52 protein-coding genes and 1 pseudogene (1 of these 53 only partly in view) are annotated in these 56517 nt (G+C 63.5%); 26 read left to right on the top strand and 27 right to left on the bottom strand.

What is annotated here, in order from left to right:
* The 4 genes from hmgA to AC3WTE_RS10460 form a co-directional block, all read right to left on the bottom strand.
* Nucleotides 1-716: the 5' portion of a homogentisate 1,2-dioxygenase gene (hmgA, locus tag AC3WTE_RS10475; protein WP_492437410.1), read on the bottom strand. 598 nt of this gene lie to the left of the window's left edge; 716 of the gene's 1314 nt are visible here — the first part of the coding sequence; it begins with the start codon at nt 714-716; its stop codon lies beyond the left edge, outside the window.
* Entirely contained in the window at nt 716-1933 is a 1218-nt protein-coding gene (gene hppD / locus AC3WTE_RS10470) for a 4-hydroxyphenylpyruvate dioxygenase (protein ID WP_492437409.1), read from the bottom strand. Before hppD ends, hmgA begins: the two co-directional genes overlap by 1 nt.
* A gap of 121 nt (nt 1934-2054) precedes the next feature.
* On the bottom strand, nt 2055-2903 hold the full coding sequence (locus tag AC3WTE_RS10465; protein ID WP_492437408.1) for a metal-dependent hydrolase: 849 nt from the start codon (nt 2901-2903) through the stop codon (nt 2055-2057).
* Complete coding sequence (locus tag AC3WTE_RS10460) at nt 2896-3546, bottom strand: TetR/AcrR family transcriptional regulator (RefSeq protein WP_492437407.1); 651 nt, start codon at nt 3544-3546, stop codon at nt 2896-2898. Before AC3WTE_RS10460 ends, AC3WTE_RS10465 begins: the two co-directional genes overlap by 8 nt.
* Nucleotides 3547-3921: 375 nt before the next feature.
* Between AC3WTE_RS10460 and AC3WTE_RS10455 the strand changes: the two genes are divergently transcribed.
* From AC3WTE_RS10455 to AC3WTE_RS10435, 5 genes are read left to right on the top strand one after another with little or no spacing between them, the layout of a single operon-like run.
* Complete coding sequence (locus AC3WTE_RS10455) at nt 3922-5814, top strand: NAD(P)H-dependent oxidoreductase subunit E (protein ID WP_492437406.1); 1893 nt, start codon at nt 3922-3924, stop codon at nt 5812-5814.
* Complete coding sequence (locus AC3WTE_RS10450; protein WP_459365275.1) at nt 5811-6527, top strand: 2Fe-2S iron-sulfur cluster-binding protein; 717 nt, start codon at nt 5811-5813, stop codon at nt 6525-6527. Before AC3WTE_RS10455 ends, AC3WTE_RS10450 begins: the two co-directional genes overlap by 4 nt.
* Nucleotides 6524-7141 (top strand): NADH-quinone oxidoreductase subunit B family protein, encoded by a 618-nt coding sequence (locus AC3WTE_RS10445; RefSeq protein ID WP_492437405.1) that lies wholly within the window; start codon nt 6524-6526, stop codon nt 7139-7141. Before AC3WTE_RS10450 ends, AC3WTE_RS10445 begins: the two co-directional genes overlap by 4 nt.
* Nucleotides 7142-7156: 15 nt before the next feature.
* Nucleotides 7157-8626 carry a Ni/Fe hydrogenase subunit alpha gene (locus tag AC3WTE_RS10440; protein ID WP_492437404.1) on the top strand — a complete coding sequence of 490 codons (1470 nt, stop codon included), beginning with the start codon at nt 7157-7159 and terminating at the stop codon, nt 8624-8626.
* Nucleotides 8623-9084, top strand: coding sequence for a hydrogenase maturation protease (locus AC3WTE_RS10435; RefSeq protein ID WP_492437403.1), 462 nt, complete (start codon nt 8623-8625; stop codon nt 9082-9084). Before AC3WTE_RS10440 ends, AC3WTE_RS10435 begins: the two co-directional genes overlap by 4 nt.
* Here the strand turns inward: AC3WTE_RS10435 and AC3WTE_RS10430 are convergent.
* The 3 genes from AC3WTE_RS10430 to ppsA are packed head-to-tail and all read right to left on the bottom strand — an operon-like array spanning nt 9075 to nt 15316.
* Nucleotides 9075-9248 (bottom strand): hypothetical protein, encoded by a 174-nt coding sequence (locus AC3WTE_RS10430; protein ID WP_492437402.1) that lies wholly within the window; start codon nt 9246-9248, stop codon nt 9075-9077. The genes AC3WTE_RS10435 and AC3WTE_RS10430 overlap by 10 nt on opposite strands.
* A 15-nt stretch (nt 9249-9263) precedes the next feature.
* Complete coding sequence (otsB, locus tag AC3WTE_RS10425; RefSeq protein WP_492437401.1) at nt 9264-12923, bottom strand: trehalose-phosphatase; 3660 nt, start codon at nt 12921-12923, stop codon at nt 9264-9266.
* On the bottom strand, nt 12920-15316 hold the full coding sequence (gene ppsA, locus AC3WTE_RS10420; protein WP_459370200.1) for a phosphoenolpyruvate synthase: 2397 nt from the start codon (nt 15314-15316) through the stop codon (nt 12920-12922). The genes otsB and ppsA overlap by 4 nt, the downstream gene beginning before the upstream one ends.
* Before the next feature lie 444 nt (nt 15317-15760).
* Between ppsA and gap the strand changes: the two genes are divergently transcribed.
* On the top strand, nt 15761-16777 hold the full coding sequence (gene gap / locus AC3WTE_RS10415; protein ID WP_492437400.1) for a type I glyceraldehyde-3-phosphate dehydrogenase: 1017 nt from the start codon (nt 15761-15763) through the stop codon (nt 16775-16777).
* A 17-nt stretch (nt 16778-16794) separates the two neighbouring features.
* Here gap and AC3WTE_RS10410 read toward each other — a convergent pair whose 3' ends face one another.
* From AC3WTE_RS10410 to AC3WTE_RS10400, 3 genes are all read right to left on the bottom strand, one after another.
* A complete protein-coding gene (locus AC3WTE_RS10410; RefSeq protein ID WP_492437710.1) occupies nt 16795-17787 on the bottom strand; it encodes a 1-phosphofructokinase family hexose kinase in 993 nt (330 codons plus the stop codon).
* Between the two features lie 464 nt (nt 17788-18251).
* On the bottom strand, nt 18252-19532 hold the full coding sequence (locus AC3WTE_RS10405) for a cytochrome P450 (protein ID WP_492437709.1): 1281 nt from the start codon (nt 19530-19532) through the stop codon (nt 18252-18254).
* A gap of 108 nt (nt 19533-19640) precedes the next feature.
* The gene (locus AC3WTE_RS10400; protein ID WP_492437399.1) at nt 19641-20072 is read right to left on the bottom strand and encodes a nuclear transport factor 2 family protein; all 432 of its coding nucleotides are present in this window, start codon (nt 20070-20072) and stop codon (nt 19641-19643) included.
* A 65-nt stretch (nt 20073-20137) separates the two neighbouring features.
* Here AC3WTE_RS10400 and AC3WTE_RS10395 point away from each other — a divergent pair, with 65 nt between their 5' ends.
* The 3 genes from AC3WTE_RS10395 to AC3WTE_RS10385 all read left to right on the top strand — a co-directional run bounded on the left by AC3WTE_RS10395 (nt 20138) and on the right by AC3WTE_RS10385 (nt 22532).
* Complete coding sequence (locus tag AC3WTE_RS10395; RefSeq protein WP_492437398.1) at nt 20138-20890, top strand: ArsR/SmtB family transcription factor; 753 nt, start codon at nt 20138-20140, stop codon at nt 20888-20890.
* 217 nt (nt 20891-21107) lie between these two features.
* The gene (locus AC3WTE_RS10390; RefSeq protein WP_492437397.1) at nt 21108-21863 is read left to right on the top strand and encodes a dienelactone hydrolase family protein; all 756 of its coding nucleotides are present in this window, start codon (nt 21108-21110) and stop codon (nt 21861-21863) included.
* A 60-nt stretch (nt 21864-21923) separates the two neighbouring features.
* Nucleotides 21924-22532: an LGFP repeat-containing protein gene (locus AC3WTE_RS10385; protein WP_492437396.1), complete on the top strand. Its 609-nt coding sequence runs from the start codon at nt 21924-21926 to the stop codon at nt 22530-22532.
* On the opposite strand, the gene AC3WTE_RS10380 is transcribed toward AC3WTE_RS10385, so the two are convergent.
* The gene (locus AC3WTE_RS10380) at nt 22495-24021 is read right to left on the bottom strand and encodes an MFS transporter (protein WP_492437395.1); all 1527 of its coding nucleotides are present in this window, start codon (nt 24019-24021) and stop codon (nt 22495-22497) included. The two genes, AC3WTE_RS10385 and AC3WTE_RS10380, sit on opposite strands and share 38 nt — an antisense overlap.
* Before the next feature lie 70 nt (nt 24022-24091).
* Between AC3WTE_RS10380 and AC3WTE_RS10375 the strand changes: the two genes are divergently transcribed.
* The gene (locus tag AC3WTE_RS10375; protein WP_492437394.1) at nt 24092-24733 is read left to right on the top strand and encodes a winged helix-turn-helix transcriptional regulator; all 642 of its coding nucleotides are present in this window, start codon (nt 24092-24094) and stop codon (nt 24731-24733) included.
* Between the two features lie 16 nt (nt 24734-24749).
* Here the strand turns inward: AC3WTE_RS10375 and AC3WTE_RS10370 are convergent, their stop codons facing one another.
* The 4 genes from AC3WTE_RS10370 to AC3WTE_RS10355 all read right to left on the bottom strand — a co-directional run bounded on the left by AC3WTE_RS10370 (nt 24750) and on the right by AC3WTE_RS10355 (nt 29514).
* The gene (locus tag AC3WTE_RS10370) at nt 24750-26435 is read right to left on the bottom strand and encodes a GMC family oxidoreductase (protein ID WP_492437393.1); all 1686 of its coding nucleotides are present in this window, start codon (nt 26433-26435) and stop codon (nt 24750-24752) included.
* Between the two features lie 92 nt (nt 26436-26527).
* Nucleotides 26528-27592 (bottom strand): cupin domain-containing protein, encoded by a 1065-nt coding sequence (locus tag AC3WTE_RS10365; RefSeq protein ID WP_492437392.1) that lies wholly within the window; start codon nt 27590-27592, stop codon nt 26528-26530.
* 133 nt (nt 27593-27725) lie between these two features.
* Entirely contained in the window at nt 27726-28481 is a 756-nt protein-coding gene (locus AC3WTE_RS10360) for a hypothetical protein (protein WP_492437391.1), read from the bottom strand.
* Between the two features lie 223 nt (nt 28482-28704).
* The gene (locus tag AC3WTE_RS10355) at nt 28705-29514 is read right to left on the bottom strand and encodes an LLM class F420-dependent oxidoreductase (RefSeq protein ID WP_492437390.1); all 810 of its coding nucleotides are present in this window, start codon (nt 29512-29514) and stop codon (nt 28705-28707) included.
* A 215-nt stretch (nt 29515-29729) separates the two neighbouring features.
* Between AC3WTE_RS10355 and AC3WTE_RS10350 the strand changes: the two genes are divergently transcribed.
* The 3 genes from AC3WTE_RS10350 to AC3WTE_RS10340 all read left to right on the top strand — a co-directional run bounded on the left by AC3WTE_RS10350 (nt 29730) and on the right by AC3WTE_RS10340 (nt 31544).
* Complete coding sequence (locus AC3WTE_RS10350) at nt 29730-30356, top strand: type 1 glutamine amidotransferase domain-containing protein (protein WP_492437389.1); 627 nt, start codon at nt 29730-29732, stop codon at nt 30354-30356.
* A 163-nt stretch (nt 30357-30519) separates the two neighbouring features.
* The gene (locus AC3WTE_RS10345; RefSeq protein WP_492437388.1) at nt 30520-31005 is read left to right on the top strand and encodes a flavodoxin family protein; all 486 of its coding nucleotides are present in this window, start codon (nt 30520-30522) and stop codon (nt 31003-31005) included.
* 98 nt (nt 31006-31103) lie between these two features.
* A complete protein-coding gene (locus AC3WTE_RS10340; RefSeq protein WP_492437387.1) occupies nt 31104-31544 on the top strand; it encodes a pyridoxamine 5'-phosphate oxidase family protein in 441 nt (146 codons plus the stop codon).
* Here AC3WTE_RS10340 and AC3WTE_RS10335 read toward each other — a convergent pair.
* Nucleotides 31541-32338 carry a CPBP family intramembrane glutamic endopeptidase gene (locus tag AC3WTE_RS10335; protein ID WP_492437386.1) on the bottom strand — a complete coding sequence of 266 codons (798 nt, stop codon included), beginning with the start codon at nt 32336-32338 and terminating at the stop codon, nt 31541-31543. The genes AC3WTE_RS10340 and AC3WTE_RS10335 overlap by 4 nt on opposite strands.
* A 396-nt stretch (nt 32339-32734) precedes the next feature.
* Here AC3WTE_RS10335 and AC3WTE_RS10330 point away from each other — a divergent pair, with 396 nt between their 5' ends.
* From AC3WTE_RS10330 to AC3WTE_RS10320, 3 genes are all read left to right on the top strand, one after another.
* Complete coding sequence (locus AC3WTE_RS10330) at nt 32735-33229, top strand: FBP domain-containing protein (RefSeq protein ID WP_492437385.1); 495 nt, start codon at nt 32735-32737, stop codon at nt 33227-33229.
* Nucleotides 33230-33334: 105 nt separating this feature from the next.
* The gene (locus tag AC3WTE_RS10325) at nt 33335-33949 is read left to right on the top strand and encodes a dihydrofolate reductase family protein (protein ID WP_492437384.1); all 615 of its coding nucleotides are present in this window, start codon (nt 33335-33337) and stop codon (nt 33947-33949) included.
* Between the two features lie 15 nt (nt 33950-33964).
* Nucleotides 33965-34165: a DUF7489 domain-containing protein gene (locus AC3WTE_RS10320; protein ID WP_492437383.1), complete on the top strand. Its 201-nt coding sequence runs from the start codon at nt 33965-33967 to the stop codon at nt 34163-34165.
* 72 nt (nt 34166-34237) lie between these two features.
* Here the strand turns inward: AC3WTE_RS10320 and AC3WTE_RS10315 are convergent, their stop codons facing one another.
* Nucleotides 34238-34816, bottom strand: coding sequence for a TetR/AcrR family transcriptional regulator (locus AC3WTE_RS10315; protein ID WP_492437382.1), 579 nt, complete (start codon nt 34814-34816; stop codon nt 34238-34240).
* A gap of 139 nt (nt 34817-34955) precedes the next feature.
* Here AC3WTE_RS10315 and AC3WTE_RS10310 point away from each other — a divergent pair, with 139 nt between their 5' ends.
* The 3 genes from AC3WTE_RS10310 (at nt 34956) to AC3WTE_RS10300 (ending at nt 39009) form a co-directional block, all read left to right on the top strand.
* Nucleotides 34956-38135: an arabinosyltransferase domain-containing protein gene (locus tag AC3WTE_RS10310; protein ID WP_492437381.1), complete on the top strand. Its 3180-nt coding sequence runs from the start codon at nt 34956-34958 to the stop codon at nt 38133-38135.
* Nucleotides 38136-38241: 106 nt separating this feature from the next.
* On the top strand, nt 38242-38604 hold the full coding sequence (locus tag AC3WTE_RS10305; protein WP_492437380.1) for a nuclear transport factor 2 family protein: 363 nt from the start codon (nt 38242-38244) through the stop codon (nt 38602-38604).
* A 66-nt stretch (nt 38605-38670) separates the two neighbouring features.
* Entirely contained in the window at nt 38671-39009 is a 339-nt protein-coding gene (locus AC3WTE_RS10300; RefSeq protein ID WP_492437379.1) for a Rossmann-fold NAD(P)-binding domain-containing protein, read from the top strand.
* A gap of 25 nt (nt 39010-39034) precedes the next feature.
* On the opposite strand, the gene AC3WTE_RS10295 is transcribed toward AC3WTE_RS10300, so the two are convergent.
* Nucleotides 39035-39778, bottom strand: coding sequence for a MerR family transcriptional regulator (locus AC3WTE_RS10295; RefSeq protein ID WP_492437378.1), 744 nt, complete (start codon nt 39776-39778; stop codon nt 39035-39037).
* Nucleotides 39779-40069: 291 nt separating this feature from the next.
* On the opposite strand from AC3WTE_RS10295, the gene AC3WTE_RS10290 reads away from it, so the two are divergent.
* Nucleotides 40070-40648, top strand: coding sequence for a hypothetical protein (locus tag AC3WTE_RS10290; protein WP_492437377.1), 579 nt, complete (start codon nt 40070-40072; stop codon nt 40646-40648).
* Complete coding sequence (locus AC3WTE_RS10285; protein ID WP_492437376.1) at nt 40648-41166, top strand: flavodoxin domain-containing protein; 519 nt, start codon at nt 40648-40650, stop codon at nt 41164-41166. The genes AC3WTE_RS10290 and AC3WTE_RS10285 overlap by 1 nt, the downstream gene beginning before the upstream one ends.
* Nucleotides 41167-41293: 127 nt before the next feature.
* Here the strand turns inward: AC3WTE_RS10285 and AC3WTE_RS10280 are convergent, their stop codons facing one another.
* A complete protein-coding gene (locus tag AC3WTE_RS10280) occupies nt 41294-43108 on the bottom strand; it encodes a cellulase family glycosylhydrolase (RefSeq protein ID WP_492437375.1) in 1815 nt (604 codons plus the stop codon).
* Nucleotides 43109-43479: 371 nt separating this feature from the next.
* Here AC3WTE_RS10280 and AC3WTE_RS10275 point away from each other — a divergent pair, with 371 nt between their 5' ends.
* Both AC3WTE_RS10275 and AC3WTE_RS10270 read left to right on the top strand, forming a co-directional pair.
* Nucleotides 43480-44733 (top strand): IMP dehydrogenase, encoded by a 1254-nt coding sequence (locus tag AC3WTE_RS10275; protein ID WP_492437374.1) that lies wholly within the window; start codon nt 43480-43482, stop codon nt 44731-44733.
* 340 nt (nt 44734-45073) lie between these two features.
* Nucleotides 45074-45664 carry a class I SAM-dependent methyltransferase gene (locus AC3WTE_RS10270; RefSeq protein WP_492437373.1) on the top strand — a complete coding sequence of 197 codons (591 nt, stop codon included), beginning with the start codon at nt 45074-45076 and terminating at the stop codon, nt 45662-45664.
* Between the two features lie 66 nt (nt 45665-45730).
* On the opposite strand, the gene AC3WTE_RS10265 is transcribed toward AC3WTE_RS10270, so the two are convergent.
* Entirely contained in the window at nt 45731-46789 is a 1059-nt protein-coding gene (locus AC3WTE_RS10265; RefSeq protein WP_492437372.1) for a glucose 1-dehydrogenase, read from the bottom strand.
* 88 nt (nt 46790-46877) lie between these two features.
* Nucleotides 46878-47948, bottom strand: coding sequence for a sodium:calcium antiporter (locus AC3WTE_RS10260; protein WP_492437371.1), 1071 nt, complete (start codon nt 47946-47948; stop codon nt 46878-46880).
* 208 nt (nt 47949-48156) lie between these two features.
* Between AC3WTE_RS10260 and AC3WTE_RS10255 the strand changes: the two genes are divergently transcribed.
* A complete protein-coding gene (locus AC3WTE_RS10255) occupies nt 48157-48555 on the top strand; it encodes a hypothetical protein (protein ID WP_492437370.1) in 399 nt (132 codons plus the stop codon).
* A 161-nt stretch (nt 48556-48716) separates the two neighbouring features.
* Here AC3WTE_RS10255 and AC3WTE_RS10250 read toward each other — a convergent pair whose 3' ends face one another.
* Together AC3WTE_RS10250 and AC3WTE_RS10245 are read right to left on the bottom strand one after the other, a co-directional pair.
* Nucleotides 48717-49280 (bottom strand): DapH/DapD/GlmU-related protein, encoded by a 564-nt coding sequence (locus AC3WTE_RS10250; protein WP_492437369.1) that lies wholly within the window; start codon nt 49278-49280, stop codon nt 48717-48719.
* A 20-nt stretch (nt 49281-49300) separates the two neighbouring features.
* The gene (locus AC3WTE_RS10245) at nt 49301-49852 is read right to left on the bottom strand and encodes a YaeQ family protein (protein ID WP_492437368.1); all 552 of its coding nucleotides are present in this window, start codon (nt 49850-49852) and stop codon (nt 49301-49303) included.
* Between the two features lie 590 nt (nt 49853-50442).
* Between AC3WTE_RS10245 and AC3WTE_RS10240 the strand changes: the two genes are divergently transcribed.
* On the top strand, nt 50443-51261 hold the full coding sequence (locus AC3WTE_RS10240) for a caspase family protein (RefSeq protein ID WP_492437367.1): 819 nt from the start codon (nt 50443-50445) through the stop codon (nt 51259-51261).
* Between the two features lie 211 nt (nt 51262-51472).
* Here AC3WTE_RS10240 and AC3WTE_RS10235 read toward each other — a convergent pair.
* From AC3WTE_RS10235 to AC3WTE_RS10220, 4 genes and pseudogenes are all read right to left on the bottom strand, one after another.
* Nucleotides 51473-52623, bottom strand: a pseudogene (locus tag AC3WTE_RS10235) (IS3 family transposase); the annotation flags it as partial.
* 415 nt (nt 52624-53038) lie between these two features.
* The gene (locus tag AC3WTE_RS10230) at nt 53039-53242 is read right to left on the bottom strand and encodes a hypothetical protein (RefSeq protein ID WP_492437708.1); all 204 of its coding nucleotides are present in this window, start codon (nt 53240-53242) and stop codon (nt 53039-53041) included.
* 968 nt (nt 53243-54210) lie between these two features.
* Nucleotides 54211-54417, bottom strand: a complete 207-nt coding sequence (locus AC3WTE_RS10225) for a hypothetical protein (protein ID WP_492437366.1) — start codon at nt 54415-54417, stop codon at nt 54211-54213.
* 222 nt (nt 54418-54639) lie between these two features.
* Nucleotides 54640-55458: a DUF6065 family protein gene (locus AC3WTE_RS10220; RefSeq protein WP_492437365.1), complete on the bottom strand. Its 819-nt coding sequence runs from the start codon at nt 55456-55458 to the stop codon at nt 54640-54642.
* 245 nt (nt 55459-55703) lie between these two features.
* Between AC3WTE_RS10220 and AC3WTE_RS10215 the strand changes: the two genes are divergently transcribed.
* On the top strand, nt 55704-56315 hold the full coding sequence (locus AC3WTE_RS10215; RefSeq protein ID WP_492437364.1) for a 2OG-Fe(II) oxygenase: 612 nt from the start codon (nt 55704-55706) through the stop codon (nt 56313-56315).
* Nucleotides 56316-56517: the final 202 nt, after the last annotated feature.

The raw sequence follows: 56517 nt of genomic DNA, 5'->3' as shown, positions 1-56517 counted from the left end.
CGCTCCTCGTAGTTCGCGACGGGTGTGAGGAAGTCACGCGAATTGGCCAAACAGTTGGCGCCGATCGGGCCGCGCTCGGGCGGAGTGAAACTGCCGCCATAGTTTTCGCAGAAGTAACCTCGGGCCGGGCCATCGGGCACCTCGATGCGCAGTTTCACTCCGCGTGGGATGACGACGATTTCGCTCGGTTCGGCGTCGATGATCCCGAACTCGGTCCAGAACCGAACGTTCCCCCGCTCCAGGACGAACAGCATCTCGGCGTCGCCGTTGTAGAAGTAGGCGTCGACCATCGACGTCGTGATGGTGTAGATGCTGCAGGCGAATCCGGTGCGCGTGTTGACGTCCCCGCCGGTCGTGATGGTGCGCACGCCGGTGATGAACGTGGTGTCCTCGGACGCGGGATCGGGCATCGGCAGGGGATGCCAACGAATTTGGGCGATGGGTACCGGGTCGGCGTCGTCCGGAGCCGAGCGCCAATACGAAACTCCCTCGGCTGCAACGGGAGCGAAGCGGCCCCAATGAGCGACGCTCGGGCGGATCCGGTACAGCCAGGATCGCTTGTTGGCGGCCCGGGGCGCGGTGAACGGGGAACCGCTGAGCTGTTCGGCGTAGAGGCCGTAGGCGCACTGTTGGGGAGAGTTCCGGCCGACCGGCAACGCTCCGGGCAGTGCCTCACTTTCGAAGCTGTTGCCGAACCCGCTCTGGTAACCGGCCATCACAGATTCCCGCGCTTTTCCTGCTCACGCTCGATCGACTCGAACAGGGCCTTGAAATTCCCTTTACCGAAACCCAGTGAGCCGTGGCGTTCGATGAGCTCGAAGAAGACCGTCGGCCGATCTCCCAATGGTTTGGTGAAGATCTGGAGCAGGTAGCCGTCTTCATCGCGGTCGACGAGGATGCCGCGCCGCTGCAGGTCGGCAACGGGTACGCGCACCTCGCCGATCCGGGCACGCAGTTCGGGATCCTCGTAGTAGGTGTCGGGGGTGTCGAGGAACTGGACGCCGTGCCTGCGTAGCTCGTCGACGGAGCTCAGGATGTCGTTGGTGGCCAACGCAAGGTGTTGAACGCCGGGTCCTCGGTAGAACTCCAGGTATTCGTCGATCTGAGATTTGCGCTTCGCCACGGCCGGTTCGTTGAGCGGGAACTTCACCCGGTGGTTGCCATCGGCCACCACCTTCGACATCAGCGCTGAGTACTCGGTGGCTATGTCGTCGCCGATGAACTCAGCCAGGTTCACAAACCCCATGACCCGGTTGTAGAAACCGACCCACTCATCCATCTTGCCGAGCTCGACGTTACCGACGACGTGATCCAACGCCTGAAACAGCCGCGCGGGAGCGCCGTCGCGTTTGACGTGTCCACTGGTCGCCGGCTGGTAACCGGGCAGATAGGGGCCGGCGTATCGCGCACCGGCTACCTGCCTTTGCACCAGCGTGTGCCGTGTCTGACCGTAGGTCGCGATGGCCGCGACGCGCACGGTGCCGTGCTCATCCGACAGGTTGTGCGGTTCGCCGAGGACCGTGGCGCCGGCTCGCTTGGCCTGGGCAATGCACTTGTCGACGTCGGGCACCTCCAAAGAAATGTCCACGACTCCGTCACCGTGTTTGGCATGGTGGGTCACCAATGGGCTGTCGGGGTTCACCGCACCCTTCAGCACGAACCGCACGGAGCCGGACCGCAGGACGAAAGCCTTGTGGTCGCGGTTGCCGTTCTCCGGCCCGGAGTAGGCGACCAGCTCCATGCCCCACGCCGATTGGAAGTAGCTCGCGGCCTCGGTGGCGTTGCCGGCCACGAAAACGATGGCGTCCCAGCCTGTTACAGGGAAGGGGTCGTTGCTCTGGTCGTAGTCCACCAGACCCACCAGCTGCTTGAGCTGGTTGACGTCGAGCCGGGCCTGCTTCTCCTGGTTGGTCAGGGTGCTCTGGTTCGTCATGCAGATATTCTTCCTCTTGCGGGCTATCCAGACATGGGGATTGCCCGCCGAGTTGGTGGTCCGCGAGCCCGCCGACGATCGATACGAACTTGTCGGCGACCGCGCGGGCAACCCGCCCCGGTCAGCTCATGTTGGCGGCGAGCTGTCCGTCCACGCCGAAAAGCTCGGGCTTCCAGTGTTCGAGCAGGGCGGTGTTGTCGACGTGGTCGGGGTGGAATCCCACTTTGTTGTACTGCCGAAATCGCTGGCGCACGGAGCGTTTCAGGAACGGCGACCGGCGCAGGGCCCAGAGGCTACGAATCAGCCGCACCGGGTGGTAGGTGGCCCGGTCTGCCAGCAGTGACAGCGTGGTGAACAGCGCGACGCTGCCGAAGAAGGTAAACGTGACCATTCGCATGGTCCAGATGCGGCGTCGCTCGGTGCCACCGACTGCCCGGTACACATCGAAGGCGACCGCGCGATGCTCGGATTCCTCATAGGCATGCCACAACAACATCTTTCGCACCTCAGTGGCCCCCAGCAGGGCACGCGCATCCTCGTCCCCTAGTAGCGTTTCGGCGAATACGGCGGTGAAGTGCTCTAGCGCGGCCGTCATGGCCAGGCACGTGATCGGCGAGAATATGCGTTCGTCCCGTTGCAGCGAACGTCGGGTAATCCGGTCGTTGAACCTGGTGGGGTAGCCCATCTGTTGGAGCCGCTCGTTGAGGGCTACATGCTCGCGGCTGTGCGTCACTTCCTGTCCGATAAAGCCTTTCACCTGTTCCCGCAGTACCGGGTCGGTGACCTGATCGGCGTAGTTGCGCACCGACCGGACGAAGAAGTCCTCGCCTTCGGGGAAGGTGGCGGACAGGTAGGCGACGATGTGGCTCATCACCAAGTCGCCCTGGACGTAGTGTCGCTGCAAGCCGCCGTGGGGATAGTCGAAGTGGATCCGCCGCGCACGGACGAGCCGGGTAGAGGTTTCAGTCACGAGCGTCTCCAAGGGTCGGTTCCAGCCGGGTCAACATTGCGAGAAAGAAACTGCGGACTTCGGCGACCTTGTTGCGGTGGTCCTCCTGGGTCATGTCGTAGAGACCTAGTCCGTCGTAGAGCGCGGTGATGGTCCGCAGTAGCACACCGGCGTGCGGATTTGTGGCTACGTCGGGGACGAATTCTGTTGCCGACGTACGCAGTAGCTCGATGTACACGTCGTCCCAGGTCGACATCAACGCGCGCAGTTCGGAGTCATGCCGTGCTGCGATCGACAGTTCCACCAATGCCCGACATTCGGGTTGTTCGTAGAACGACCACAAGATGTCGAGTGCCGCCGCCGGTGTGCGCTGGTCCGCATCGAGTTGCGCCATCCGCGACTCGAAATCGAGGGCCCGTTTGGCCACCAAGTGGCTGGCGGCCGCATTGACCAGTGCCGCCTTGGTCGGAAAGTGGTGAGCTAGTGCTCCGCGGGAGACCTTGGCGCGCCGGACAACATCATTGGTGGAGGTGGCGGCGTAGCCCTTATCGACGATGCACCACAGGGTGGCCTCGAGCAGTCGCGCCCTCATGGCCTCCACTCGCTCAGCGCGAGGAATGCGAATCCGCTCGTCGGAGTGTCGCGTCCGGGTTCTGGCCACCATGTCGCAAAAGTAGCCCCAATTTCACAGGCAGGCAACCCTGCCTGTAATGGTCTTCTACGGCAGACCCAGCGATGGTTTGTTGTTGCTCGGTTGAGATGGGTGCCGCGTCCGCGCAGTCGTGACCGCGGGCGTCGGTCCGTTAGTGGCAGAAACTCGATGACAGGCGCCGTCCTGTGGACGACGATTGAGTCACGGTTGAATTCGAGTAGATCGGGGCCTTATGGCACTACGAGACGGCATACAAGATCACAATGCTTGCAGGACTGCGGTATCCATTTCCTTTGACATCAGCCGGCATATACAAGAAAGGCGAGGATTCCATGATGTGCTGCTGTCCGGGCCAGAGATGACATCGCCGACCGCGTGGTCGCCAGCATGACTCGGCGCCGCCGCGAGCCGGTGGGCCGGGTCGACGCGGTCGCCGACGACGCCGGTACGGCCGTGGCCCGGCACGAAATGACCTCAGACATCGACACAATAGTGCGGCGCCACCGTTACGACGGAACGCGACTGATGGACATATTGTGGGATGTTCAGCATCTGTACGGCCACATTCCCGATGACGTCTTGCCACAGCTCGCCACCGCTTTGGACCGGTCTCCGCTGGATATCGTGGAGACAGCCTCCTTTTATCACTTCTTCCACCGTCAGCCATCAGGACAGCACCGGATTTACTTGAGCAACACGGTGATTGCGAAGAGGCGCGGGTATCAGGCGGTGTACGACACGCTCGAGCTCCAGACCGGGGCCCGCTTCGGCGAAACGGACCAAGCGGGCATGTTCGGCTTGTTCGAAACGCCGTGCATCGGACTCAGCGATCAGGAACCGGCGATGCTGATCGACAGCGTGGTATTCACCCGACTGACACCGGAAACTGTCACGGACATCATTTCCCAGTTGAAAACTGGGAGAGTGGCCTCTGATATCGCAAACCCAGCTGGGCTACCAGACGATGACATCGCCTACGTGGACCACCTGGTGCAGTCCAATGTCCGCACGCAGGGTCCGGTGTTCTTCGGTGGCACAATGGATTACCGGTCGTTGCTCAATCGCTGCCTCGCCGGCACTCCCGAGCAAACGATCGGCGAGATCAGCGAATCCCGACTGCGCGGATACGGTGGTGCGGGGTTTCCCACCGGGCGCAAGTGGAGCCTCTGCCGGGCTGCACCCGGCGATGACAAGTACGTCATCTGCAACGCTGACGAAGGTGAACCCGGCTCGTTCAAGGACCGGGCACTGCTGACGCGCTCGCCACGGGATGTTTTCATCGGGATGGTCATTGCGGCCTACGCGATCGGTAGTCGGCACGGAATCGTCTACCTGCGTGCCGAATACGTGTATCTCAAGCGGTATCTGGAAGCTCAGCTCCAGCAACTCCGGGACGATGGGCTGCTCGGATACCGCATCGGTGGGCGACCAGGATTCGATTTCGACATCCGCGTCCAGCTGGGCGCCGGTTCCTATGTCTGCGGTGAAGAATCGGCGCTGATCGAGTCGTGCGAGGGTAAACGGGGTACGCCCCGGCTGAAGCCGCCATTCCCGGTCCAGGAGGGGTATCTCGGCAAACCCACCTGCGTCAACAACGTCGAGACGTTTGCGGCAGCTACCCGCGTTATGGCGAACGGCGCGCACTGGTTTCGCCGCATGGGCACACCCGACTCCGCGGGCGCCCGCCTGCTGAGCGTCGCGGGGGACTGCGACCGTCCGGGCGTCTACGAGGTCGAGTGGGGAATCACCCTCGATGAGGTACTGGCAATGGTCGGTGCGCGGGGTGCTCGCGCTGTCCAGATGAGTGGCCCAGCGGGGGAGTGTCTGTCGGTGGAGGTGGACGGCAAACGTCGGATCGCGTACGAGGACATTCCGTGCAGTGGCGCCGTCACGATCTTCAATTCGAGCCGCGACCTGCTGCAATGCGTCAGCGACTACACGCGGTTCTTCGTTGACGAGTCGTGCGGCATTTGCGTTCCCTGCAGGGCGGGCACCGTCGCTCTGGACGACAAGGTGGAACGCGTGGTCGCAGGCGCCGGCGTCGAAGAGGATCTGGACGACGTGGCCCGCTGGGGTGCGCTGGTGCGAACGACAAGTCGGTGCGGTCTCGGCGCCACCGCCGCCAATCCTATTCTGACGACCCTGGAAAAGTTCCCCGAGATCTATCGGAGCAGATTGCGCACCCAGGAACAGGCCCTGCTGCGCTCATTCGATCTCGATGCTGCCCTGGCCGGGTACGCCAAGGCAGTTACCGAACTGGAAACGGACGGGACCGCATGACCATCCGCATCGAAATCGATGGGGTACCGATGTCGACCGAAGAAGGCGGCGTCCTGGTCGATGTGGCCGCCGACGCTGGGGTGTACATCCCGACGCTGTGCTACCTCGAAGGCAAGCCGTGCCTCGGAACCTGCCGGGTCTGCTCGGTCAAGGTGAACGGCACCGTGGTCGCGGCGTGCACGGTTCGAGTCTCGGACGGACTGAAAGTCGAGGTCGACGAACCGGAAACGGCAGACCTCCGGAAGGCGTTGGTGGAGTTACTGTTCGCGGAGGGCAACCACAATTGCCCGAGTTGCGAGAAGAGTGGACGCTGCACGCTGCAGGCGGTCGGCTACGAGGTGGACATGCTGGTGTCACGGTTCCCGTACCGGTTCCCGCGTCGCGAGCGGGACCATGCGTCGGAGAAAATCTGGCTGGAACGGGATCGCTGCATCTTCTGCCAACGCTGCGTGGAATTCGTCCGCGACGAATCCAGCGGCCAGAAGATCTTCAGCATCAGCGAGCGCGGTCCCGAGTCCCAGATCGAAATCGACACCGAGCGGGCCAACGCCATGCCGGACGAGCAGATCCACTATGCCGTCGACATCTGCCCCGTCGGCGCCATCATCGACAAACGGGTCGGATATGACGTCCCGATCGGCCGACGTAAGTACGAGCTCGAATCTGTGCGCGCACGGGCCCTCGACCGCCGAGACGAGTCTGGTAAGCCGTGACCGAGGAGACCACGTCGCACGAAATTCCGGTAGCCCCAACGGAACCGGCGCTCGCGGCGGCCCGCGACACCAAGGTCAAGGTGGCGATGATCGGTTTGTGCGGCTGTTGGGGCTGCACGTTGTCCTTTCTGGATATGGACGAACGGCTCCTGCCGCTCCTGACCAAGATCAGCATCCACCGGTCCTCGCTGACCGACATCAAGAGAATCGCCGAGCGCTGCGCGATCGGATTCATCGAAGGGGGTGTAGCGAACGAGGACAACATCGAAACGCTGCGACACTTCCGGGACAATTGCGACATCCTGATCTCCGTCGGAGCCTGCGCCGTCTGGGGCGGCGTCCCGGCGATGCGCAATGTCTTCGAATTGAAGGACTGCCTGTCGGAGGCGTACGTCAATTCGCCGACCGCGGTTCCGGGCGCCAAACCCGTCGTCCCATCCCACCCGGACATTCCCCGACTCACGACCAAGGTTTACCCCTGCCATGAAGTAGTCCACATGGACTACTTCATCCCCGGATGCCCTCCGGACGCAGACGCCATCTTCGCGGTGCTCGACGACCTGATAGAGGGTCGCCCGGTCACGCTGCCCCGCTCGCTGAACCATTACGACTGATCTCGGAGGCTGCGCGTGAGCAGAAAGCTGATCATCGATCCCGTTACCCGAATCGAGGGCCACGGCAAGGTCACAGTGCACCTCGATGACGACGACAACGTCGTCGACGCCAGGCTGCATGTCGTCGAATTCCGCGGGTTCGAGAAGTTCATTCAGGGCCACCCGTTCTGGGAGGCGCCGATGCTGATGCAACGCATCTGCGGAATCTGCTTCGTCAGTCACCATCTGGCCGGCGCCAAAGTACTCGACGACATGATCGGCGTCGGCCCAAAATCGGGAAGCGGCGTGACGCGGACAGCGGAGAAGATCCGCCGACTCGGCCACTACGCGCAGATGCTGCAATCGCACGCGACGGCATATTTCTACCTGGTCGTCCCCGAGATGATGTTCGGCATGGATGCCGCGCCGGCGCAGCGCAACATGGTCGGCCTCATTGAGGCCGACCCCGCGTTGATGCGACGAGTGATCATGCTGCGCAAATGGGGCCAGGAAGTCATCAAGACGGTCTTCGGCAGGAGAATGCACGGCATCAGCTCCGTGCCCGGCGGCGTCGACAAGAACCTGAGCCGGGCCGAATGCGACCGCCTGTTGAACGGGGAAGAAGGGCTCCCGTCGATAGCCGACATCATCGATTACGCCCAGGACGGGCTGCGCATCTTCTACGACTTTCACGCGAAGAATCGGGCTGAGGTGGATGGTTTCGCGAACGTTCCCGCCCTCAACATGTCCCTGGTCGATGACGAAGGCAACGTGGACTACTACCACGGCGTGCTACGCATCGTCGACGACGACAAACACGTCGTCCGTGAATTCGACTACCACGACTACCTCGGCCATTTTTCGGAAGCGGTCGAAGAGTGGACGTACATGAAGTTCCCGTTCCTGAAGGACCTGGGCAGGGACGAGGGTTCGGTTCGGGTGGGGCCGCTCGGGCGAATGAACGTCACGAAGTCGCTCTCCACGCCACTGGCTCAGGAGGCGCTGGAGCGTTTTCATGCTTACACCGGCGGCGCCACGAACAACATGACCTTGCACACCAATTGGGCGCGGACCATCGAAGTGCTCCACGCGGCGGAACTGATCGAAGAACTGCTGCGCGATCCCGATCTGCAGCAGCAAGACTTGGTCGTTACCCCCGCGGCCGGTGCGTGGGCCGGTGAGGGTGTCGGCGTTGTGGAAGCACCTCGCGGCACGCTGCTCCACCACTATCGGGCCGGTCCAGAAGGTGACATCACCTTCGCCAATCTGATTGTGGCTACCACGCACAACAATCAGGTGATCAACCGCACGGTGCGCTCGGTCGCCGAGGACTATCTGGGGGGCCGCGGCGTGATCACCGAAGCCATGATGAACGCCATCGAGGTCGGGATCCGCGCGTATGACCCGTGCCTGAGTTGCGCGACGCACGCTTACGGGCAGATGCCGCTGATCGTCACTGTCTACGATCCGGCGGGAAATGTCATCACCGAGCGCGTCCGTTCGTGACGCTCGACGAGTTCGACGACGACTCTTGCCTGATTTACGGGATCGGTAATGTCGGTCGGCAGGACGACGGTTTGGGCTGGGCCTTCGTCGATTGGATTCAGGCGCAAGGCTTCTGCCCAAACGCAGGCCTGGAGCGGAAGTATCAGCTTCTGCTCGAGGACGCCGAACTGATCAGCAACAAGGAACATGTGCTGTTCGTCGATGCCACCAAAGACACCTCGGTCAAATCGTTCACGGTGGAGCGCGTGGCGCCAAGAATGGACTTCAGCTTCACGTCGCACGCCATCTCGATCCCCGCGATCATGGCGACGTGTCAGCAGTGTTTCGACCGCCTGCCAGCGGTTCACCTGCTCGCGATCAGGGGATTCGAATTCGAACTCGAACTGGGATTGACGCAGGCTGCGCAGCGGAATTTGGATGACGCGAAGGCATATCTCTCATCGGGCGGTCAGGTGTAGAGCGAGTCGAGAAGGTGCTTGTTCTGTCCGGCCACGACGGCGCGTTTCACCTTGAGCGACGGTATCGGCTCGCCGCGGTCGACGGACAGATCGTGGTTCAGCAGCGCCCACTCTTTGACGGTCTCCCATCGGTTGAGGGTCGGCGAGCGGCGTGGGATCCGCATCGTTTCCGGTCATCGTCAACCCGGGAACCGAACGGTAGTGCCTGGCATCAGCTGGACGACACGACCGTGGCATTCCACTTCGACCCCGGCGGCATCACGAGGATCGACACTGATGATGACGCCTTTGCCGCTGACTCGCAGGTGCAGGTGAAGACCGCGGTAGTGGATCGGTATCGCAAGCACACCAAGGGATTCCGGCCAGTGCGGGTCGAGGATGATCCGGCCTGACCGGGTCTCGAGCCCGGTGAAGCACCGCTGCATGAGGTCGACAGTGCCCGCCATCGCCGCCAGGTGAATGCCCTCGGACGTGGTGCCGCCCTGGATGTCCGAGACGTCGGACCTCAGCGCCTGCTGGAAGAACTCCAGCGCGCGGTCGCGGTTGGCCCTGGCGAGCACCCAGGTGTGCACAACACTGCTGAGCGTCGAGCCGTGCGACGTACGCGCCAGGTAGTAGTCCACCATCTTCGGCACCTGATCGGCGGTGAAGCGGTAGCCGAGCCGGTCGAGGAGCTCACGCAATTCGGTCCCCGACAGCAGGTAGAGCAACATCAGGGCATCGGCCTGCTTGGAAGCCTTGTAGCGGTTGACGTCGTCTTGCTCTGCCTCCAGGATGCGGTCCAGGCGTTGGATGTCGCCGTACTGCCGACGAAGACGGTCCCAATCCAGTTCTGCCAGATCACCGTAACCCTCGAACTGACTGACGACGCCATCGTGGAACGGGACGTACATCCGGAGGCTGACCGCCTCCCAGTGCGCCAGTTCGGCACTGTTCAATCCGAGCGTTTCCATCATGTCGAGCCGGTTGGGCAGCGGTAGCAGGTTCAGGGCCTCGATGGCCCGCATGATCGCCCAGACCGCCATCACGTTCGTGTAGGCGTTGTTGTCGATGCCGTCGTAGGGGGCGTCGGGATAGCCCGAATGGAACTCGTCGGGCCCGATCACGCCCCGGATGCTGAAGCGGTCGCGCTCGTCGTCGTAAGTGGCCCTGCTGACGAAGAAGCGTGCGACCTCGGCCAGCAGCTCCGCGCCGTAGTCGATCAGATAGGCAAGGTCGCCGGTGACCTGGTAGAACTTCCACGCGTTGTAGGCGACGGCGATACCGATGTGGTGGGCGCGAGCGCTGGCATCCGGATTCCAGTGGCCGCTGCGCGGATTGAGGTGTAGCCGTTGGCTTTCCTCACGGCCGTCGCTGCCGGACTGCCAGGGAAACATCGCACCCGCATAGCCCGCGGCCGCGGCCGCGTGGCGTGCTGCCGGGAGACGCCGGTAGCGGTACTGCAGCAGAGACCGGGTGATCGTCGGTAGCCGCAGGTTGAGTACGGGGAAGACGAACAGTTCGTCCCAGAAGATGTGGCCGCGATAGGCCTCGCCGTGCAGTCCGCGGGCCGGCACCCCGACGTCGAGGTCGGCCGTGTTCGGTGACGCAGTCTGCAGCAGATGCAGCAGATGCAACCGCAGGACGCGCAATTCGTCGCCGAAGTCATCGAATTCGATGGAAAGCCGTTCCCACAGATGTACCCAGTCGGTCCGATGCCCGTCCAGCAGCTCGTCGAACCTGCCGAGGCGGGAAATCCAGCGCTGAGCGTCGACAGCGGGTTCGGACGTCGCGACATCGCGCCCTGTGTAGACGGTAGCGATCTTCTCGACAGTCACCGATTCGCCAACCGACAGCGCAACGCTGATGTCATGACCGATTTCGGCATCCTCGTTGAAGAGCCGGAACGATGCTGGGACGGGCTCACTGTCGCGCCACACGGTGGTTCGCGCCGCGACGGCGACGGAGATGCGGGATTGGGTCGTCTGCGCGGTGAGCAGCACCGAATCCGCAGAGATCTCGTGCTTCTGGACTGAGTCGAGATGTCGGTTGGCGAGGTCCCGGTAGCGCTCGACAAGCGAGTTCGTCACGCCGCCGTCCACGGTGGAGCGAATCTCTATGGTCCCTGACCAATCCTCGGCGGAGACCATCGTCTCGAGGGCGCCGACGTGGGGCATGTGCATCGCGACGAATCTTCGTTGCCGCAATGAACTCGTCCGGCCCGCGCCGTCGCGGAACCGCGCTTCGCGAGTCAGCACCGCGCCGCGAAGATCGAGGCTCTGCCGGTAGGACAGCACGTCGACCGCATCGATGTCGAACCACGCGCCGCCGTCGATCCGGAAAGTCAGCGCGAGCCAGTTGGGCAGATTGACCAGGCTCTCGTTGTCGATCTGGGTGCCCGACACGTCGTCGACGAGGCGGTTGTACACCCCGGCGGCATAGGTCCCGGGGTAGTGCGCTTGCCCGGCCTTCGTTTCCGGTGCGGCACCTCGGGTGGCGAAATACCCGTTTCCCAATGTGCATAACGCCTCGCGAAGCTTCTCGCCCTGTGGGTCGTACCCGTCGAAGGTGTACTCCCACGCCTTGCTCGAAACGTGATGCTTGTAGGCCAGCCACTGCGATCCGCGGTGGATGAAGCTGCGCACCTGATCGGGACTCTGCAGGACGAAGTGGGCGGCGGTCTTGCGGTCCCCGTCCTCGCCGTGCCTGACGACGATCCCGATTCCGTCGAAGTGAACCGCGTCGAAGGCGTCTTCGTCGGTAAGGTCATCGCCGATGTAGATCGGCAGCAAGGAACCGGTCGGGTCGATGCGATCACGGATCCAGGCCAGCGTGGTCCCCTTGTCCCAGTCGATGTCGGGCCGCAGCTCGACGAGCATGCGCCCACTGGTCACCCGCAGTCCGTCTCGCTGTCCCAGTCGGTGCGCCAGGGCCACGATCTCATCGACGTGTTGCGGTTCGACCTCGCGGTAGTGCACCGCGACGGCAAAGCGCTTGTGCTCGACGCGAACTCCCGGAATCCGGGTCAGGCCGTGGGTCAACTCGGTGGCCGCCCGTTCAAGCACAGGCACGCAAGCCGCAGCCGCATCGTTGCAGTGGTAGGTGCCATCAGGCCCTGTCAGCTCGAACCCGTGGCTACCTGCGTACCAGATGCCCGGTATGCCTACCCGGCTGCGGATATCCGCGAGGTCACGTCCGCTCAGGATAGCCACCGGGCACGCCGCCGCGACGAGTTCCAATGCCTCGGCCGCGCCGTTGACGAGCACGGCCGCAGCGGGATCGGAAACGATGGGGGACAGCGTGCCGTCATAGTCCAGGAACAAGACAGACTCTCGGACGCTGGTGATCCCGATCAGCTGACCATATGACTCCAACGCATTCGGAAGATCTGAGACACGTTTGTCCCCACCACGAACGAGGATGTCTGCCACCTCGGCGACGATGACGTCCGCGCCGCTGTGCAGCAGATCATCGGGATGTCCGCTCCGGTCGACACCGATGACGACCCCGAAACCGCCATCGCGGCCCGCGGCCACTCCGGCGGCGGTGTCCTCGATGACGACGCATCGTTGCGGCCGGACCCCGAGCCGACGCGCGGCTTCCTGAAGTGCTGCCGTTCCGGATTCGCCGGCGATTCCGTCAATGCATATGTCGAACAGATGGTCCACGCCTGCGGTCTTCAAAGCGTGCTGACATCGTGGATTCGATGAATGGGCCGCCGTGGCGACATCGCTGGCCCGCAACTCTCGGGCGAGATCCGCCGTCGGTTCGAGGCACCTCGGATCGGTGCTCAGCGCACTGTCAACGTCGAAGATCACCGCGTCGTGGCGACGCGGGTCGATGGTGACCGGCAGTTTCATGAAGTACGGACGAGCTGTCGTTCCAGTTCCAGCACGTGGCGAGTGGTCTTGATAACCGAATCGGGGTTGAGGCTCATCGACTCGATACCGACCCGGACCAAGAACTCGGCCATGTCCGGGTAGTCCGACGGCGCTTGTCCACACAGCCCCGAGTGAATTCCGTTGCGGCGACAGCCCTCAACAGCCAGGCGAATCATCTCCTTGACCCCCTCATCGCGCTCGTCGTAGTCGAACGCCACGATCTCGCTGTCACGATCCACGCCCAAGGTGAGTTGAGTCAGATCGTTGGAGCCGATGGAGAATCCGTCGAAACGCTTGGCGAATTCATCGATGAGGATCACGTTGTTCGGGATCTCGCACATCGCATACACCTTGAGCCCGTTCTCGCCTCGGCGCAGCCCCAGGTCCGCCATCGTCTGGAGAACAAGGTCCGCTTCGGCCACCCGGCGCACGAACGGAAGCATGAGGATGACGTTCGTCAGACCCATCTGTTCGCGCACGCGGCGCATCGCGCGGCACTCCAGCGCAAAGCCCTCCGCATACGCGGGATGCGCATAGCGAGAGGCACCGCGGAAACCGAGCATCGGATTGCTTTCGGACGGCTCGAACGCGGCTCCGCCGATCAGGCTGGCGTATTCGTTGCTCTTGAAGTCCGACATGCGCACCACGACGGGTTTGGGCCAGAAGGCGGCGGCGATGGTGCCGATTCCTTCGGACAGGCGTTCCACAAAGAAGGCGCTTCCATCGGCATAGCCCTGGGTGAGCTGTTCGATCGTTCTGCGCGCGTCGGGGTCGTCGACCTTCTCGGGGTGCAGCAGAGCCAGCGGATGTACCCGGATGTACTCGCTGATGATGAACTCCATCCGAGCGAGTCCCACGCCGTCGTTCGGCAGGAACGACGTCTTGAAGGCGAGCGCGGGGTTCCCGAGGTTGATCATGATCTGGGTTCGCGGCCGTGCCAGATCCCCCACCTCGCTACGGTCCACGTGGAAGCTGAGTTCGCCCCGGTACACGCGGCCCGATTCGCCGTCCGCGCATGACACCGTGACAGTTTCGCCATCGGGCACGCACGTGGTTCCGTCGCGGGTGCCCACCACGGCGGGGATGCCGAGTTCGCGAGCGATGATCGACGCGTGGCAGGTGCGACCGCCGCGGTTGGTGATGATCGCCGCGGCGGTCTTCATGATCGGTTCCCAGTCGGGCGTGGTGGTGTCGGCGACCAGTACCTGGCCGGGCTTGAACTCGGACAGATGCTCGGGGTTATGGATCCGTTTCGTAACGCCCGAGGCGATCCGGTCGCCGACCGCTCGGCCCTCCGCGATTACCTCGCCTCGCCCCTCGAGCACATAGGTTTCCAGCGTCGTCGCGCTGTGCTGGGACGTCACCGTCTCGGGGCGGGCCTGGACGATGTAGAGCTTCCCGTCTAGACCGTCCTTGGCCCACTCCATGTCCATCGGCCGTCCGTAGTGCGCTTCGATGGTGCATGCGTAGCCGGCCAGTTCCAGGACGTCCTCATCGGTGATGCAGAACCGGGCACGGTCGGACTTTGGCGTCGGGATATTTCGTACCGTGCTCTTCGCCTCACCCTCGACGAGGATCATTTTCACGGCCTTGTCGCCGACGCGGCGCCGCAGAACGGCGCGGTGGCCGGCTAGGTAGGTCGGCTTGTGGACGTAGAACTCGTCGGGGTCGACGGCGCCCTGAACCACATTTTCGCCAAGACCGTAGTCGCCCGTCACCAAGACGGCGTCGCGAAAGCCCGACTCGGTGTCAATGGAGAACATCACACCCGACGACGCGATATCGGAGCGCACCATCTTCATCACCCCGATCGACAGGGACACCTTGAATTGATCGAAGCCCTGGTCGAGTCGGTAATGAATGGCGCGATCGGTGAACAGACTGGCGAAACAACGACGGCAGGTGTCGAGCAGACTCTGTTCGCCTTTGATATTGAGATACGAATCCTGTTGGCCGGCGAAGCTCGCCGTCGGCAGGTCCTCGGCGGTCGCCGAGCTCCGGACGGCGAGACTCACCTCCTCGCCATACTCCTGCTGAAGCTTGCGATAGGCATTCAGAATCTCGTCGGCCAGATCGTCGGGAAGTCCCGCGCCATAGACGATCTCACGGGCGCGCTTGCCTTTCCGTGCCAGCGCGGCGACATCGGCGGGATCGATGTCGTCGAGCTCGGCATGCAGACGGTCCCAGGCGCCGGCCTTGTCCAACATATAGCGATAGGCGTGGGCGGTGATGGCGAAGCCGTGCGGGACGCGGACACCCTGCCCGGACAGCTTCTGGAACATCTCGCCCAGTGACGCGTTCTTTCCGCCGACGAGCGAGACGTCGTCAATGCCGAACTCCTCAAAGAAGCGAACGTACCTCGATGTACCCATGACCTGTCCTCTCGTAGCGTGTCCCGCAACGTCGCCCGCGACCAGAGTCATTGCCGGCCAACGTTGTCCGCGGCCGCAAGTCGTGCAGCCAACGGTTCATCGCTCGAATACCTGGCTGGCCGCGCGTGCTTCCGTACTCTGTGCCACGAACGTCAACCTCCCACAGCGGCCAGCCGCGAGCCAGGGGCGAAGGTCACTCGAATAGGTGACGCACCAGCGTGCTTTCGTTCAGCAGTTGGCCATTGTGTCGGGACGCCAGGAATGCAGTGGCGGCAGGACCGTTGTGCCCCATCGACAATGAAGCCCAGGCCAATACTGCGTGACTATCCGATGACGACGGCAAGCGAGGACCTTGTCCTCTGCCACTTGGCTGTTGGTGTGGCCAGTATTTAACCGGCCCGGCTCAATGCGCCACCGGACGACCGATCTACGAGGAGATTTCCCATGGCTATCAGAGTGGGTGTGAATGGCTTCGGCCGCGTAGGCCGAAACTTCTTTCGTGCGGTGGACGTACAGCGCGCGGCAGGCACCACCGACGTTGAGATCGTCGCGGTGAATGACCTCACGGACAACAAGACTCTGGCTCACTTGCTCAAGTACGACTCGATCCTCGGACGGTTACCGCACGACGTGTCGGTTGACGGTGACGACTTTATGGTGGGAAACCAGCGGATCAAGGCGTGGTCTATCGCCGACGGGCCGGCGGCGGTGCCGTGGGGAGACGTCGGCGTGGATGTCGTGATCGAGTCGACTGGCCGGTTCACCGCCGCGGAGCAGGCGCGCGGTCACCTTCGCGGAGGAGTGCAGAAGGTGGTGGTGTCCGCGACGTCGAAAGGTGCGGACCTCACCGTGGTGATGGGTGTCAACCATCGCGACTATGACGGCACGCAGACCGTCGTCTCCAATGCTTCATGTACAACGAATTGCCTTGCGCCGATGGCGATGGTGCTCGACGAGGTATTCGGAATCGAGCGCGGGCTCATGACTACCGTCCACGCCTATACACCGGACCAGAACTTGCAGGACGGTCCGCACCGCGACCTGCGGCGAGCCCGCGCCGCGGCGATCAACGTGGTGCCCACGTCCACCGGGGCCGCCCGCGCGATCAGCTTGGTGCTGCCCCAGCTCGCGGGGCGGCTCGACGGATATGCGCTGCGGGTACCGGTGCCCACGGGTTCTGCCACCGATCTCACCGCCATCGTGCGAGAGCCGGCAACCACAGAGGCGGTCAACGCCGCGTTTGCGGCCGCGGCCGCCGGGGAGCTGAAGGGCTTCCTCACCTACACCGAGGATTGCATCGTCTCCTCCGACGTCGTGACCGACCCCTCGTCATGCATCTTCGACGCGGGACTCACCAAGGTCACCGGTGACCTGGTGAAGGTCGTCGGCTGGTACGACAATGAATGGGGCTACTCCCACCGCCTGGTGGACTTGACCGACCTCGTCGCATCCCCCCTCTGACGGGCTTCGTCGGCGGGTCAGAGGTCCGCGGCACCGGCCGCCAGGGCAATCGGTTCAGGAGCGATGTCGAACAGTCGCTCGACGTCGGCGCGGGTGCAGGTCGCAGTCCCCGGGGTCATCAGCATGGCGGCGCCCGCGGCGATACCCAGCCGAATCGACTTGGTGAGTGACCATCCGCCGCTTAGTCCGACGGTGAGCCCGGCGATCATGGCATCGCCGGCACCGACACCGCTGCCCGACTGCACTCCGACCGCGGGATAGCGCTGCGCGCCTTCGGCGGTGACGAGCAATGCACCCTGGGCGCCCAGTGATACCAGGACATTGCGCGCACAGGCACGCTCGATGAGCTCTCGGGCCGCCGCGACCCGTTGGGTCTCGTCCGGCAACTCGCGGCGGACGCATTCGCGGAGCTCACGGACACTGGGCTTGAGCAGAAACACCTTGTCGCCGGTCAGGTGCCGCAGACCGCTGCCCGAGGTGTCGAGGATCAGCTGGGTACCCAACTGCGCGCAGATATCGGCCACTCGGTTGTAGAACTCCGGAGAGACGTTGGGCGGCAGGCTTCCGCTGGCGACGACGTAGTCGGCCGAAGCCGCCACCGAACGCAGCTCCCGGATGCATTCCTCTTGCTCGGCGGCACTGAGGGCCGGTCCGGGCAGCACGAACCGATATTGGCGTTCGGTAAGGCGCTCGTTCACCGTGAAGCTCTCCCGGGTCGGTTCGGCGATCGGAATCCGACGCACGGGCACGCCTGCAGCATCAAGCATCCCGGAGACAAGATCACCACTGGCGCCGCCCGCGGGAAAGATGGCCAATGCCGAGGTGCCGAGAACCTGTGCCACCCGGGCGACGTTGATACCGCCACCGCCGGGGTCGTAACGCGCAGAGCCGCATCGCATCTTGTCGGTTGGCATCACTACGTCGGTGCTAGTGGTGATGTCGAGCGCTGGATTCATCGTCACGGTGACGATCCGGGCACCAGCGGACTGCGAAATCGCGTCGGTGGCGATTGGCGTCACAACGATCACCTGCTTTCCGTTCCGCTTCGACCCTAGGGAAGGCGCCGGGTGACGTTAATGGTCGTTAGTCCACGACGCGCTGCCGTTCGACCCGACCTAGGTTTGCATCTCGCTCTTCATCTGCCCACCGGCATAGCGATGATCAGCTACGCCGACAGCTTCTTCTTCGGCATCACCGCCGACTGGTGTCAACCGACCCCGCCAGCTAGGTCCGCCGCAGGCGCCGGGCGGGAGTTCGTCGGTCGCACAATGGAGTGCGGCGGCGAGTGCGGGAAGACCTCTGACCGGCCGTCGACGTTCTCGACGAGCCGTCCCAGCGCGACGCTTCCCGGCCGAGTCCAACGTTCGGGGCTCGGATCGAATCGACATCGCTCGCCGATCTATGGGCATGGCCCGGCCTCTACCGACGTGGCGAAACCAGCTGTGACCACAGACATTACGGCGCACTTCAGACACTAGCCTTGGCTGACCCTTGAGGGTCCGAGGCACACGGGGAGATGACTTATTCCCCGCAGCAGCGTGCTGTCGTTCACGGTTGGCGCGCCGGCGAGAGACAGTCGGGGAAACCGTTCGAACAGAGCTTGCAGGCCGATCTGCAGTTCCATGCGGGCCAGGGGCGCGCCGAGGCAGACGTGGCTGCCGGTACCGAAGCTGACGTGATCGCGGGCATTGGCGCGAGCCGTATCGAATTCGTCGGGCTGTTCGAACGCGGCCGGGTCACGATTGGCACCGGCAAGGAGCACGAAGACGGCCATGCCCTCTCGCACGGTGTGGCCGCAGAGTTGAACGTCCTCTGTGGCCACTCTGACTCCGATTTGGGAGACCGAGTCGTAGCGCAGTGCTTCTTCTACGGCGTTGGGCCAGCCCTCGGGATCTGCTTGGAGACCGGCCAGCTGGTCGGGGTGATTGACCAGCGCCACAACCGCATTGCTGAATTGATGTGCAGTAGTGAGGAATCCGGCTCCGAGGAGTAGGCCGGCGAACGTCCGAATCTCGAAGTCGGAGAGCTCGGTGTCTTGGATGACGGCGTACAGAATGCCGTCGCTGGCACTACCGTCGCGCAGCCGCTCGATATGCGTGGCGAGGTAATTTTCGAACTCGCGCAAGCCCGCAACCGCGGTTCGGAAGTTGCGCCAGGACGGCGCTGTGGTGGTGATCAATTTAGAGGCAGATTCACCCATTTCGTACAGGTAAGGCGTATCGCCACGTGGAATTCCCAGCATCTCGGCGATGATCTCGATGGGGATGCGCGAAGCGTAGGCGGTAACCAAGTCGCAGTCGCCGCCGTCCTCGAGTTCGTTCAGCAAGCCGTCGGCGATCTCGTGGATACGCACGCGAAGCCCGGCTATCGCTTTCGGGGTGAACGCCCGCGATACGAGACGTCGCAACCGCGCGTGCTCGGGCTCGTCGACCATCAGTAGTGACGGCGGCTCCACGGGGTTGATCACGCGGGGATTGGTCTTCTCGAGTAGTCGCTGGACGGTCCGGAACGGCGAGCGATCTCGGGGTTTAGCGGTGCGGAAACTACTGTCCCGCAATACCTCTCGAACAAGTTGCAGATCGGCGGTGACCCAGGCGTTGCCCCCGAATGCCGGTGCCATTCGCCCGTGTCGGCGAATCTGCTCGATCAGATCATAGGAACGTTCATGCTGGTCGTCGTCAAGGAGCAGCTGGGCGAAGGGGTCGCCGCGGCGGGCGAGAACCTTCAGTGTCGCACGGGGGAGCCCGTACCCCATCAGCCAATGCGACCAGGTCTTGATATCCACATTCACGTTATTCGCCCCCGCGGATCGACTACCGATCAGGCTAGCCGTGAATGTGCCGGTTTGGTCCGCGGTTCTCGATCATCGGTGATAGCCGTCGCTCGCCAGGATCTCCACCCCACGCCAACCCCAGTACACGCGGTGGGCCTGAATCAACCCGTCTTCGATCTCCATCACCTCGACAAAGTCCATCTGTTCACCGTCCGGTGTCTCCCGGGGATACTCCCAGGTGGCCCGGCGGCCGTCGGTGAAGAACCCGGCGCGGTGGTACTGCCGCTCGTCCGGGGTACGTGCGACCACCTCCGTCAGAAATGGCCGCAGCTCATCGTGACCGCGGCACACACCCCGACCGCCCAAGATGTGCGCTGCCACCGGGCTTTCGAGAGTCGCATCCACGGCGTAGCAGGCCAGTAAGGCATCGACATCGTGGTTGGCCAAGGCTTCTTCCCACGCCCGCGTAACCGCCTCGATCCCCGCGACGTGGCCTTTGTCAGAGTTTCCATCAGCGTTCATGGCTCCAGGATGCTCCGCCGACGCTTCGGTGCAGGCCGAAGCATTTCGCTTCTATCGTCGATGTCATGGGTCCAACAGTTCCAACGGTTCGTGGCGAACCCGACTTGGCGGCGGTGGCTGCGGCGTTCGCAGATCCACGCCGCATCCGAATCCTGTTCGCGCTGGCCGATGGGCGGGCCCTTCCCGCAGGCCGGTTGGCCCAGGAAGCCGGCGTTGCCGCTTCGACGACCAGCAGCCACCTTGCGCATCTGCTCAGCCACCGACTGGTCGCCGTCGAACACCACGGCCGCCACCGCTACTACCGCTTGGCGACGCCGCACGTCGAGGGCGTGTTGGAGGCGCTCGCACGCGTTGCACCACAACGGCCCATCAACTCGCTACGAGAACACACGCGAGCACATGCCCTGCGCGCTGCGCGGACGTGTTATGGCCACCTGGCCGGCCGACTTGGCGTCAGCATCTTCCACGGCATGATCGGCCGGGGATGGATCACCGGCGGCGACGGACAGCATCATCCGGAAGACGCCGTCGATCGACTGTCCGCACCCGGCAGGACACATGCCTACCGCCTCACCGAATCCGGGGCCGCCGCGCTCGCCGACTGGGGCTTACCCACCCCGTTGCTGGAGACCACCGCCCCACTGCGGTACTGCGTGGACTGGACCGAACAAGCCCATCACCTCGCAGGAGCCCACGGCACCGCGCTCGCGGATTGCCTGTTCGAACGCGGGTGGATCGCCAAAGCGAAAACGCCACGCGCCGTCGTCGTAACGCCGACAGGACTAGGGCATCTGGAGCAACTCACGCGCCCGGACTGACGGTGATGGTGCCAGGCTGCGACACCATGCCACGAAGACCTCCGGAAAATCGTTGGCTGCCAACGGTGATCGCTGTTACGTTCGTGGCAGGCCGTGTGAGAGGACAAGGAGGTGGTACCCGTGAACGTATCGACGTGGGTGCTCCTCTTCAGGGACACGGTCGGGCGATAGGTCGTCCGGGAGCGCCGTTTGACGAGCACTCCCGAAAGGCACGACCATGCACTTCCTGTCAGAAGAGCGCCTCGACGGCGCCAGCCTCGAACGCGCCTTCACCCTCGGTGACATACCCGGCATCCTGTGGACGCCCGCGTCCACTCCGGCGCCGCTGGTCCTCGTCGGCCATCCCGGCGGACTGCCGGCCATGTATCCACGGGTGGCGAGCCGCGCCCGACGCGCCTTGGTAAGCGGCTTTGCCGCGGCCACCATCGAGCTTCCCGGTTGCGGGGACCGGCCCCGCTTGGCCCACGCCGAGCTGGCCCGCGCGGATCTGCGCCGGGCGCTTTCAGCCGGAGAGCCGGTGGACGACATCGTCGACCGGCTTGTCCTGCCCCTCGTGGAAGCGGCCGTCCCGGAATGGCAACACCTTCTCGACGTTCTCCTCTCGCTTCCCGAGATCAGCGGCCCCGTGGGCTACTCGGGCGGGGTGCTCGCCATCGGGATCCGATTGGCAGCAGTCGAATCCCGCATCGCGGCCGCTGGTCTGTTCGCCGGCAGTTTCGTGCCTCGCTCCATGTTCGGCGAGGCCCGTCAGATCACCATCCCGCTGCACGTGCTGCTGCAATGGGACGACGAGTCGAATGACAGGCAACAGGCACTGAATCTGTTCGACGCCTTCGGCTCTCGAGAGAAAACGCTGCAGGCCAACATGGGCGGGCACACCGGTGTCCCGCAGTTCGCGGGGGAGGACGCGGCCCGGTTCTTCACCCGGCATCTGATGCCAAGCGGCCCTGATCTGGCTCCGTTATGGTCGTGACCGGGTCGGGGGAAGAGCCGCAACTTGACGCACACCACAGGAAGACGTGAGGGGCAACCTATGAACACGAGCACGTACCGCCGCACCGCAGCCGCTGGCTTGGCCGCCGTCGCACTGACCGCTGCCGGCTGCAGCAATGGCGCCACCGTCGACGTCTCGGCGTCGCCTCAGGTGGCGCTGATCGTCACATCGCAGGTGCCGGCGCCGTCCCCGGAAGTGAAACTCATCGGCGAACGGGACGTCGAGGTCACGCTCACCGGCCCGATCGCGGCGAAGTTCTCGTCAGCGACCGACAGCCAGAAGGCGACCCTCGGCAAGCCACTGACAGGTGACCACAACGCGGGCACGCGGGACAGCGGAGTGGTCTTCCAGCAGTTCCAGGGTGGCGCGATCGTCGCCAAGAACGACGATGCGGGCACCCCGGCGTACATCATCTCGGGCCCGATCCGCGACGCCTGGAATGTCCAGCGGGATGCGGACGGCGTGCCGTCGGCCACCGGCAGCAACGGCTCGGCAGGCCCGTTGGGTGTCGTCACGAGCGACGAGACCAACGTTGGCGGCCAGCGGGTCACGACGTTCGAGCACGGGAAGATCGCGTACAACACGACGACCGGTCAGGTTGAGGTGACGGTCAACGGGAAGGTCGTGCCGTCAGGGCTGCCGTCGTGAGCGATTGTTGGAATCGGCGGCCGGGTAGCGCGACGATCCCCGCGGCGGCAGCGGTGTAGCACAGGGCAGCTATTACGGTGCACGCCTCGGTGAGGCCGGCGAGGAATGACTGTTGTACCGCAGCAAGAAGTCCTGGGGTGTCGGAGGCGATGCCGAACGCGATGGGGACGGAGTCGGCGGCCTCGGCCGCTTTACCGGTAGTCGCGAATGCGCTGTCGGCCAGGTGTGCGCCGAACGCTGATGAGAACAACGAGCCGATGATGGCGACGCCCAATGTTGACCCCAACTCGCGCGTGGCGTCGTTGACCGCGGAGCCGATACCGGCGCGGGCCGGCGGTAGCACCAGCATGATGGATTCTGTTGCGGGCGTGGAGATCAGCCCTATGCCCAAACCCATGAGCAGCATCTGTCCGATGATGGTGGACCAGTAGGGCGTGTTGATGTCGATACTGCCGGCGATCCAGGCCATCGCGGTGCCAAAGGAGACCAGTCCGCTGACGACCACCGCGCGCGTACCGATCCGTGGGGCAAGTAATCCGCCAACGACCGAGCCGACGGCGATCGAACCCGCGACGGGCAGGATGCGTGCGCCGGTGGAGAACGGACTGAACCCGCGGAGAACTTGGAAGTACTGGGTAATCAAAAAGATGAAGCCTGACAGCGAGAAGAAGGCGACCGTCACGGACGCGCTGGCGGCGCTGAACCTGCGGTCGGTGAAGAGCTTGACATCCAGCATGGGGTGTTCGGCCGCTTGCTCGATCATGACGAAGGCCAATGCCAATGCTGCTGCGAGGGTGAACCCCACCACCGTCGTGGTGCTGTGCCAGCCCCTGACGGGGGCTTCGATGATGGTGTACACGAGAACGCCGAGTAGAAGAATCGAGGTGGCGAGACCTCGGATGTCGAGCGCCGGCACGTTGGGGTCTCGTGATTCCGGCACGAGGAAGAACGTGAGGACTGCGGCCAGCAGCGCAAGGGGTATGAGTGCCCAGAAGACGCTGCTCCACGAGAAGTGTTGCAGCAGCAGCCCGCCGGTGACCGGCCCGGCGGCAACACCAACCCCGACCACTGCGCCCCAACCGCCGAGCGCGGCGGCGCGCTGGCGGCGATCGGCAAAGGTGTTGGTGATGATCGACAGCGTCGTCGGGAAGATCAGTGCGGCGAAAACACCCATGCTGAACCGTGCGGCGACCAGTGTTCCAGTGCTCGTGGCCATGGCGCCGATTGCGCTGGTGGCGGCAAAACCGAGCAGCCCGATGAGCAGGGCGGGACGTCGTCCGTACCGATCGGACAAACTGCCGGCTGCCAGCACGAGAGCGGCGAACGTGAGGTTGTAGCCGTCGACGACCCACTGCAGGCCTCGGGTATCGGCGTGAAGTTGGGTCGCGATGCTCGGCAGCGCGACGTTGACGATCGTGACGTCGAGGTTGATGGCAAGAACCGCAACATATATCGCAGCCAGGATTCCGGCCTTGCTCGTCGTGGTCATATCCGTCCACCCCTCGACCATGTAAGATTATAAAAGCAACATTAGTTTAAATTTGCAAGCGAGACGTGAGATGAGTCGAGACTACGGTCAGTACTGCGGGCTTGCCCGGGCCCTCGATGTGGTGGGCGACCGGTGGAATCTGCTGATTGTCCGCGAGCTACTGATAGGACCTGCGCGGTTCGGCGAGCTGCGCGAAGGGTTGGCGGGCGTAGCGACCAATCTGCTTACCGGCCGTCTCCGAGATCTCGAAGCCAATGGCGTGATCGAGCGACGCTTGTCCGACGACAGCAGCTCGATCACGTACGCCTTGACGCCGTGGGGTGCCGAGTTGCGGGAGCCCATCAATGCGCTGATCCGATGGTCGACGCCGCTGATGATCCGTGGGCCCGAAGGCGACGAGTTCCGCCCAGACGGCCTTCTCGTCGCTCTTCCCGCCCTGCTGTCAGGCCGTGTGCCCGCTGATCAATCGGTCGCCGTGGGAATCACCGTGGATGACGTCACGGTTCAACTGCATGCCACCGCGAGCGGCATCGTTGTCGGCCGACCCGACGGGCGGCATCTCGATGCCGTACTGGCTGGCGAGGGCCAGCTGATCCTTGGGCTCGCGGCGGGCGTGTTGTCCCTCAATGATGTTGCCGCACTTGTTGATATCACCGGCGATCGATCAGCTCTGCGAAACTTCTTTGACGCACCGAAGCCCTCCGCGCAGTAAGTCGCCGCCGACCGCCCTATCCCAGGATCGCCCGGGCTGCGCGCTCGGCGATCAACATGACCGGCGCGTTGGTGTTGCCCGATGTGATGGTGGGCATGGCCGAGGCATCGGCCACGCGCAGGCCGGCGACGCGATGCACACGAAAGTCGGTGTCGAGCACCGTTGCGACTGACCGCGGAAGGCCTTGCGGGTCAAAGGCTCCCATCGCGCAGGTGCCCACCGGATGGAAGATGGTCGTGCCTAGTTCACGGGCGGCCTGTTGCAGATCATCGTCGCTCACCACTTGCGGTCCGGGCAGCAGCTCGTCCGGGTGGTAGGGGGACAGTGCTGGTGCCGCCATGATCTCCCGCGTCATCCGGAGACCCTTCACCGCGGCGTCATGATCGGCATCCGTGGACAGGTAATTGCACGAGATTTTGGGGTAGGTTAGCGGATCGGCGCTGGCTATGCGCACGTGTCCACGCGAGGTGGGGCGCAGATTGCAGACTGAGGGGGTGATCGCGCCGAAAGAGTGCAGCGGGTCACCGAACTTGGGCAGGGACAACGGCTGCACATGCCACTCCAGATCCGGACTGGCCAGTGCCGGATCGCTTTTCGCGAAAGCCCCCAGCGTCGAGGGCGGCATCGTCATCGGTCCGGAGCGCAGCGTCACGTACTGGAGTCCCATGCCACCACGGGTGATCCAATTCCGGTACAGCGTGTTGACCGTTCGGGCGCCTTGGATGCGGTACACGGTTCGCAGCTGCAGGTGGTCCTGGAGGTTTTCGCCAACTCCGGGCAGATCGACCGCCACCGCCACGTGATGCCGGGTGAGCAGCTCTGCCGGGCCCAGACCTGAGGCCTGCATGAGCTGCGGCGAGCCGATGGCGCCGGCCGTCAGGATCACCTCCCGGCGCGCTTGGACGTCGAGCATCCGGCCGTCTTTGAGCAGGCGCACGCCGGTGGCGCGGTGCTGAGCCGTGGTCCAGGCACCGCGACGCTGCTGCTGCTGGACCTGGTCGTCGAGTAGCAGCCGCACGGCCTGAGTCTCGGTGTAGACGGTGAGATTGGGTCGGTGGGCGATGGGATGCAGGAAGGCATCGGCCATCGACCAGCGCCGGCCACGCCGCTGGTTGACGTGAAAGTAGGCGCTGCCCGAATTGTCGCCCCGGTTGAACTCATCGATAGGGGTGATCCCTACCTGAGCCGCGGCGGCCTGCCACGCGTCCAGGATCTTCCAGCGCACCCGCGGCTGCTCGACGCGGATTTCGCCACCGGCGCCGTGCCAGTCGTCGGCCCCGCCGAAATAGTCTTCCAGCTCCTTGTAGATCGCCAGCGTCTCGCCGGGACCGTCAGCGCCGCCCCACAGCCAGCGCTCGTCGCCGGTGGCCCGCGCCCAGAGGACGTAATCGGAGGCCTGGCCACGCATGTGGATCATGGCGTTGATCGACGAACAGCCGCCGATGACGCGGCCCCGCGCGTAGTGAATGCTGCGCCCGGCCAGACCCTCGTCAGGCTCGGTCGTGAAGCACCAGTCGGTGCGCGGGTTGGCAATGGTGTACAGGTAGCCCACCGGCACCTTGATCCAGAACCAGTTGTCTTTACCGCCGGCCTCGATCAGCAGGACCCGGTGATCGGGGTTGGCGCTGAGTCGGTTGGCGAGCAAGCAGCCCGCACTGCCTGCGCCCACGATGATGAAGTCGAAGTCGGCGGCGGGGCTCATTCTGGTGATCAATCCTCCATGGCAGCGGACGGCGGGTCCTAGTGTGCGCGATGACCGCCCGGTGCGGGCGCATTCCCACACCGCGTGGGGAGTCAGAGTTGGCCGACTCCGTGCGCGTCAACAGGGTTCACCCGGGAAACCACCAGTGGGTCCGCGGGAGTGAAGGGGAACGTCGGCAGATCATCGATGTGGGTGTCGAATGCGGCGGCCAAGACTTCTCGTGAATAAGCGCTGGCAGAGGCTTTGAAGCCAATGTCGGCGGGGAACGGCTGGTCGAAGAAGATGAGGAAATGCCAGTCGTCGGTGCCGATGTTCTCGATGTGGTGGGGGTAGGCGCGGGGGATGAAGTACATGTCTCCTGTGGTGAGGTTCCAGGTGTCCAGCGTGCCGTCCGGGTTCATGATGGTCATGCGCGCGTCGCCGTAATGGACATAGCCCATCTCAGCGGTGACGGGATGCCAATGCGGTTCGCGCATACCGTTTTCTGTGATGCGCAGCGAGTACATCGAAATATCTTTCAAAGCGGGCCAGAACTGGTCGCGGGCGAAGCGTGCGTTGCCACTGGCGAAGTTGAGGCCGGGCGCTTGGGCTTCGATGTCGAACTTGTGCGGATCGTTGAAGTGGGCTGCCGCGGGGATGCTCGGGCTGCCGGTGCGGGCTGCCAGTTTGTGGTCGACGGTGCTGCGACGGATCTTGGTGATGTCGGACGACGGTAGGTCGTAGGTGTTGCCCAACACCGCGTCGGTGAACGCTCCGAAGGTGGCGCCCAGGCCGAAGTCCTCGGGACGTTCGTTGCGGAAGGCGATGATGAACTCGGCGACGTCGGCACCGATGTTCTCGATGTGGTGCAGCGCGCCGGATTCGATGTGGAACATCTGCCCGGCCGTGACGATGAAGTTCGAGAACGAACTGTGGTTGTCCAGGACGGAGACCAGGGCCGTTCCCGAGACGCAGTAGGTGAGTTCGTTGGCGTTCGCGTGCCAGTGTGGCGTGCGCATGGCCCCGGGGTTGAGCAATAGCCGCTTGATCGACAGATTCTTCAGAATCGGCAGGGCATCAGCGGTGACGCGGCGCATCGAGCCGAGTTCGGATTCCTCGACAATCTCGCCGCCCAGTAGCGAGACGGTGTGGCTGCTGCGGGCGATGGACGTGGTCATAGGGTGCCTCCTCGTTGGTCAAGCCGACAGATGTCAGTGTCGTCGGCTGGGAGGCTTTCGTCATGGATGCGGTCGGCAATCAGGAGTTGCCGGAAGCCCTACTTCGTCCATTCCTGCTAGCGGTAACACCAAACTAAAGGCGAGAAAAAGCCTTACGCAAGACGTTCCGGGCCACGACCGCTGCAGCGAGGGCGGGATGACGGCCATGCGGACGTCCGTAGTGGAGACACAGCGTCGCCCGCACATCGCTCGGCGGGATACGGGCATATGCATGGTAGGTGCGGTAGCCCCAGAAGAGGTAAGCGTTGCCCGGCTTGAGGGCCAGGATATGGCCGTCTGGATCCAGAGCTAACTGGCTCTCAATCCGCCTGCGATACCAGCTGTTCTGGGTCAGGAACTTTTCGGCGATGTTCGCCCCGACGAAGCGCCGGAACGGGCGCCTGTTGGGGAAGACCACTAGTTCCCCTGACTCACCGCGAGCGCCTTCCGACATGAAGACGGCGATGACCAACGTGATCGCGCTGGCGTCGTAGTGAAACCACATCGGGTCGTCGTGGGGCGCGGCGCCGGAATTGATGCGTAGCACGGTGTGGATACGCTCCCCGGCTGCTCCGCCCCCGGGGCAGCCTATGAGCATCAACTCTGCGAACAGCCGTTGCAGCCTCTCGTCGGTCACTATCTGGCGGGCCGGCTCGAAGCCTTGCTCGGCAGCGCTGTAAACCGTGACGTGGCGGCCGTCATGGGCAGTGATCAGTGAAGTTGCGGCGGTTTGTGCGACGGCAAGCCAATCGGCGGAGACGACGTCGGCGAGGCACACGACCCCGTTCCGATCCAGCTCCGCGGCGATACGGGCGGGCGGCTCGTCAGTCCTGCACAACGGCACTTGCACGACCGTCAGTTTATTGCCCGAAGCTGAGCTGCGCTGCAAACCGGGAGTACCCCGCGAAATCCGCGCCGTCGCCGTTCAGGTTTGCTGATGCAAGCCACAGCAAACCGCGTCAGATTTCGAAGACCACCACGCGTTGCGGCCAACGTGTTACCGATGGTGACCACTCAATTTCGCCACACGGCGATCGGGCAGCGCTACCTGGGTGCCTGGTGTCGCCCGGTCGTCACGCGCTGTCCCGCCACGCGATCACCTCTTTGAGCGAGGTCAGATCGTAGCCGTCGTCGGAGGTGAGCTCGGTCTGGAACAACGTGACACCAGCCTCGCGGAAAGCGTCCGCGCTGTCGGCGTTCTGCCACAGTGTCGAGCGTTCGATATCGGTGCCGGTGCGGCCGAACGTCGCTGCCAGCTCATCGACGCGGTCGCTGGCCTTGCGGAACGCGTCGAGGTCCTGGAATGCGTGCCAGATGTCGGCGTGCCGGGCGACGGCGGGCAACGAGCGCTTGGGCCCCGTACCGCCGATGAGGATCGGCACCTTGCGCACGGGCGGCGGGATCAGTGCGGCAAGCCGGTTCTCGATGAGGATCAGGCTCTCGTCGAACAGATCGAAGCGGGAGCCGAAGGTGCCGAAGTCGTAACCGTAAGTGGTGTAATCCTTTTCGTACCAGCCGGCGCCGAGGCCCAGGATGAGCCGGCCGCCACTGATGTGGTCGACGGTACGCGCCATATCGGCCAGCAGGTCGGCGTTGCGGTAGCCGACGCCGGTGACGAGGAGCCCGATCTCGGCATGCGACGTGATCTCGCCCCACGATGCGAGTGCGGTCCAGCCCTCGAAGTTGGCGACATCGGGCTGCTCGTCGTGGAGGACGGGCTTGCCGTCGACGATGGCCTTCATCGCCGGTCGGTGGAAGTGGTCGTAGCCGAAGATCACGTTGACACCGAGGTCGTCGGCTGCCAGGACGGCGTCGCGCCACGTGGCGTAGTCGGGGGTTCCGCCGGGCTGGATCTGCACGGCGACGCGGATGGGACGAGTCATTGAAAGCTCCATGGTCGTGGAAAGGCGACTCTTGAGCCAAGGTCATGGCTGGCGGGTTTATTCCGGTAGCCCCGAAGTGGTTGCCGCACCGAGTATTTCAGAAGCTCAGGGCTGGCGCAGGTCTACGCGTACCGGCGAGCGTTTCACCCCCGGCATCCCTGGGTACCCAGCCGAGCGGCGCTGCCAAATGCTGCGGCGCAGGCAAGGAGTTCACAATGCGTGCAGAGGAAGGCGACGAATCGATCGCCGAGCTGGCCGATTACGCCGAGCAAGCCGAACAGAACTTGGACGAGAGCATCGGGCCACTCGAGGGCAAGAAGGTGGCGATCCTCGCCACCGACGGCGTCGAACGTCGCGAGTTGCAAGAGCCCCGGGACGCTGTGCAAGCCGCCGGTGCCAGCACCGAGCTGGTGTCTTTGCAAGAGGGCTCGATCGACATGCGCGACAATGACCTGAGCCCCGGCGGCAGCGAACCCGTGGAGCGTTTGGTCGCTGACACCACTCCCGACGAGTTCGACGCTCTGCTCATTCCGGGCGGCACAGTGAATGCCGACAAACTCCGTAGCGACGACAAGGCGGTGAAGTTCGTTCACGACTTCGTCGAATCCGGCAAGCTCGTGGGCGTCATCTGTCACGGACCCTGGACGCTGATCGACGCCGGCGTCGCGAAAGGGCGGACGTTGACCTCATATCCGAGCCTGCGTATCGATCTGCAGAATGCGGGAGCGACGGTGGTTGATCGCGAGGTCGTTATCGACGGGAACGTGATCTCCAGTCGTGGCCCGGATGATCTTCCGGCGTTCTCGTCGGCTGTCGTGGATGCGCTTGCGCGCGGCGGATAAGTCGGCTGCTTCCCGTACCGGCGATGCTCGGGACCCCGCAATCGATGACCGATGGCCGCGCGTAACCAAGCCTTTCGTCCCTTTCGGCGACGAGATGGCCGACGCAACATGAGGGTGTCCGCAGTGGGGTCGATCTCGGCATCGCACATCGAAAGGCTGCACCATGAAGTCACTGGTGGTCTGCGTCTCGGTATCGAATGGAAACACGCGCCGTGTCGCCGATCAGATCGGTGAGGTACTGGGCGCCACGGTGATCGAGCCTGAGGACGTCGCCGTCGACACGATCCGTGACTACGACCTGGTCGGCTTCGGGTCAGGGGTCTATTACCTGGCCCCGCATCCACGGTTGCAGAAGCTCATCAGCGAGCTTCCTCCCGGACACGGCCGACCCGTTTTCACGTTCTTCACCAGCGGCGGCCCGGAGCTGCCGCTGCTCGGCTACAGCGGACGTATTCGGCGCCGGCTTGAGTCGAAGGGGTTCGACGTCCTGGGATCGTTCTCATGCCGTGGACTCGACACGGTGGGGCCGCTCGGCTTGGTCGGCGGCGTGAACAAGGGACGGCCCAACCAGGACGATCTCGAGCGCGCCAGAGCGTTCGCGATGCGGATGCGTGATCGGGCCATGCAGCTCGGCGTTCCGCCAGCGTGACGCTTCACGACGTCGGACATCAACTCCGCCCGTTGCGTGCTCATCGTGGGAGCACAGATCAACCAGCGTGCTGTTGCACATCACTCGGAAGGTATCTGATGTTGGGCAAACTCGATTCTGCTGACGTAGAGACCGAGCTGTGTAATGGCGTCGTCGGTCGCATCGGTTGCCTGAGCAATGGGCGCCCCTACGTGGTCCCGGTGTGCTACGCCTACCACGAGGGCTGCGTCTACGGTCACGGCATGCCAGGTGCCAAACTCGAAGCGCTGCAGAATGAAGGCGCGGTCTGCTTCGAAGTCGAGAACATCACGGACCTTTCGAACTGGCGCAGCGTTATCGCTTGGGGCACAGCCGAATTGCTCGACGGAGCCGCCGCTCGCAGCGGCCTGGAAATCCTGTTCGATCACCTGGCGCCGGTGCTTGGGCCGGAGTTCACCGCCATGCACGTCGCGCACCGCTCGGGACAAGACTTCCCGGGGACCGTCTACCGAATCCGCCTGACGGAAAAGACAGGTCGCTTCGAAAAGACGGCACCCTAGTCACTCGGTCTGGTCCGCTTTCGGTCCCGCACGTACAACAATGCCGCGCCGAGAGCGATCAACAGCAAAACGCCCAGTTCCAGGAGCGTGCCGATCACTGCCGGGCGCGGCACCACCGAGTCACCGCCGTTGAATCCGAAGTGCGCAGCCACCGCGGCCGGCACCCCGCCGCGCAAACGCTCGACGAGGTACAGCATCACTAGCGAGAACGGAATCAGTCCGACCAGCAGTGCCACAGCTCGGACGCTGAGTAGTCCAGCCGCGTGTTGCCCGGTGCCATGTAGGAAGAACAAAGGCAGATGCCAGATCGCCCAGATCAGTCCGATGATCAGGCTGGCTGCCGCGACACCGTGGTTGCGGCGAATTCTTGGCTGCAGATAACCGCGCCAGCCGAACTCCTCTGCGAGCGGTCCGGCCAACAGCGTCAGCCCGACAAATCCCAGGAGTCCGCCTGCGTCGGCCAGGGCTGCCGATGAACTGAGCGATAGAGCCGACAGGTCGTTCCTGTGCAGAACGAGTGCAGGCACACAGGGAACCGCCGCGCCGAGAACAAGCCCGAGCGCTATTGCCGACGCCACTGGCCGACGGTGCTCGCGGCGCTCGCGTGGATGGGCCAGCCACATGACCGCAGCCATCAGACTCGGCCCGCAGGCCGACGTGGCAAAGACCACCTGCGCCGGTCCACTACTCACATTCGCTCCAAGGCCGATCAAGGTCAGCATCGGGATCCAGGTGAATGCGTAAGTGGCGAGCACGAACTGGCGGGTTCGGACCTTGGCTGGTGCGAGCTCCATCAACATCACCTCACAACGCGACGATCACGCGATACCTGCGTCGCTGCGCCAAGCGTATCCGCACGACTAAATGGCGAAACGGCATCGACTTTGATCGGCAGGTCAAACGGCGTGAGCCTTCACGGCAGCACAGCGCGATATCGACCCTCAGAGACACTGTCGCAGAGGTTATTTCGGGAATGACCAGAGTTGGCAGGCGAGAATTCAGTGGCGAGCTTGACTGTCGTGCCGCTATCGTCACGGGTGTGAACATCCGAGTCGAGGAGGTCGTCGGCGCTTGCGCCGACATCAGATGACCGCGCTCCGTCGCCGACCCACCCAGGTCGGCGACATCGTCATGCCCTCACTCGCCGGGTGCGCATATCGTGCGCTCCCTATTTCAGGATGGATTCATCAATGGACTCCTATACCCGCGACCAGATCCTCGGCGCCTTCCGGGGTGCCACCCGCAGCGAGGTCAAGAAGGTCACCTTCGCTGCGAACTTCGACGCCGTCGACTTCGACAAGTTGGACTTCTACGGCTGGACTGACCCCCGAATCCCGCGCCGTGCTTACGTGCTCGTCGACCGACCCGACGGGCCGGTCGCGCTGCTGTTGAACCGGGCTGCGGTCAAGCCACGCGCGCGAGCCATGTGCGCGTGGTGCAACGACGTGAATCTCACGGATGAGGCCGTGCTGTACACGGTGCGCCGGGGAGGTGCCTCCGGCCGGAAGGGGGACACCATCGGCGCGCTGATCTGCGCGAATTTCGGATGCTCCCGCAACGTGCGGCAGCTGCCACCGGCGTATCACAAGGGGACCGATCTTGCCAGCCTGCGCGAACAGCAGGTCAGTGAGCTACGGCGCAAGGTGCACGGATTCGTCAACGAGGTGCTCTCAACCGAGGATTGACGTCAGCTTTCGACCGAGCGGATACCTGGCGCCGATGAGTTTCCGACGGCGCAGCGGTCGTATTGAGTAGAGGCAACCGAATCACCCGACGGAACGGAACTTGACGTGGCGCGAACCAACCTCTCGATGTCGATCTCGGCTGACGGCTATGTCGCCGGGCCCGATCAGACCGAACAGAATCCGATAGGAGTGGGCGGGCTGGCCCTCCATGATTGGCATATCGGTCCCAGCAGAGATCACCCAGTCAGCCGGCAGGTGATGTCAGAGATGTTGGACGGCATGGGTGCAACCATCATGGGGCGCAACATGTTCGGACCGGTTCGCGGCGAATGGAACGATTCGGACTGGCAGGGCTGGTGGGGTGACACTCCGCCGTATCACTGTCCGGTCTTCGTCCTCACGCACTACGCCCACGACCCGATCGAGCTGAACGGCGGTACGACGTTCCATTTCGTCACCGACGGCATCGAATCCGCGTACGAACAGGCGGAGGCGGCTGCCGGAGGGAAGGACATCTCGATCGCCGGTGGCGCGTCGTGCGCACGCCAGGCGATCCAGGCGGGCTTGGTCGGCGAGATCGATCTGCAGGTGTCGTCGGTGATCCTCGGCTCGGGCGAGCGCTTATTCGACGGATTCCAGCCCGGCCTACCGGAGTTGGAGCTCGTTCGCGTGCTGCAAGCACCCGGTGTGGCTCACCTCCGCTATCGGGTCACACGGTGAACGGCGGTAGATGAGATGTCGACAGGGGAGTGGGAAGGCACCGTCGTCAAGAAATACCGGGCGCTTCTCGACGGAGCGAATCTGTACCGACGCCTGCGCATTCGGCTCGAAGACGGGCAAACAGTCACGGTGCGCGTTGACCGCGCCACCTGGGAGGCGTTGGCAGTCGGAGACGCGGTGCGCAACACCGCGGAGGGTGGACTGCAAAGGGCTTAGGTCGGAAGCGAGCCGCGTTCTCCAGCGGCGACCGGGGCCGTCGGCGCGGCAGCTAAGGGGAGGGTGTGTCGGTTAGAAGGGCGCCAGCAGGAATTCGTCGACGAACCGGGCGAAGGTGTCGTCGACGTAGGTTGGGTCGTTCGCGGTGAAGAATTCGATGATGAGGCCTTGGAAGGTGGCCAGCGCGAGCCGTGATCGGGTTTCGGCGACGTGCTCTGGCATGCCTAGGGCTTGCAGGCGAGCCTTGGAGTTGCGGGTCAGCAGCGACAGCGTTTGCCAAGTGTAGTCACGGTAGGGACTGTCGCGGCCGCACGCGGCACCGAACACTTGCAGCACGACGCGCAGGGTATCGGTGCGCTCGCCACGGGTACAGGCATGCCAGTCGTCGAAGCACCATTGTCGGTGTGCGGCAACGGAGTCGGGCAGGTCGAGCTCATCCGTTTCGGGGATCGCGGCGCGTTGTTGGCGGTTCAAGACCGCCAGGATCAGTTCCTCTTTGCTGCCGAAGTAGTAGACCAGCATCCGGGCGCTGGTGCCCATTTCGGACGCGAGCTCGCGCAGGGATGTGTCGACCACGCCGGTGCGCGCCAGAACCGCGCCGACGGTGGCCAGTAGCTGTTCCCGTTTCGCATGGTCGAAAGGCCGCGGCACACTTGACTGTAACAGTTGCTTCGGATATTGATGAGTTGATGCGTGCGAACACGTGGGCGGGGGGCGCTCGGTGAGTTTGATTCGTGATGACACCGACTCGACGCTTGATGAAGCAAGTCCGGAGGGGACCTCGGCTAGCGTGGGCCGGCCATTGCGGGGGACTCGGCTAATCGCGATCGTCGCAGGGCTGGTGGGGTTGGTGGCCAGTGTGCTGATCCCGGTGCTGCCTGTCGTGCAGACCACCGCAACGCTGAACTGGCCGCAAGGCGGACAGCTGGGCAGCGTGACAGCGCCGCTCATCACATTGACACCGGTATCGCTGTCGATTGCGTTGCCGTGCAGCGTGATCCACGGTCTGCCTACCGATGGCGGACTGGTACTGGGGACGGTGCCGCCGGCCGGCAAACAGGCGATGCTCAACGGCCTGTTGGTGACGGCCTCCCCGCAGCGGGTCGATGTGATCGCACGCAACATCGTTATCTTGAGCGTGCCACGCTCCCGAATGGACAGCCCGGAGTGTCAACGGCTCCAGGTAGCTTCGTCGACGGCGGGCACGTTCGCCTCAGTCAGCGGGCTGACCGACCCCATCACGGGCGCCGAGGTGCGTGGCGGGTTCAATGATCCGAATTTGCGGCCGCAGATCGTGGGGGTGTTCACCGACTTGGCCGGTCCCGCCCCGGCCGGACTGTCTTTCACTGCGACGATCGACACCCGGTACACCAGTTCACCGGCACCGCTGAAGGCGGCGGCGATGCTGGCGGGAATTCTCGGCACGATCATCGCATTGGCGGCACTGTGGCGACTGGACCGACTCGACGGGCGCCACCGGCGCCGGCTCATCCCGGCCCGCTGGCGCTACTTCACCGCGGTGGACGCGACAGTGATTGTCGTGTCGGTGTTTTGGTTCGTCGCCGGTGCGGGTTCCTCGGATGACGGCTACCAGTTCGAGATGGCCAACACATCCAGTCATGCCGGCTACATGGCCAACTACTTCCGATGGTTCGGCAGCCCCGAGGACCCGTTCGGCTGGTTCTACGACCTGATCGCGGTCATGACCCACGTCGGGCATGCCAGCTTGTGGCTACGCCTTCCGGATCTGCTGTGCGCCTTGGTCTGTTGGTTGCTGCTGTCACGGGAGGTGCTGCCACGGCTCGGGCCGGCAATCTCGCGCAATCGGGCCGCCGTGTGGGCGGCCGCGCTGGTGTTCATCGCGGCGTGGATGCCGTTCAACAACGGGCTACGTCCCGAAGGGCAGATCGCTACGGGGGCACTGATCACGTACGTGCTCGTTGAACGAGCCATCATCACCCGCCGCGCCGCCACGGTCGGACTGGCGATCGTCGTCGCCGCGTTCACCCTCGGAATCCAACCCACCGGACTGATCGCGGTCGCGGTGCTGTTGGCCGGCGGGCGTCCCATCGTGCGGATCATTGTCACCCGGGCCCGAACCATCGGGGTGTGGCCGGTCGTATTGCCGCTGGCCGCCGCTGGAGTTGTGGTGCTGCCGGTGGTGTTCGCCGATCAAACGCTCGCCGCGGTGCGGGAGGCTACCGCGGTGCGTACCGCGATCGGGCCCGCGCAGCCCTGGTACACCGAGAACCTGCGCTACTTCTACCTGTTTCTGCCGACCACCGACGCGGCCTTGTCGCGCCGATTCGGCATCTTGATCACCTTGGTCTGCCTGTTCCCGTCCGTCTTCCTGCTGTTGCGGCGCAAGCGAATTCCCGGGATCGCCATCGGACCCGTGTGGCGGCTGATGGGGGTCATCTTCGCGACCTTGTTCCTATTGACGTTCGCGCCGACGAAATGGATTCACCACTTCGGGCTCTTCGCCGCTGTCGGCGCCGCAATGGCGGCTGTGGCCACCATCATGCTCGGGCCTACGGTCCTGCGCTCACGACGCAACCGCGTCGCGTTCTTGGCGGCCGTATTATTCGTTCTCGCTTTATGTTTCGCCTCCACCAACGGCTTCTGGTATGTCTCCAGCTATGGCGTTCCGTTCAACGACAGCAGCCCGCACTGGGGACCGGTCACCGCCAGCACCGTCCTGTTTATGTTGTGCCTGCTGACCGCCGGCTACGCCGGCTGGCTGCATCTGGCCGTGTCGACCACACCCGGACCACGCTGGATCCGGATGCTTTCCGCCGCCCCCGTGCCCGTGGCGGCGGGCTTCATGGTGTTGGTGTCTGCGGGGTCAATGCTCGCCGGCGCGATCAAGGAATACCCCAGCTATTCCAACGGATGGGCCAACCTGCGGGAGTTGGCCGGTGGCTGCGGTCTGGCCGACGATGTCTTCGTCGAACCCGACCCCAACGCCGGATTCCTCACCCCGCTGCCCGGCCGGTATGGCTCGCTCGGCCCGCTCGGCGGCACCAAACCTGTCGGCTTTGACCCCAGTGGGGTACCCGAACACACACTGGCGGAATCGATTTGGCAGAGCAACCCTCGCCCGGGAACCGACTACGATTGGGACGCGCCGACCGCTTTGGACCGGCCCGGCATCAACGGCTCGAGTGTGGTGCTGCCCTATGGCCTCGACCCCGCGCGGGTGCCGATGGCCGGAAGTTTCGCCGAGGGCCCCCAACAGGTCGCCGCATTAACCTCGGCGTGGTACCGCCTCCCGGCCGCCGACGACGCCCACCCCCTCCTGGTGGTTACCGCCGCCGGCACGATCACCGGCAACAGTGTGCTGTCCGGGCACACCGCCGCGCAGACCGTCGCCCTGGAATATGGCGCAGCCGGGGCAGATGGCGTCCCGGTGGCCGCTGGACGACTCACCCCGTACGACATCGGGCCGCAACCCGCATGGCGGGACCTGCGCTTCCCGCTTGCGGCGATTCCTCGGGGCGCCAGCTACGTTCGGATCGTCGCCGAAGACCAGTCACTCAATGTCGGCGACTGGGTGGCCGTCACCCCGCCGCGAGTACCCGAGCTGAAATCGATCCAGGAGTACCTCGGTTCTTCGCAGCCGATCCTGCTGGATTGGGCTGTGGGACTGGCATTTCCGTGCCAGCAGCCGATGCTGCACGCCAATGGCGTCACTCAGGTCCCGAGGTACCGGATCTCGCCGGACTATCCCGCCAAGATCGAGATGCCCGACACCTGGCAAGCCGGGGAGAATGGCGGACCGCTCGGTATCACCGATGTCCTGCTGCGGGCTCACGTCATGCCGACATATCTGTCCCGGGACTGGGGAAGAGACTGGGGATCGCTGCGCCGCTTCGAACCTGTCGCAAACGCCCCAGAAGCGCATCTCGACCTCGGTACCGCCACCCGCTCCGGCCTGTGGAATCCGGGTGCCATCCGCATCGCACCTTAGGCGAAGGGCCGGCAAACAGGCAGGGACCCAAACCGGAGAAATCTAGGCACACGCGTCAGCGTGGTCGCCTTGACCCTCTCCCTGGGGGAGACCACAGGCTCGAGGTATGACAGCACATCGAAGCAAAGAGACGACGACCGGGGACGAGCTGCCGACGGTGATCGCGGCGTATCTCACGGCACACCGCGCCAAGGATGTCGACGCGGTGACTGACGCTTTCAGCCCAGATGCCATCGTCGTTGACGAAGGCAACACCTACCGAGGCCGGCAGGAGATCGCGGGGTGGGTGGACATTGCTGGCGCGCAGTACACCTACACGACTGAGTTCACCGCAGCGACGACCACGGGTGCCGACTCAGTCGACGTCGTGCAGCACCTCGAGGGTGACTTCCCAGGCGGCGTGGTCGATCTGCACTACCGGTTCGCCCTCGACGGCGGGCTGATCGGCCGGCTGGTGATCGAGCCGTGACCACTTTGGGCTGTCGAGGCTGTCACGGCGGCACTGCGCGAGGAAGTCGCGCCGCTCGGCGTCCACGTGCTGGCAGTTGAACCGGGCGCTTTCCGCACCCGTGCCTATGCAGGCTTCGCCGACGACCCGGTTGACGAATCCATCGCCGCCTACAGACCGGTGCTTGAGGAGGTCCGCGCCGCGATGATCGCCCAAGATGGCAAGCAGCCCGGCGACCCGCGGCGCGGCGCGCAGGCGGTGATCGCCGCCTTGGCTGAAGAACCGCCACCCCGGCGACTGGTGCTCGGCGGCGACGGGTTCAATGCCGCTGTGGCAGCGCTGCAGGATACGTTGGCCGATATCCGTACGCAGGAAACCCGTTCCCGCGCAGCCGACTTCCCCGTGGTGACGGCTACACACTCGTAAGTCCGCCGACGTGACTACCGACTGATCATTCAACCGGGGCCTGACGGAAGACCGGCCAACCGATTTCGGTGCGCCATGCGGCCGGGTCCGCAGTGTCGCGAGGACCGACGTGATAGATCTCCTGGACCGGCCCGTCGATCGCCAGGGTGTGGGTGGCCACCCAGGAGCCGAGGCGGCCGCTTGCCCGTGGTGACCGGACCGGGCGGAAGACCGTCATCTGCCCTGCCCCGTCGACGAAGAGCTCGTTGTCGTAGTGCCCGCCGGGCGGTCCCGTGCGCTCGAACGGGGGGAAAGCCGCATCGAGCTCCGCCATGGCGGAGTCATACCATGCGAGCGAATCTTCAAGTCGCACATGGTCACAAACTCCGACCACGGTGCGGCGGGGAACTGACCGCAGCTCGACGTCGATGTCAGCGGGATCGGGACTGAGAAGGCGTCGCAGCGAGGTTACCGCCGCGCTGGTGCGGTCCAGTTCGGCTTCGAGCCGACGTAGGTGACCGGCGACGACGTCGGCGCGCTGGTGCGGGTCGTCAGTCGCGAGGATGGCACGCACCTCGAACAGCGGAACGTCGAGCTGCCGGAGCCGGTGGATCACCTGGGCGGTCCCGATCTGGTCGTGCCCGTAGTAGCGGTAGCCGGTGAACGGATCGACTGCGGCGGGCTCGAGGAGCCCGGCCTCGTGATAGCGCCGCAAGGTCCGCACGCTCAGGTGCGTCATCGCCGCGAACTCGCCGATGGTCAGCCCCGATCGCGCGGCGCCAGTCTGCATGACCTTCGACCTCATTCCTGGAAACAGCTCCCCCGCCGGCCTCGCGGGACGCCGCGACACTTGGACAGGATCATTCGCAGTAGGCAACATATCGCGGTTCGGATGCCTGGTCCGCTTGGGCTTGGCCCAAGCCGACCGGATCCTCGACATGATCGTCTGTTCACTCGCAAGTCCACCCCGGTGACCACAACGGGCGGGGCGGGAGGTCCCGTGCCGTGAGGACCAGAGTCCCTAGCCCCGCGTGAGCCCCTGGGCGACGATCGCACCATGACACCGGCTGGTACCGATCTCATGCTCATCGAATCCGTCATGCCGGAGTTCGACGCCATGATCGCAGAGCACACGGTGGTCGCTGCCGACCCGTCGAGCACTTTCCGCGCCGCGCGGGCGCTGGACCTGCTCACCGTACGCACGCCATTGTTGACAGCCTCGATGTGGATGCGCGGTCTGCCCGCCCGATTGTCGGGCGCGACGACACCGCGGCTACCCCGGCTTGTGGTCGGTGAGGGAGTCGGGTTGCCGGGCTGGTTGGAGCTCGGAGAAGTGGAGGACCGTGAGATCGCCTTCGGCGCCGTGGGAAGGTTCTGGCAACCGGTCATCGAATGGCGGGACGTGGCGCCAGAGGATTTCAGCGCGTTCGCCGAACCCGGTTGGGGAAAGATCGCAGCCAATTTCTCAGTAATGCGTTATGGGCAGCATAACACCCTACTGAGCTACCAATGTCGCACCGTTACAACGGATTCCGACTCGCGGCGCAAATTCCTGCGCTACTGGTGGCTGATCCGGCCGTTCGTCGCCCACATCATGCGAGCGACGGTGAACCAAATCAAGGCCGATGCTGAGGCGGCACTGATGAACGGAGAACGATGATGCGTGTTCTCGTTGCGTTCGGTTCCAAGCGGGGCGGCACGTCCGGGTTGGCCCACATGATCGGTGACGCGTTGACAAAAGCGGGATGTGAAGCGGTGGTCACCTCAGCCGGCGACGACCAACACCTGGCCAATGTCGACGCGGTGATCGTCGCTGGCGCGCTCTACTCCAACAGGTGGCACCGCGACGCTCGCCGCTTCGTCCGGCGGAATAGTGCAGTGCTGCGCAAGTTGCCGGTATGGCTGGTCAGTAGCGGACCCTTGGACGATTCGGCTGAACGCCAAGACATTTCGCCCACTAAACAGGTAACCAAGCTGGCCGCTCGAATTGACGCCCGCGGCCATGTGACTTTCGGTGGTCGCCTCGCACGGGACGCGAAAGGCTTCCCGGCCAGCGCGATGGCCAAAACGCGCGCCGGCGACTGGCGGAGCCAGGCGCACGTTCAGCGCTGGGTCGAGACCGTAGTAAAGCAGCTGAACTCTCCGACAGCGGCACGCCAACCCACGCACCAGGACTAATGACAAGCGCATGCTGCGATCTCAGGAACCCTTGGGGGGAGGCTGATCCGCGAGAAAGTCGACGATCAGGCTGTTGACGAGTTCGGGCGACTGAGATCGGGGTCGAGGCACCACGATCCGCTGTGATTCAGGACGTGGTTTTTGTGGCGCGATTCTTTGGTGGAGTCCGCGGATCGTTTGTCAGGCTTGGTATCTGGAGTGTTTCTTGCGGACGTTGCCGGCGCGTCGACTCGCCTGACAAGCTGCGCGGTGCGCCCGTCGCGCCTGGCGTGCCTTCGGCCTCGTTGGTGCCGGAAGCCGAAGATTTCTCAGATGTCCCGCTGGTCTTCGAGTCGACCGATATCGTTGTCCCCGACGCGCCAGTGGGCGGCGGGGTGCTCGTTGTCGGGCGCGAAGCGGCCGTGCCGAACGAGGTGTCTGCGCCGGCAGAAGTCGCGGCGGCGGCGGTCGTCGCCTTGGTGCCAGTGGTTCCCGCCGATCGGGTTGTTCCGGTCGACGCAGTGGTTCCGGTTGTCCCGGTCGATGCGACCTTTGCGGGCGTCGGCGCAGTCGTCTGGGTGGTGTGCGTTGCGGCTGTGGTCGCTTTGGTGGTGGTCGCTGTGGTCTTCAGCGCAGCTGCCGGGGCCGTCGGGGTTGTCGCCGCGACGGCCTCGGCAGCCAGCGGTCCGCTCAGTGACGAGGAGATGGCGGTGAACCATGCTGTGATCGTCTGACCCGCGCGCTGGAATACGCTCCAGATTGCCTGACCGATCGCTTGGACGGCGTTCGTCAGCGACTGGACGATGCCGCTGATTGTGGAGCCGATCCTGCCGATGATCGAGCCGATATCGCACGCCGCCGGGCTGCTTGAGTACTGCTGGATAGCTTGTTGGACGACGGCAACGGCGAGCTTCGGCGTCCAGTCGGCGTTCCAGATGCCGTACCCGGCGGCACCCGGAACACCGTCTTGGGCGGTGTAGATGAATACCGGGCCGGCGTAGGCGATGGTCTGCCAGGTGTCGAGGAGGTTCTTGATCAGGTCGGCCTGAGTCTGCTGACTCACGTCGTTGGTGGACGCGCCGAACTCGCTGATCCAGATCTTCTTGAGCCCGTCACCGTATTGCGTCATCAGCTGGTAGATCGTATTCAGCTGCGTCAGAGGCGAATTCGCGACGCCAAGGCCCTGGGAGAACGGCAGCGACTCCTGATACGGATGGAACGACAACGCATCGAAGTAGTTCGCCGCGCCCGCGGCCAGCATCTGCTGGACGAAGGTCGTCGGGTCCATCGTGATGCTGCCGAAGGTAATCACGCTGCCCAGCGCACCGGCCACCACGGTGGCAGATGGGTTGACCGCCTTGATCGCCGGATATGCCGCCTTCAGCAAGGCCGCATAGGCGACGGGGTCGATCGGATCGGACGACAGCACGTAGTTCGGCTCGTTCCAGATCTCGTAGGCCGAGATGGCCGTGCCGTACCGCTGGGCCACCTGTGTCACGAACGAGGCGTAGTCAGCGGGGTTGGGCGTCCCGGCACCGGTGATCGCGGTGGACGAGCCCTCCCACAGCGGCGTGCTGGCGACCTCGGCCATGACGCCCATGTTCCGTGCCTGGGCAGCCTGGATGACCATGTCGATGCTGGACCAGTTGTAGACGCCGTTGGCGGGTTCGACGTAGATCCACGGGACGAAGACGCGGACATCCTGGACCCCGATGGACTGCAGGGTGTCGAGCGTCTGGTTGATCTGCGCCTGAGTCTGGCCGTAGAGGCCGGAGTCGGCAATGCCGATGGTCGACGGCGCCTCGGCGATCGAGGCGGTGTCCTCGATCTGAACCATCGTTGTCAAGCGGGACGGTGGCACAACCGCATCCGTCGCATACAGACACACCAGCGCCACAAGAAGCGTTGCGATCAGCATGCGCAACCCAAAGGCTCTAAGACGCCCAGCCGCAGATGTACTCATTGTCCACCTCCTACGGCGGGACGGCCGATCGGTCGAGTCATCGAGTCCGGTTGCGGCCAAAACTAACGATGACGTCGAATTAGTGTGACCGCAGAGGAGGTGGCGAAGTCAGGGGCTTTTGTCATCTCGCACTAGGGGCTGCAGTCCGCGGTGACGTCAGTGAGTTCGAGGGTGCTGGCGAGTGCAGCGTTCAATGAACCGCGTGAGTACTTTTCGCTGAACGGCTAGGTCGCGTTGCCGCCGGGCAGGATTGCTTCGCCTGCGTAGATGCTGCGTTGTCGGATTACAGCAAGCGGATGACTCCCCGATTGTCGGATATAAAACGGCTTGGCTGATTTGATCTCCTGTATCGCTATGGGCGAAGCTGTTCTATGGCACAGATCGTCGAGGACGTCTCCCGTACCTTCAATGAGTTCTTGCTCCTGCCCAACAAGACATCGACCGAATGTCGGGCTGACGCTGTACAACTCGTGGCGCCACTGGCACGCCACGCGCTCGGGGAGCGTTCGCGGCTTCAATTGCAGGTGCCGTTCACTTCAGCGATCATGCAAGCGGTCAGCACACCGCAGTTGGCGATTGCGCTGGCCCACCACGGCGGATTGAGCTTTCTGCATCACAATCGCCCGATCGCCGAGCAGGTGGCCGACGTCCAGGCCGTAAAGGCCTTCAAGGTGGGATTCGTCGTCAGTGACACCGACGTACGACCCGACACCACTTTGGGCGAGCCGTTGAACGCGATGCCGCGCACCGGGCATAGCACCTCGGACTTTCGATCTGATTACACCGACAACAACCGCTATCCACATCAATTGGTCGACGCCGACAAACGGTTGCGGGTCGGTGCGGGCGTCAACACACACGACTATCGCGAGCGAATCCCTGCGCTGCTGGACGCCGGTGCCGACGCACTGTGCCTGGATTCATCGGACGGCTACAGCGAGTGGCAGGCCCGTGCGTTGGACTGGGTCAAAACCCGCTATCCCGAAGTGATCATCGGAGCGGGCAACGTCGTTGACGGACAAGCGTTTGAGTACCTGGCCGATGCTGGGGCCGACTTCGTCAAGATCGGCGTTGGGGGTGGATCGATCTGTATCACCCGCGACCAGAAAGGCATCGGTCGCGGTCAAGCCAGCGCGGTACTCGACGTCGCGGCGGCCCGCGATGCCTACGCCCTACGCACCGGTCAGTACGTGCCGGTGTGCTCCGACGGCGGCCTGCAGCTGGACTATCATGTGGCGCTCGCTTTGGCCATGGGGGCGGACTTCGTCATGATGGGGCGCTATTTCGCTCGGTTCGATCAGGCACCCGGGGCGAAAGTGTCCACATCCGACGGCTACGTCAAAGAATATTGGGGTGAGGGCTCCTACCGCGCCCGCAATTGGCAGCGCTACGAACAACCCGGCACTGGACTGACCTTCGAAGAAGGCGTCGATGGCTACGTACCCTACGCCGGTGACCTCAACGAAGGCCTCGCAGTGACCGTCGCCAAGATCAAAGCCACCATGACCTCTTGCGGCGCAACCGATCTCCGGCAATTCCACGACAGCGCACGACTGACCCTGGTCTCCGACCAAAGCTTCCAAGAAGCACACGCCAGCATCGACATTCGCACCGCCGTCAATTGACTTCGGCGTCAGCCAGCGTGACGCCCGGATAACCTCCGGGAAGTGGCGAGTTGGCTTGATACCTCTGGTGTTGCGCTATCGGAGATCTGGAACTCAGCCGGGGGACTGGGATGATGTTCGACTTCGTCGACCCTGACGGAATCCAAATAGAGTTCACCCACTTCAACGGCGGCTGAAAAATCAGTTCCTTTCATCGGGTGCCAAACAGATCGTTGGTGAGAAATCAGGGGAGAGGCCGCCGCACGCCAGCCACTGCTATGGCAGCCACGCAGCGCACTGCCCTGGGGTTCTGTTGTCCGGCCCGAACTCCAGGCGCCGGCCCGCAAGCAGAAGGGCGACCATGGATGAATTGACGCTCGCCGCCTACGACGCCAACCCCACGGGTTTTGCCGACGCATGGCATACACAATCTGATCCTGCCGACATGCACGAGCTTGTGCGTCGCTTCTTTCACTCAGGTGAACCTACCGCCGACATCGGGTGCGGCGCTGGACGAGATACTGCGTGGCTCAACGAGAATGGCTATCCTCCAACTGGATACGACCCGTCGGCCGGCCTGCTCCGGGAGGCCCGTCGTCGCCACCCAGGAGTCGAATTCGCGCGTGACTGTTTGCCCGAGTTGCGCAGTGCCGGCGAGTGCACATTCTCGAATGTGCTGTGTGAGACCGTGATAATGCACTTGCCCATTGCGGACATCACGCCTTCGGTGCGCCGATTGCTGCGGTTGTTGCGGCCGGGAGGCATGCTGTATCTGAGCTGGCGGGTGGCGGACACGTGCCGGCGCGACGACCGTGGACGGCTCTATTCTGCCGTCGATGTGGCCCGGGTCATCGATGCACTGGATGGCGCTGCCATCAAGTTCTCGGCACAGTACGCCAGTATGTCGTCGGGCGCTTCGATACAAACGATTGTCGCCGAGCGCGCCACGTAGAGAGCCCGGGAAGGGAAACTCCTGCAGGTAACCCGCCGGGGCATAGCCCTCGCTGCTCGCAACGAGCTACTGCGCGCCGTCGAGGGTGATGACCACCTTGACGTCGTCCGGTCCGGCGTCGAATGCGTCGGCGAACCTCTCCATCGGCACGCGTCGCGTGATGAGGCGGCCGAGCCAGTCGAGGTCCGCACGGGCCAGCGCGTCGGCAGCCTGGTGATAGTGGCGCAGGTTGGCGTTCACCGAACCGACCACCACGTCGTTCTCGAGCACGATCTCGCGATTGATATCACCGGCGTCGACATCGAGTTTGCGGCCTGCTGGAGACACTCCGGTGAGACACACGATGCCGTAAGAACTCGTGTGCGCCATCGCGTCGAACACCAATCGCCCGACGCCGGTGGCTTCGATCACCACGTCGGGCTGCAGCTTTGAAGCCACGTCGTCCATCGGGTCGTGGTGATACGTGGCACCGAGTGACTCCACGAGACCGGGCTTCGGACCGTCGGCCACCTGATCGAGCACATGGACGTCGAGATTCCGCTGCACGCCGAGCAGCGCGGCGAGGAGTCCGATCGGCCCCGCTCCGGTGATGAGAACCCGTTGCGGATCGAACCATGCCCGTGCACCGACACGTTCAACTTCCTCCCACGCCTTGGCCACTACGGTGGTCGGTTCCATCAGCATCCCGACGTGCTCAAGCCGCTTGTCGAGCTTGACGGCGTAATCTGTTTCGAGGCAACACTTCTCGCTGCCGTATCCGTCATTCTCCTTGATGCCGCGTTCGGTGTAGCGGCCGTTGCGACACATGTCGAACTCACCCTGGGCGCAGGCGCCGCATGGCACCGGATCGGGACGACGCACGACGCCGACCACGAGGTCGCCGGCGGTGAAGTCGCTACCATCCGGCGCCGTGACGACGCGACCGAGCGACTCGTGACCGATGATCAGACGTGATGCGTGCGGGGGAGACCAGCCATACTCGCCGCGGGCGATCTCCTTGTCCGTGCCACACACTCCAATGGCCATGCCCGCCACCAACAACTGGTTGGACGCCGGTTGCGGATCCGGGCGCTCCTCCACCCGCAGGGAGTTCGCGGTTCCCGGCTCGACGGTCAGCGCACGCATGGCCTCGACTTACCCATGGTCTCCAGTGGCCACACTCGGACGACGACGTTCACAGCGAACCGTCAGCCCTACCTGCGGGAGTACGCCATCAACCCGATTGCGCAATGGCGAACAGGCCCGCGACACCGAGCGCGTAGACGATCAAGACGGCCAGCGAGTCGGCACCCAATCTCGCGATGCGTCTACGGGGCCGGAAGAGCAGCCCGGCGGCGTAGATCAGCGTCAGCACCATCGCTAGCGCCGTCAGGTAGATGTCGGTGCGTTGTGCTTGCGGCAGCACCGCTTTGCCCGAGATCAGCGTGCCCATGAGGAACAGCACCGGCAGAAAGGCGTTGCCACCGAAGATGTCCGACATGACGAGCTGGTAGTCGCCGTTGCGCACCGAGGTCAGACCCGTCGACAGCTCCGGCAGCGAGGTGGCGGCGGCCAGAACGGTGGCGCCGAACAGGACGCCGGATAGCCCGATGTGGTCGGCGATCGCGTCACCACTGCGCTCCAGCACCACGCCGGCGACGAGTGTGACCACTGCCGCGACGCCGAAGATGGTCGCGGCCTTTGCGGTGCTGACGCCGCGCCTGGCCGCCTTCTGCTCGGTTTGGGTGGTGCTGTGGCCTCGCGGATGCTGTTGGCCATCGGGGGGTTGACCGGATTCGTGCCACGGCAGCGACTGGCCGGCGCGTCGCAACAGCAGCAGCCCGCCGACCCAGGCGAGCAAGATGAGCAGTGCGGAGGGGGTGACGTGGAACGCGATCAGCGAGTCCGGTAGCTGGGTGCCGGCGATGACGATCGCCAGCACGGCAACGACCAGTGCGGCCTCCAACACCAGCACCAGCGAGGCGGCGCGATACGTGAGGGGCCGGTCCCCGTGAACGCCGAAGGCGTCGAGAGCCACGAGGACCACTGTCTGAATTGCGATGCCACCGAGGATGTTTCCGACCGCCACGCCGACGTTGCCGGACAGTGACGCGCTGGCGACGATGGCGATCTCGGGCAGGTTGGTGGCGATTGCCAGCAGGATCAGCCCGCCGAGCGCCGACCCGAGATGAAGGCGCGTGGACAGCACGTCGGTCTGATCGGACAATGAGACGCCTGCGATCCAGATGGCAGCGGCGGCCGCCAGGAACACTGCCAGCAGAGCCCATAGCGGCCAACCTGACATGCGCAACCTCCTCGACGACGGGACGTACCCCATTCGCCGTCGATGCACACCAGGCACGAAGAGTCATGTTCCTCCCCGTGTGCCGCGTGGGCCGCAGCGACCAGAGGCGATCCAGAAGACGCGAGTCGCCCGTTGAAGGCATTGAGGATTGGAAGTCTCGATCTCGGGGAATACCGCAAAGACAGTCGAGAGGGAGGCAAACATCACCATGAGATTGACAGCTGACACGGGTAACGGCGCGCAACCCCGAGCACCTTGGCGTAGGCAGCCGGCCTGGATCGGCCTGATCGCCGGCGTGGCGGTATTTCCTCTCGCAACGGGATGCGGCGCCGACGACGGCGGCAAAACGACAACGACCAATACGCCGACTACGACGGTCACGACGCCGGCTTCGAGCCCGTCAGCGGTAACCACGTCACCCGCCCCAGGTGGGGCCACCGGCGGTGGCGGCCCTGGAGGTGGCGGCGGTTCCATCCCGGGCGGACCCACCGGCAGTGGGGGTCCCGGCGGCGGAGGAGGCAGCATTCCCGGGGGTCCGTCCGGCGGCGGCGGTCCCGGCGGTGGTGGAGGTTGTATGCCCGGCGTGGGTTGCGTCTCGGTGCCTTGATCCGAGGTCATCAACGCCGTCTCTCGACTCGTCACGGATGACACTGACCCCCGTCCGGCGGTCAGTGTCATCCAGCAGGGGTCAGTGCGACCGGAGGCGACGTACCGTCCGCATTCCCCACGAGTGATGATCGCTCGCGGGCCGGGCCGGGCCGTCAGGCGTTATTGGGTGGCATCGCCAAGATCACGTCGCTGTATGTGACCAGCGCTGCTAACGAGCGAGTTTGGCGGAACATCGGTTGCCACGACCGCGCCAGCGGCAACGACCGATCCGGAACCGATCGTGACACCAGGAGCGATCGTCGCGTTGGCCCCGATCCACACATTCGTCCCAACATTGATCGGGGAGACTGTAATGCCGTCGTATCGGGCCGCTGGCTCGACGGGATGGCCGGCGGTACAGAGCGTGACGCCCGGCCCGATCATTGTGCGGTCTCCGATTGTGATGCCCCCAAGGTCATAAAACGAGCAATTCTGGTTGACGAAGACGCGGTCGCCCAGACGCAGGTTCAGGCCGTAGTCGCAATAAAATGGCGGGTAGATTGTGGTGGTTTGAGGCAGCGAACGCCCCAGGATTTCTTTCAGCAACGAGTTGCGACCATCCACATCCGAGTGCCGTAGGACGTTCAGCTGCGAGGTCAGGTCCATTACAAGCTGCACCCGTTCCACCACATGGCGCGATTCGTCGGTACCTCTGGGTATCAGCCGCGCCGAACTCTTCTTCATATCTCGATCCTGGTAGAAGTTCACTCCAACGGCTCGGGCGTGAAGGTAACGTCGGCTCCGCCTACGGTCATCGTCACCTGACCTTCGATGACCATCACCTGCGCAGAGACCCGTCGATCGACAGTCTGGGCCAATTGCTGCACCGATGCGTGCGGTATCTGCACCACCGACAGGTTCCGCAGCCCCGCCACTTTGGGGCCGACGGTGCGCCACCAGGTGGCCACGCCGGCGGCGAATGGGAAGAGCAGCACCTGGTCTGCCTGGCTGGCCGCCTTGCCCAAGGCGCGTTCGTCGGGCTGGCCGACGTTGATCCACTCCAGGATCCGGCCGGTGTAGTCGGCGAGCCGCAAGTCCGGGACGCCAGGGGTGGACAGGCCTGCCCCGAACGCCAGCTCACCGTCGACGTCGCTGAGACGGTGTGCGCGAAGCCCAAAAGCCAACAACCGCACCACCATCCGCTCATCGGTCTCACTGGGATGACGGGCCACGGTCAGCGTGTGATCGGCGTAGTAACCGTGATCGACATCGGAGACGGCAAGTTCGACTTTGAATACTGTTGCGGAAAGGGCCACGTCCTAGTGTCCACCCAGGTGGTGCCCCCCAAGCAGTCGGGCCGCGGTTGAGTGGCCGGGCCGCCGAGCCAGCCGTCAGTTCCAGTCGCCACCGATAGGCCACCGACTGAGCACTATCCGACGACCGTCGATGCCAGAGCGATTGGGGCGCAGCATAATCTGGCGTAGATTGCTGGTACCTGCCGCATTTCCAATCGCTGGTGACGGCAGCACGGAGTCCCAGGCGCCAGCGATCTCACTCGTGTGACGACTGACTCGCCACAGGGGAGAGACAGGGCGATCTATCAAATTTCCGCCGTCTGAGGTTTGGGCAACCGAGTCCGGATTAGCATGGTTCAACTGAAGTCGGCAGACGCACCGTTAGACGTACGGCAGCGAAGTTGCGGTGAGCAACCCCATAGGAGCGTGACAGGAATGCGCTGTGCTCGCTGGTACCGCATTTGAATGCGATTCTGACGGAACATGATTGGTGACTTCCGCGACGAGCACTTCTTACGTTCGTCATCAAAGGACCAACTGCCCTACTGGACGCGCCACGACGTTGATACTTTCGAACATCCCCCTTTAAGTGACGACAAGTGGAGGGAATCATGGCTGGATCGAAACGACTGTCGCTTCACATTGGGCTTAATGGTGTCGACACCACGCGCTACGGCGGATGGGATGGGACGCTACGGGCGTGTGAGAACGACGCCCATAGCATGCGTGAGGTGGCGGTGGAGCGGGGCTTCGAGCCGACTGTCATGCTGACCAAGGACGCTACGTCCAAGAACGTCTACACGCAGATACGCAAGGCCGCTGCACAGTTGCACCGGAGTGACCTCTTTTTCATCACTTACTCCGGCCACGGTGGACAGGTGCCGGACGTCAATGGTGATGAGGAGAAAGACCAACTTGACGAGACTTGGGTACTCTACGACACCCAAATCCTCGACGACGAACTTTACGGCCTGCTGAGCGCATTCGATCCCGGTGTGCGGGTGGTTGTCTTGTCCGACAGTTGCCACAGTGGCACGGTCGCTAGGGCAGTGGTCGCCCATCGGGAGGCCAACGCGGTAGCGGGCAGCAAGGCCGCCCCCCTTGAAGTCACCCTACGGGAATTCGAGCAGAACCAGGCCGCCTATCGAGACCGGCTGACATGGGCCGCCTCGTGCGCGCTTCCCCGACCGCACGTCAAAGTCGTGCTGATGTCCGGATGTCAGGACTGGCAGACGTCGATGGACGGCATAGACAACGGCGCGTTCACATCATCATTTCTCAGCGCCTGGAACGGCGGCAAATTCAATGGCAATTATAAGGAGTTGTTGACTTTGGTCCGTTCGCGGCTGCCCTTCACCCAACAGCCAAACTTATTCTGGTACGGCGACGGCGTTGAAGCGATGCTGTTGACAACGCCTCTGTCGGACTAGTAATGCAGCTGTAGATTGGGATCATTGATGTTCGCGGTGTCGATAGAGGGAAGATTGGTGCCGTCATCGCTATCGTGACCAGGCGAGCAGGCTGGTGAGGGTCAGTCCTTGCGGTCAATAGTAGGTCGATCACCTGTGGATATCGTTGATCCGGTTCGTCAAAGAGAACGGCGTGGTAGTGCGGGGTTATCCACTTGGGTTCGTGGGTGACGGCGGTTGCGACCGGTGTGTGGAGCAGTTCGAACTCTATCGGGGTGAGTCTGCCGAGTGTGCGTTGCCGGCGCCGGCGGTGATAGGTCCGCTCGATCCACGACACGATCGCCAGACGCAGTTCGGTGCGAGTGACCCAGCGTTTCCGGGTTAGGACGTTGCGTTGCAACGGGGCGAAGAACGAGTCCATAGCGGCATTGTCACCGCACGCACCGACGCGGCCCATCGACCCGTGTAATCCGTTGTGCGACAGCGCATGGACGAACTTCCGCGATCGGAATTGACTGCCTCTGTCGGAGTGGACGATCGTCGCCGCGGGCGATCGAAGTGCCACCGCGTTGGTCAAGGCGGCTACCGCCAGTGAGGACTTCATCCACGAGCCGATCGAGTAGCCGACGATCCGGTTGGAGTAGATGTCTTTGATGGCACAGAGGTAGAGCTTGCCTTCATCGGTCCGATGCTCGGTGATGTCGGTCAGCCAGACGCGGTTGGGGCCGGCTGCGCTGAACTGGCGCTGGACGAGGTCGTCATGGACCGGTGGCCCGGATCGACGGTTCAGCCCACGCTTCTTGGCAAAGATCGACCAAATGCGCTCCTGCGAACACAGTCGCGCGACACGGTTTTCGCCTGCGGTAATCCCGCGGCCGGGCAGTTCGTCGGCGATGAACCGGTACCCGAACGCGGGGTCGTCGGCATGGATGTCGCGGGCAGCGTTGATCAGGTGCGCGCCGTCCCAATCCCGCTGCGATACAGGTGCTTTGCGCCATTTATAGAACGCCTGGGTAGAGAATCTCAGGACCCGGCAGGTCACCGCGACAGGTACACCGTCGGCGGCAAGGTCGAGGACCAGCGGGTACATCATTTTGGGTTGGCATCCCGCGACAGGTAGCCGACCGCGCGGCGCATCACTTCGGCTTCCTGCTCGAGGAGCTTGATCCGCTTGTGCGCTTCGCGCAGCTGGGCAGCCATGTCGTCAGCAGTGGCCGGCGACGCGGGCTGGCCGCGGCCATCCTCCCGCTCGGCGATCTTGAGCCAGCGGTGCAGGCAGGCCTCCGAGATGCCGAAGTCCTTCGCGATCTGGCGCAGCGGCGCCTCGCCCTTGCGGGCCACAGCGATGACGTCAGCTCGGAACTCGGCAGGAAACGGTGTCAGCCGAGATTGATCCTTCCAGCAAGGACGAATCCTCACAGGTCAGGAGTCAACCAAACCGGGGGCAGTCCCTCGCGATGGGCTCATCGCACCCGCTAGTGACATCGGCTGGGCTTCTGCAGCACTCGAAGTCTGTCCACGTCGCGTCTTGTTGGCCGAGCGGGACCGGACTCACGTCTGGCGGACCGCTGAACCACCACCAGGACCTGGACAGCCACTTTGAGTTCTTCCTCGTCGCGCATGAGCATAGGGCGACTGGCGATGACGCAGCAACGTTCTCCGAGCGCGATTCGAAAGCGGTCCGGTACCGGCATCCGCAAGGCTTCACGCGATAGGGACGCGGTGCTAGCGAAGGGATCGTCTTCGCTTGCCTTGCCCACGGCGTGGAAATCTAATCGATGGGCCGGTCGGCGTCTAATCAGTCGAGGTTGCCCGTTTGCTCACCTCTCTCGATGTTCAATGAGCGGCATTGGGGACAACGAGGCGGCGCATCAACTTTGAAACTGCCGCCGCAGCTACAGCTCCCCGCTACGGCCTCGATCGCGGCTAAATCGGGTCCGGCCTCGTGAGGAATCCCTTTCTCCTTCCCGCATGCATCACAGCGGACAAGATAGTGGTGCATGCCGCCCCCCACGGTTATCTGGAACGAGTTCCCGCAGTCCAGACACCGTGCCGCAAATAAGTAGGCCATATAGACACTCCGTTTAGTTTCCGTGGCCACCGTCGTTAGGTAGTTCGTCATGTTAACAATACTGAGTCGTGCTTTGCAGTTTTCGCAGATGTCGGAGACAAGTTCTCGTCAATGTCGGACGCGTTCGCCAACGCCGGTGTTGAGATTTTGCGCTATGGCAGGCCCTCTGGGGGCGTAGGCTTTGGTGGGTGCCGGCTGGTTACACGAAAGAATATGAGCCGACTGGGCCCGAAGGGGATAGGCAAGTATGAAGACGGAGCAAGCGGAAAAGCGAAGGCGGGCAGGCCGACTACTGGTCGCAGGTGAGCAGTGCCAACGAGTTGTAACGGATGCTCACCCGCGATGTTGGGTGACCTACCAATGGGATGGCGGTGGGAGAATGTCATATTCGGATGCGCTTATTGAAGGCCGTCGGAAGAACCTGGAAGCCCTTACCGAAACCATCGCCTTGGCGGCGCAACAGAAAATCGGGGACTGCAATCTGTATATAGGCGCCATTGGAAAGATATTGGATATTCCGTATTTCCGAGAGGAGCCGATTCCACTAGCCAATGAGATATATAATTTCCTAGTGGAGGCGGTGAAATCGAAACCGGACCTGTGGGAAGATCTGTCCTCTGACGACAAAGAAAACTGTTACGCTAGCGACGAAGTGAAGAGGCGCGCTAATATGGGTTACTTCGTTATCGGATCAGCGCATAGCGCACCTAACCACGCGAACGGTCATATTGCACTGGTTGTACCAGAATCGCTTGAACACGATCAACACCCCAATAATGGGGGCATACGCGGGCCTTGGATCAGGGATGCCCACAAAGACGGTGCGTCTCACGCATTGCTGAGTGTTCGTGCGAGTAATTGCTTTGGGTCCAGCGCGGGCAAGCCAATTTGGGTGGCTTTCATAGGTCATGATTGGTCGGCAATATCATCTGAGCAATCTGCGAAACGCAAAGACAGTGCCATTCCTGGTCCCCTACCGGACCCGAACCAATTTCCGGAACCACACCATCAACCGGCACCACCACCACCGCCATCGCCACCACCACCGCCATCGCCACCACCACCGCCATCGCCACCACCACCGCCATCGCCACCACCACCGCCATCGGATCCCGAGGTACCGGCTTGACAGATCGGAACGTAAGCAGCAAGCAGCTGCCGCCGAGCACTCATCTGGCACGCTCGGGTCCTGGCGTTGCGCATTTCGCAATTCGCGCAGATTTATGAAGCTGCCGGTCGGTCAGGAAACAAACGCACCCCGGGATTGATCCGGGCAACGGCCGATAGGCATGCGGTCGACCAGCGCGAAAAATTCATGCCTGTCACGGTCATATGCGGTCGCCACGTATGAACGGTTGTAGGTGCATTCGGGTTTGGTGTTCCGGGACAGGTGAACCATCCGGCAACTGTCCTTGAAAGTAGTCTTTCTGCCAGCGCGCCTTTGCGGCCGGTGACGTGCCATCTTTTAGCTCCCGATTAAACTGAGTGCGGCTTGCGCTCCATAGTTTGTACGCGTCACGTAATTCAGGTGCGTCGTCGATCGAATCTATTCGGGGAATGCACTCCTCGAGCTCGCCGCGGCGCTGCGGCACTAACATGCAGAGTGGCTCGCCTTGTTCGAAAGTCACCCATACATGTCGCCGCGTGAGCTTCCAGTTCACTGTGAACGTCGATGCCGCCCAGTCGGTCTCGACGAGGCCTTCAAGAGGTGCAATTCCATCCTTAATGCAGTTGGCTGGACCGCGAACCAAGAGATTGAAGCCGGGAGAGGTACGGAACAGAAAGGGCATATTCCAGGTTACAATCCCGTAGCCAAAATGAGTTTTTGGCCGCCATGAGGATCGCTCACCATCATAATCAATTATAACTGAATCAGTCTGCGCCCCGCCATTCCACTTAAGACGTAGCCGAGAGTTATTGAGCACGAACCAACCAGCTTGATTCGCCATCAGCAGAGGCAAGCATCGGTTGGCAAATCGTTGATCGGTCGAGTTCATCCATTCACGGCTAGGCGAAGCGGCAGCTAACTCGAAGCCTGAGCTACTATCGAGTTCGTATGCGACCAGCCTCGGCTCACGATGCGTGCAGCCCCCACCGTGGTCGGCACAGATAGAGTAACAGTCGGAGGAACGGATTTGCTTCGACACGTACGTCCCAACGTCGGTTCAAACGGATGAGGCCCGGCCGTCTTGCGCCTGCGACCACACCGCCAAGTGAACCACGAGAGATGTCCGCAGTTGATCGATACCGCCACAGTAAGCGGCTAGTTTCACGATTGCTGGCACTCATTTGTGGGGACTGTGACTTTCGAGCAGCGCCACGCCACGTCACGTTCGGCGAGAACGGCGCGAACGATGGTCGGCTGTATGAAGCGTAAGGCATCCTTGTATCGATGGTTTCCAAACCTCAACCCGACCAGTTGCTGGTGTTCCGTGACTTCGCGTGCGAAGCCGATGTCGTCGCACTGCTCTCAGCTTTCCGCGCATTAGTCGCGGCTCGACCAGCCGGTGATGACCTCACCGAAGTAAGGCCATTGCCGCTTCGGACTGAGGCATCCTGCCGCAATGTGGTCGGCGTCTGCGACCGCGCGATCAGTAATCGAGTGATCTCAATCCGCGCTCGTGCGATTGCGACAATGCGAGAGTTCTTCCACGTGACGGCATACCCTGAGTTCACGTTAATGTCGGAGATGCGCGTTGGCGATTGCCATCCACTACACGCGGATGCTGAGCGGCAAACGGCAGAAGGGTGGGTTCCGAATCACACCCCTTGGCGATCCCATGTTGGTCTCCTGTATCTGAATACGTGTAATGCTGATTACCGCGGCGGCTTGCTTGATCTACCTGGGATCGGCCAGACGATTGAACCTGTGCGGGGACTGTTCGTAGCATTTCCTAGCGGTCGTCGGCATGTGCACAAAGTCACGCCCGTCGAGGCCGGCCGGCGTCTATCCATGGCAATCTGGCTAACAGGAGATGCGGCACGCGCCGAGCACCTTGGATGACTTGGCGGAAGGCCCATGGCGGGTGTTGCGCGGACCAGGTACGCTCGCGCATCCTCGCCGCGGCGGAGAACTGGTGCTCGACCGTAGTTCTCGGACGCGGCCGGCGACTGGGTGCTGGACAGGACGATAGCGTCCCGGGGAGTGGTGGACTTCGGATCTGGCGTGGTTCACGCGTTGTGATCAACGAGTCATGGTGAACGCT

It is taken from the genome of Mycobacterium sp. FW102-FHT13B02, from assembly GCF_058790275.1.
Note: the sequence above shows the minus strand (reverse complement) of the source record. Positions and strands in the feature narration are given on the sequence as shown.

Excerpts from the sequence above, each read along its gene's own strand:
- AC3WTE_RS10290 (WP_492437377.1), top strand. The coding sequence starts at position 40,070 with ATGCTCATCGAATCCGTCATGCCGGAGTTCGACGCCATGATCGCAGAG.
- AC3WTE_RS10395 (WP_492437398.1), top strand. The coding sequence starts at position 20,138 with ATGGGTCCAACAGTTCCAACGGTTCGTGGCGAACCCGACTTGGCGGCG.
- AC3WTE_RS10260 (WP_492437371.1), bottom strand. The coding sequence starts at position 47,948 with ATGTCAGGTTGGCCGCTATGGGCTCTGCTGGCAGTGTTCCTGGCGGCC.
- AC3WTE_RS10285 (WP_492437376.1), top strand. The coding sequence starts at position 40,648 with ATGCGTGTTCTCGTTGCGTTCGGTTCCAAGCGGGGCGGCACGTCCGGG.
- otsB (WP_492437401.1), bottom strand. The coding sequence starts at position 12,923 with ATGAAACTGCCGGTCACCATCGACCCGCGTCGCCACGACGCGGTGATC.
- AC3WTE_RS10390 (WP_492437397.1), top strand. The coding sequence starts at position 21,108 with ATGCACTTCCTGTCAGAAGAGCGCCTCGACGGCGCCAGCCTCGAACGC.
- AC3WTE_RS10255 (WP_492437370.1), top strand. The coding sequence starts at position 48,157 with ATGAGATTGACAGCTGACACGGGTAACGGCGCGCAACCCCGAGCACCT.
- AC3WTE_RS10305 (WP_492437380.1), top strand. The coding sequence starts at position 38,242 with ATGACAGCACATCGAAGCAAAGAGACGACGACCGGGGACGAGCTGCCG.
- AC3WTE_RS10215 (WP_492437364.1), top strand. The coding sequence starts at position 55,704 with ATGGTTTCCAAACCTCAACCCGACCAGTTGCTGGTGTTCCGTGACTTC.
- AC3WTE_RS10225 (WP_492437366.1), bottom strand. The coding sequence starts at position 54,417 with ATGGCGGTGGTGGTGGCGATGGCGGTGGTGGTGGCGATGGCGGTGGTG.
- AC3WTE_RS10270 (WP_492437373.1), top strand. The coding sequence starts at position 45,074 with ATGGATGAATTGACGCTCGCCGCCTACGACGCCAACCCCACGGGTTTT.
- AC3WTE_RS10450 (WP_459365275.1), top strand. The coding sequence starts at position 5,811 with ATGACCATCCGCATCGAAATCGATGGGGTACCGATGTCGACCGAAGAA.
- AC3WTE_RS10275 (WP_492437374.1), top strand. The coding sequence starts at position 43,480 with ATGGCACAGATCGTCGAGGACGTCTCCCGTACCTTCAATGAGTTCTTG.
- AC3WTE_RS10385 (WP_492437396.1), top strand. The coding sequence starts at position 21,924 with ATGAACACGAGCACGTACCGCCGCACCGCAGCCGCTGGCTTGGCCGCC.
- AC3WTE_RS10380 (WP_492437395.1), bottom strand. The coding sequence starts at position 24,021 with ATGACCACGACGAGCAAGGCCGGAATCCTGGCTGCGATATATGTTGCG.
- AC3WTE_RS10280 (WP_492437375.1), bottom strand. The coding sequence starts at position 43,108 with ATGAGTACATCTGCGGCTGGGCGTCTTAGAGCCTTTGGGTTGCGCATG.
- ppsA (WP_459370200.1), bottom strand. The coding sequence starts at position 15,316 with ATGGGTACATCGAGGTACGTTCGCTTCTTTGAGGAGTTCGGCATTGAC.
- AC3WTE_RS10240 (WP_492437367.1), top strand. The coding sequence starts at position 50,443 with ATGGCTGGATCGAAACGACTGTCGCTTCACATTGGGCTTAATGGTGTC.
- AC3WTE_RS10355 (WP_492437390.1), bottom strand. The coding sequence starts at position 29,514 with ATGACTCGTCCCATCCGCGTCGCCGTGCAGATCCAGCCCGGCGGAACC.
- AC3WTE_RS10345 (WP_492437388.1), top strand. The coding sequence starts at position 30,520 with ATGAAGTCACTGGTGGTCTGCGTCTCGGTATCGAATGGAAACACGCGC.
- AC3WTE_RS10350 (WP_492437389.1), top strand. The coding sequence starts at position 29,730 with ATGCGTGCAGAGGAAGGCGACGAATCGATCGCCGAGCTGGCCGATTAC.
- hppD (WP_492437409.1), bottom strand. The coding sequence starts at position 1,933 with ATGACGAACCAGAGCACCCTGACCAACCAGGAGAAGCAGGCCCGGCTC.
- AC3WTE_RS10330 (WP_492437385.1), top strand. The coding sequence starts at position 32,735 with ATGGACTCCTATACCCGCGACCAGATCCTCGGCGCCTTCCGGGGTGCC.
- AC3WTE_RS10230 (WP_492437708.1), bottom strand. The coding sequence starts at position 53,242 with ATGCACCACTATCTTGTCCGCTGTGATGCATGCGGGAAGGAGAAAGGG.
- AC3WTE_RS10460 (WP_492437407.1), bottom strand. The coding sequence starts at position 3,546 with ATGGTGGCCAGAACCCGGACGCGACACTCCGACGAGCGGATTCGCATT.
- AC3WTE_RS10405 (WP_492437709.1), bottom strand. The coding sequence starts at position 19,532 with ATGGGGTACGGGCTCCCCCGTGCGACACTGAAGGTTCTCGCCCGCCGC.
- AC3WTE_RS10430 (WP_492437402.1), bottom strand. The coding sequence starts at position 9,248 with ATGCGGATCCCACGCCGCTCGCCGACCCTCAACCGATGGGAGACCGTC.
- AC3WTE_RS10265 (WP_492437372.1), bottom strand. The coding sequence starts at position 46,789 with ATGCGTGCGCTGACCGTCGAGCCGGGAACCGCGAACTCCCTGCGGGTG.
- gap (WP_492437400.1), top strand. The coding sequence starts at position 15,761 with ATGGCTATCAGAGTGGGTGTGAATGGCTTCGGCCGCGTAGGCCGAAAC.
- AC3WTE_RS10455 (WP_492437406.1), top strand. The coding sequence starts at position 3,922 with ATGACTCGGCGCCGCCGCGAGCCGGTGGGCCGGGTCGACGCGGTCGCC.
- AC3WTE_RS10375 (WP_492437394.1), top strand. The coding sequence starts at position 24,092 with ATGAGTCGAGACTACGGTCAGTACTGCGGGCTTGCCCGGGCCCTCGAT.
- AC3WTE_RS10370 (WP_492437393.1), bottom strand. The coding sequence starts at position 26,435 with ATGAGCCCCGCCGCCGACTTCGACTTCATCATCGTGGGCGCAGGCAGT.
- AC3WTE_RS10320 (WP_492437383.1), top strand. The coding sequence starts at position 33,965 with ATGTCGACAGGGGAGTGGGAAGGCACCGTCGTCAAGAAATACCGGGCG.
- AC3WTE_RS10335 (WP_492437386.1), bottom strand. The coding sequence starts at position 32,338 with ATGGAGCTCGCACCAGCCAAGGTCCGAACCCGCCAGTTCGTGCTCGCC.
- AC3WTE_RS10340 (WP_492437387.1), top strand. The coding sequence starts at position 31,104 with ATGTTGGGCAAACTCGATTCTGCTGACGTAGAGACCGAGCTGTGTAAT.
- AC3WTE_RS10400 (WP_492437399.1), bottom strand. The coding sequence starts at position 20,072 with ATGAACGCTGATGGAAACTCTGACAAAGGCCACGTCGCGGGGATCGAG.
- AC3WTE_RS10295 (WP_492437378.1), bottom strand. The coding sequence starts at position 39,778 with ATGCAGACTGGCGCCGCGCGATCGGGGCTGACCATCGGCGAGTTCGCG.
- AC3WTE_RS10250 (WP_492437369.1), bottom strand. The coding sequence starts at position 49,280 with ATGAAGAAGAGTTCGGCGCGGCTGATACCCAGAGGTACCGACGAATCG.
- AC3WTE_RS10365 (WP_492437392.1), bottom strand. The coding sequence starts at position 27,592 with ATGACCACGTCCATCGCCCGCAGCAGCCACACCGTCTCGCTACTGGGC.